Raw genomic sequence first — 57,671 nt, forward strand, 5'->3', positions numbered from 1 at the left:
CGACGTTGCGCCCTGAGCCACTTAAGTTCGTATGGTTCTGCTTCAACAGATAAGACGCATTCCTAAGTTTTTATACGTTTCATCCCGGAAAGTATCTCCGCGTGCGTAGTGCGATGACGTGTGTGAGACACGCTGTCATACGTTTGGCTGATCGAATCGAAAATGAAAGACCGCCGCAATTTCCCGTCGGTTCACAAGTTGAATCCGATGTACTTCGTCACTCTGCAAGCTCTCGCAGCCATGAGTGCCAGTTCGCATGCGTACGCCGACGCCGCAACGAAGTATTCTGCCGTCGAATTCAACGAACAGTTTCTCGAATCGGGAAGCGGCGAAAAGGTGGATATATCCCGCTTCAACAAAGGGCAGGAAATCCTGCCCGGCACCTATCGTGCCGACACTTATGTGAACAACGAGTGGAAAGGCAAACTCGGCATCGAGATTCGTGGACCCCAAAACGGTGACGGCGTCGTGCACCCCTGCATGACGTCCGATCTTTTGACGCAATTCGGCGTCGACATCCGGAAATTGACTCCCGAAGCATTGGCCGCACTCGATGACGCGGATAAAACGTGTCCGTCGCTCGCTGATCTGATAACCGATGCCACGGCATCATTCGATAGCGGCGAGCAGCGTCTCGAAGTCAGTATTCCGCAAATCGTGTTGAATACGAGAGCGCGCGGTTACGTTGATCCGAAATTCTGGGACGAAGGCGTGCCTGCAGCTTCGCTCCAGTACAACGCGAATACCTACCACAGCTCATCCGGCGGGTTCAATAACGACTCACAGTATCTCGGCCTGATCGGCGGGATCAATGCCGGCCCGTGGCGATTCCGCTACCAAGGCAATCTGACGCATGACAATGTCAGCGGGCAGCATTATCAGACGATTCAAACCTACCTGCAGCGTGACTTCAAGGACATCAAGAGCCAGTTGACGGGTGGCGATACCTTCACCGATGGCGCATTGTTCGACAGTTATGGCGTGCTCGGCGTAACGCTCGGAACCGACGACCGGATGTATCCGGAGTCGCAACGCGGCTATGCTCCTATCGTGCGCGGCATCGCAAACAGCAATGCAAGAGTTCAGATTCGGCAGAACGGAAACATCATCTATGAAACGAATGTTCCGCCGGGGCCGTTCGAAATCAACGACCTTTATCCGACCGGTTACGGCGGCAATCTCGATGTAATCGTGACCGAGGCCGACGGTTCCCAGCGTATTTCCACGGTGCCCTATGCGGCGGCCGTCAATTCGTTGCGCGCCGGCATGACTCGCTACAGTGCCACGATCGGCGAATATCGCGATCCGAACATCGACATTCACCCGTTCGTTTCGCAGTTTACGATTCAGCGCGGTCTCAGCAATTTCCTCACGGTCTATGGCGGATTCATTGGCGCGGACATGTATGTCTCCGGCATGTTGGGGGCCGCGCTCAATACGAAAATAGGCGCCGTCGCCCTCGATGTCACGCAGGCGAGCGCCAGTTTCAAAGGCTATGGCTCGCGCAACGGTACCAGTGTACGGTTGAGCTACAGTCGTCTGCTTGAAGCGACGAGCACCAATATTGCCATTGCTGCTTATCGGTATTCGACTAGCGGTTTCTTTTCGCTGCCGGATGCCGTGCAGCAACGTCAGCTCTATCAGGACGGCCACCCCGATGCAATGACGGGAATGCAGAAGTCCCGTCTTCAGTTCGTGCTGAATCAGAGTCTCGGAGAAGGCGGCCGATTCGGTAATCTCTATGCGATGGGTTCGCTCACGAGTTATTGGAATCGCGCAAACCACGATACGCAATACCAGATTGGCTATAGCAATAGCTGGAAGCGCATGACTTATGGCGCATCGGTCGTCCGACAGTACGAGGTCGGAACGAATAAGTGGGACAACCGCATCATGCTGACGCTATCAGTGCCTCTGGGATTGGGCTCGCGCGCGCCTCAATCTAGCACCTATGTCCAGCACGATACGAGTAATAAGAGCACCAGTGTCCAGCAGTCCATTTCGGGCACGCTCGGCAACGACAATGCGTTCAGTTACGGCGTCAACGGTACGTATTCCGACGGAGGCACATACGGTGGCAGCGCGCTCAACGGCGGCGCGAATATCGGCTATTCGTCGCCGTTCGCGCTATTGACGGCCAACGCAAGCACCGGACGCCACTACAACCAGGTTGGAGCAGGTATTTCCGGCGGGATCGTGGCGTGGCGTGGCGGCGTCGCTTTTACACCCAACATGAGCGACACCGTGGCTGTCGTCGAAGCGAAGGATGCGGCAGGCGCGCGCGTCGCGAATGCTGCAGGCCTTCGTATCGATCCCTGGGGGCATGCAATCGTATCGTCCCTGCAACCTTACTCGAATAATGACATCGAGATCGATCCGAAGGGATTGCCGATGAATGTCGCGCTGAAGTCGACCGTGCAACGCACGGCGCCGACGGCGGGCGCGGTAGTGGCGCTCAAATTCGATACGGAGAATATCGGTAAATCCGCGTTCATCCGCGCAACTCAAGCGGACGGCAAGCCACTTCCTTTTGGTGCGGAAGTGACTGACGAGCAGGACAACATCGTCGGGACGGTGGCGCAAGGCAGCCGCATCATCGCGACAGGATTGAAGCAGGACTCCGGAAAGCTCAAAGTCAGATGGGGCGATGCGCCAAATCAGTCATGCGCGATTCAGTATCAGCCTTCCGAGAAAGCTATCGCATCCAGACCGGATCTGATCTCGATCGCGAATGGCGTGTGCCATTGAATCTTCCTCTGTGTCATTCAACTACAACTCCATGAACCTTTCGAGAAAGATCCTTTCGGCTATTGCGAGGCGCCTCTCGCAAAGCTTCGCAGTCTTGATGGTGCTGCAGGGTAGCGCGTGGGCCTCGGCAACGTGCAATACAAACTACTCAGCGTTGGCGATGCCCGCATTCCCTTCGACGGTGGCCGTCCCGCGAGATCTACCGGTCGGCGCTCAGCTGACACCGTGGGTATCCCTGAGTACGGCGAACATGGTGACCTGCACTTCAAGCGGCCTGACCTATACCGGCATCACTTATTATTACGGCGGGATATCCAGCGCCGGCAGCAAAACCACTCAGACAGTCTCCTACAGCGGAACAGCATTTAACGTCTACCAGACGAACGTGCCTGGCGTCGGTATCGCGATGGGAGGAACCGTGACCGCGCATGGAAAGGCCGGCGGTCCGTATCCGTTTCCCTACTACTATTACAACAACGCTGACGGAACGAACTACAACAATGGCGGATCGATTATCGCGGCATTGGTGAAAACCGGCGATATCACACCCGGCACCATGACGGGCGGAACAGTAGCCCAGGCGTATGCGCTTATCTCCAGCACGCTGTCCGGAACATTGCCGCCCGCCAGCATCGTCGGCTCGCCTATTTCGATTACCGTCAATCCTGTCGCGATTACGGTATTGACCTGCCAGACTCCGGACGTCTCCATATCCATGGGCACTTATAAACCGGCGGATTTCCCAGCCGTGGGCTCGACGACCAAAAGCATTTCCTTCAGTCCGCAGCTATTGAATTGTCCCGGTGGCACGGCTATTCCCGGCACTTCGGCAGGGCTCATTCATAGCGTCCAATACCGAATCGATGCATCGAACGGCACCGTGCCGGGATTCAGCAATGTAGCCGCCTTGGGTGGAAGTCCATCCGCCGGCGGCGTCGGTATCCAACTGTACGACAGCACCGGCGCCGTTTTCGAGTTCGGCGTATATCGAACAATGGCTGGTTTCAACAGTGCGACCGGCGGGAATTACAGCATCCCCATGTCGGCGCGCTATTACCGCACCGGAGCCGTAACCGCCGGACCCGCGAATTCGACGATGACGATGACAGTGAACTACCAATAGAGCGCCTGCCGAAACAGCCTTTCAACTTTCTTCGATACTACTGGAGACCTTATATGAAGACGCTCAAGTTATTCTTCGCAATATGCGCGCTCAACGGAGCCGGATCGACGCTCGCAGCCGATGCAACCCTGAATTTCACCGGAAATATCATCTTCCCGACATGCACTGTGGACGCGGCTTCGAAAACAAAGACCATCAATCTAGGCACGGTCAAAACCACGGATTTCCAGCAGTCGGTCGGCGCCACGCTAAGCCCGCAGGCATTCAATCTGCAATTGACTGGCTGCGCTACTGGAACGAACGTGTCGATGACCGTGAATGGCACGCAAGATACTGTCAACAGCGTTCTGAAAAATACCGCGGGTACTGCAACGCAGGTAGGCGTGCAACTGCTAAAGGCGGCGCAGTCCGGTGGCACCACGGGAACGGCCATAACCCTCGGTGCTACGACGGGCGCAGGCACGCCGGACGGGGCCGGGAATCTGACCATACCCATGGTGGCGCAATATTATCGTCTCGGAACATTAACCGGCGGTACCGTGAGCGCCACTGCTACCGTGGATTTCACATACAACTGAATACACTCCAATATCCCGGATATTAACTAGGATTAGTACTTGCCATTCAGCAGCGGTTAGAAATAAATCTAAATGCTTTTATTTAGGAATTATCGACATTGAAATTTTGCTGACAGGTTCGATAGAATCCTTGTACACAGTCAATTAGATCTTCTAACTCAACGCCTTGGCTTTTTTTCGGCGAAATAAGTGAACATTTCGCTCGTTTCAATTCGATCTTCATAAGGAGATAGCGATGCAAAAGGTAGATAGGAACGACTTGGCAAAGATGCAAATTTCGGGCGGCGCAGAAAAGGGGGCAAGCAGTTCATCCTCCTCTTCGTCTACCGTGTTCATCAGCGTCACGCAAACGTCGACAAGCGGTGGCGGACCGCTCGCAGTCCGCATTTAAGCAAGAATCCACAGAGTTTCCAATGTCCAAACGGTGGTCAAAATCGCTTGGACACTGGCACAAGCAGCCGAATGATATCGGCAATCTTATATTTCCATACTAAAGGAGTGGGAAATGCAAAAAATCAATCGTGAAGCGCTCGCTACGGTTCAATTGGCTGGCGGTTGCAAATCTTCCAAGGCCGCGTCGCGATCGACGTCGACGGTGGTGATTTACGTGAACCGCGCGTAAGTCTCTCGCCACATCACAAATCCATGCTGTTCGCCATATCGATGCTCGTCATCGATCCGGAATCTAGCCGATTTGTTTGATGAACGTGATTGAGGGTGAATCTTAAAAGTTCACCCTCAATTTCTTGCGAATTAAGGAAAGTAAATTCGGATGGCCGCGGCAGGTTTTCAACTCAAGAAATGGCTTACCTTGCAACGGCATCGTGTATGCCACGGGCTCATCGGTCACATTCCGAGACGCAGGCTGGAAACTTTCGCTTTTGCGATGTCGAAAATCCAGCATCTCTTAAGCCCGACGTGCAGGGCGGACGGAAATATCAGAGCGGAAATTGGCCGAAACGTCATCGGTCTGCCTGAAAAGCAGGCGGGGCGTGCGAAATTTGCGGCGCAGCTGGAAACGCTCGTTGACCAGCGCATTTACTTTGGCCGCTACATTCGCAACGGCGAATCGTGGACCGACCTCGACGCCATTGCGGAGTCCTTGGCCGATCAGGTCAAAGCGCTCAAGCGCAACGAGCCATCCCGGCCGGTATTCATATCGCCGTTCCACTACGTCTCGCAATACGCAAACATCTACGTTGTCGAGCGGATCGCCGCGTTGCTCGGTCTGACATCCCTTTCGGTTGTTTCGGGCGTTCCGCGCGATCAGTATGGCGATGACCACTCGCTCATACCCGGCATCTCCGTTTTATACACTTACGGCGACGCCAATCGTGTCGGCCTGGGGGTTCGTCTCGCAAGACGTCTGAAGCGCGATGGCGTTGCCGTGCTGTTCGCCGATATTCCGCCATTCAGCATGCATAGTTATCCGATGGAGACCATTGGCGTCTCCCTGCTCGGTCGCAATGCGCGCGTGCACAGGGGAATATTCCGGATCGGCGGACAATTCAATGCGTTGATGCTGCCGTTCTATCTTCGTTTCGAAAAGGGATGCTTCAGCGCCAGAACGTTCGACCTCGTCGAACTCGCTTCACCGACCGCGCCCCAGCAATTGGCCGACTGCATTCAGATCGCGTTGTCGGAGAACTATCAACAATGGACCTGCGCCGGCCATCCCTCCATGTACGCATTTGCCCCCGCGAGATAGCGACCGTCGAAACCCGAAGGCCGATTCTGGTTCGACACCACGGTCTCCTTGAAGCCGTTCCGATTTTCTATGCAACCAACTCCCCTGCCTCATTTCAGGGACGTCCCATGGCGGTGGATTGCCTATGCGGCGTCGATATTCGTCACCATCGCCATTGTCTTCGGCTTCATTCGCGAAATCGAACTCAAGCAGGATGTGCCCTGCGAAATCGTATCGCCGTCGGAGGTGAAGATTCGAGGCGTAAGCGGACTGATCGCATCGATTTACGTCCAGCCCGGACAACGCGTCGCGGCCGGCACGCCGCTCTTCAAGCTGCAGCGCGATTTATCGCTTACAACGGACGGCAATCGGCGGCAATCGTTCGATATGAAGCTACGTGATGATCAGATTCGCGCAATCGACGATCAATACGCCGCGCAACGGAATCAACTCAGTGCGCAGCGTGAGGCGTCGCGACTCACGGAGTCCAGCCGCCGCGCGGAGCTGGCCGCATTGGACGGACAACTCGCGCAGAACGGGCAACTCGTAAGCGAATATGTAAAGCGGCTCGCGCGACTCAACACGGTATCGGATTACGTCACCGCGGACAAACTCGAACAGGCGAGCGCGGACGTCCATCAAGGCAAGGCGAGCGTCGCACAGGGAATGGCGCGCCGTGGCGAACTGGTCGGCGCAATTAGCGTCGCGAAGAACGAGCAGACGAGGCTCGATGCGCAATTGCAGGAAATGGACGCGCGCCACAAGCGCGACATTCAGGACGTAAAGGCACGCTTCGAGCAAGGACTTCTCGATTCGACCGTTTCTGCGCCGAAGTCCGGCGTGGTCACGTTTTCCAATCTCGTCGAGGGACGCATGCTTGCGCCGGAGAACGTGGCGCTCGTCATTGCGACGGAAGACACCGGTCCGCTTCGCGCTGCGTTGAGCATCCCGTCACGGCGACGAGGATTCGTCCGCGAAGGGCAAATCGTGAGGTTGAAGCTGGACGCTTTCCCCTATGTGAAGTTCGGCACCTATGAGGCGCGTATCGATTCGATTTCTCGAACCGCAGTGTTGCCCGCGAGTCCGCCGACTTCACCGGCTTCGTCCAGTTCCCAGAGCGGCTCGAACTCGAGCGATACCACCGAAGGCCAGAAGAGTACCGACGGCGACTATCTTGCGTGGGCGACGCTGAGCGGAGAGACATTCGATTTCGACGGACAGCATCTGGCGATCCTTCCGGGCATGCGAGCAACGGCAAGCATCGTAGTCGAACGCCGAACCATTGCCGAATGGGTGCTCGCGCCCTTGTTCAGAATCATGAGAGGTTAAGGTGCGGGTCATTTACCAAAACGAAGTCGCGGAATGCGGCTATGCATGTCTCGCCATGGTGCTGTCGAATTTGGGACGCGCAACCGAAGTGCGCGAGCTGTCGGCACATAAGCCCATCTCGGCGAACGGCCTCACTCTGATGGATCTTTACGACGTTGCGGTCGAATTCGGCCTTTCCGTTGAGGCGTACCGTTTCGACCCTTCCGAACTTTCAGCGGTCAAGAAAGGTTCGATTCTGCATTTCGGCGGCGCGCATTTCGTCGTGTTCGAAAAGGCCGGACGCGGGTATGTGAATGTTATCGATCCGGCAACAGGCCGCCGGCGGGTATCGATGGATACCTTCCGCTCCGCCGTTTCGGGCTTTCTGCTGCAATTCTCGCCAACGCCGGAGATGCCGCGAATTCGCGCGAAGTCGCGTGTGCCGGCGGCAATGCAGCGCGTGAGGGCCGTGAATCCGCAGTTGCGTGCGCAAATCGGCAAGGTGCTGTTCGTCGCGCTCGGAAGCCAGTTCACGATTCTCGCCATGCCGTACTTCGGCAATCTCGTTCTGGATTATGTGGTCGCAGCGGATAACCGCAATCTGCTGAACGTGCTGGTCGTTACGTTCGCAAGCATTTTCGTTTTTGGCGCGTTGAGCGAATACGTGCAGAAGTACCTCACCGAATTGATCTTCAATCTGGTCCAAATCAACTCGACGGAAGGACTCATCGGGCATCTTCTGCGCAATCCGATGCCATGGTTCGAGAAGCGGCACGTCGGCGATGTATTCGCGCGCGTGAAGGCGCAGGACGAGATCACCGGCTACGCGACGCGCTCCATCGTCTCGTTGTGCATCGACGTGGCGGTAGGAACGCTCGCGCTCATACTCATGCTGATCCAAAGCCGGCAACTGACGCTCATTGCACTCGTGGTATTCGCCGCGTACGTGGCGCTGGCGTTGAGCATGTATCCCGCGATGCGCGACAATCACGCGCTGGTCACGGAAACGTCGGCCCGTTGCGATGACGCGCTGATCGAGACCATCCGCGCGGCGTCGCTGCTCAAGCTTGCACAGGGCGAGACTCGACGCACGTCGGTCTACATGACGATCTTCAAGGCGTATGCCGTGGCAGCGCTCGCGAAGAGCCGATTGAACTGCACGCGCGACAGCCTGCTCAAACTCGTCAACTACGCGGACACCGTGGTTCTCACATACATGGCGGCACGGCTCATGCTCGGCGGCGTCGTTTCGGTCGGCGTGTTCTATTCGTTCCTGATCTACAAGTCGTTGATGTCGGAGCGTTTTGCCAACGCCATCAACGCGATGTTTCAGTACTTCATGTTGAGCGTGCCGGTCGCGCGGGTCGACGACATCGTCGAAGCGCAAACTGAAACTTACACGCCATTGAGCGCGAGCGAACGGGCGACGGAGATACGCGATTTCTCGAGTATCGAAATGCGCAACGTGACGTTCAGCTACGGCGTATCCGATAAACCCGTGCTGGCCGATCTCAATCTTTCGATTCGCAAAGGCGACAAGATCGTCATCACCGGTCCTTCGGGGAGCGGCAAGTCCACGGTATTCAAGCTCTTATCGGCGGCCGAGCCGCTGCGGGAAGGGCATATCGAACTCAACGGAATCGCGTGGCCGAATCTTGCCGTCGATGAAATTCGGCGCCACATGGCTCATATGCGCCAGGGCGACATCATCCTTCACGGCTCGATTGCCGACAATATCACCTTGTTTGCGGCGAATCCCGACGACGACCGCATACACAGGCTGCTTTCCGACGTGGGCCTTCTCGACGATGTCATGCGTCTGCCGATGCGCACGCGAACCGTCATCAGCGACACGATTGCCAACATCTCTGCGGGGCAGCGTCAACGTCTTTTGCTGGCGCGCGCGCTCTATCAACAACGCGAGATACTGATGCTCGATGAGCCTACTTCGAATCTTGATCCCGCATCTGTGAAGCACATTGCGCAACTGCTTCGCAGTCTGAAGCAAACGGTGGTGGTCATCACCCACGATATGGCTTTGGCATCGGCATTCGACATGCGCTATGCATTCGCCAATGGCGGGCTCGTGCCTGAACACGTCGTGCAAGCATCTGATCCGGTGCTGGTGGACGCATGAAGAAGCCGGGATTCTCAGCAGTCTTGGTTGCGGTCTGCATGACGCTGGCTAATCAGACATGCGCGAGCGATCTGCTCGATATGGTGAATGCGTCGCTCTCACAGGATGCCGATCTCGCGCAGGCACGCGCCGCCTATGAGGCGTCGAAGCAGGCCATTCCCATTGCGCGAGCTGCCTTGCTGCCGCAGATAAGCGGAGGATGGGGCCGTGCGTATAACGAAATCAAAACGGACGGTTTTCCGCGTCAGAGCTATTGGCAAAACGGATGGACTTTTCAGGCCGCGCAGCCCCTCTTCGACTGGGCCAAATGGACGACCTATCAGCAGGCCGATCTGGTCGTCGCTCAAGGCGCGGTGCAATTCGCGGCCGCGCAGCAAGCGGCGATGCTCAAGGCGGTTCGCGCCTATTTCGATGCGCTCGCTGCGGAGGACGAACTCGAACGTACGAGCGAATATCTCGCCGCCATCGATGAACAGCACAGGCAAACGCGCCGTAAGCGCGCCGCCGGCGAAGCGACTGTCATAGACGAGCGCGATATCGATGTCGCTCTCGCCCAGGCGCGGATTCAAAACGCCGACGCGCGTCAGGACATGGAGGTGAAGCGTCGCGTTCTACAGCAGATGAGCGGCAAGCCATTCTCGCCGCTTTCGGGTCTTTCAGCGGGCACGAAGCTGCCGCGTATCCAGCCGGAAGATCCGGATGTCTGGGCCGGTCAGGCGAGCTCGAGCGGCTACGATGTGCAATCGAAACAGCTCGAGCTCGAAATCGCGAAGATGGATTCGAAAAAGGCGCGTGCGGCGCACTATCCGGTCGTCTCGCTTACCGGCACCTACACGCCGGCTGGCGCAGCGTCGGGCTATGCGCGCCCGACCACCACGACCACAGCCATGCTCCAAGTGATGATGCCGCTCTTCTCCGGCGGAGAGATACAGGCGCGATTGAAGCAAAGCCTGGCGCAGCAGGACAAAGCGCAGGACGCGATCGAATCCGCGTCCTTCACGGCCGAGAAGGATGCGCGTGAAAACTACGCTGCATATCTAAAGGCGCGCGTTCGGAGTATCTCACTCGAACAGCTATTGCAGACATCAAAGGAAGCATTGGCCGCAACCGAAACGGGCTTCAAGGTCGGCAGCCGGACGCAGGTCGACGTTCTTCGTGCACTCGACTCGTACTTTACGGTTCGCCGCGATCTCATGCGTTCTCGATACGAGGTTATCGTTTCCTCGTTGCAATTGAAGGCGAACGTTGCGTCCCTGACCATCGACGATATTTCCTACGCAAACACGCTGTTGTGCTGCGCGAAAACATCGGACAACGGACCATCCTTACGCTGACTGTGCAAGAGTGCATTGACGTGCCGAATACCTTGAGTTCGTTCACGTAACCCTTCTGGCTTTGCCAGAGCAGTTCGCTCTAATACGCTTGAAACGCGCATCGGGAATTTCCCATTGCGCGTTTTTTGTTGCCTAAAAGGATCGACATGAGTTATTTGCATGCCGTCTCGCAGGCATCTATCAAATCTCAAAAAAGATTTGCTCCAAAAATAGGATGAGTCTTATTATGTTCTTAAGCTGATTAAGTTCCCGCAGCGCGCAGATAAGGAATCCCGAGCACAAGAAGTTTCATTACAGGGGCCGAGATGAGAAAAGCGAAGTGGTTGAATATTGCCCGGCACGCGCTGCGCTGCGCCGTCGTGAGTTCCCTTGCCGGGCTTTGCGTGCCGGCTTTCGCGACGCTCGTTCCGGGCGGCACGATCACGTTCAGAGGTGCATTGGTTGCGCCGCCGTTTGACATCGCTGCCAGATCTGCTTCCATGCTCGGAACCAGTGGATTCCAGAACGATTCCGCTGATGTGAAAGGCGTACGTTCCTCCGCCGTTGTCACCTATTACGCGCCACTGCACAATGCGCCGAGCGCGGAGGTTTCGTTGGTCGTAGTGGGCGATCGTGCCGCTGCGGTGAGTTCGCATTTCATCGACGGCGCGGGACAGCGCGTCGGGCCGTCCCTGGGCCGCTCATATCACGTAGGCCCGGCAGGCGGCGCGCTTCTGATACGGCGATCCGAAAACGCGCGCGCCGAATCGACGACGCTCGTGACCGTCGTCACCGAATACAACTAGCGCATTCAACGCGATGCATATCGCTGCAATCCCGCGATGCTTTCCCGCAGTTCGTCTTGCAGCCGCGCCATCAATTCGGCGGCGGGCAACTCGCGCGCGAGCGCGGCGGCTTGCCCCGCCCATTGCGCGCCGTAGCCGAATTCGCTCTTTGCTTTCGCCGCTGCGTGCAATGCCTTGCCTGCATCGTAGGTAATCGGATACGCGGGAATGGCAGGCGCTCCTTCGGCGCGCCCGAGTTCGGTGAACTTGTTGACGAGGCCGCGCGCCTTGCGCCCCGAAATCGCCGATGTGAACGTCGTGCGTTCGGCCGCATCGGTCAAGATCGCGCGACGGTAGCCCGCATCGATCGACGTCTCCGTGCAAGGCACGAACGCCGTGCCCAATTGCGCGGCCTGTGCGCCCAGCGCAAGCGCCGCCGCAATGCCCGCGCCGTCCATGATGCCGCCCGCCGCGATCACGGGCACATCGAACTTGCTGGCGAGAAGACGCGTCAGCGCCAACGTGCCGAGGTTGTCGTCGTCGGCTTGCGGATCGAAGATGCCGCGATGTCCGCCCGCTTCGATGCCCTGCGCGACGATCGCATCCATGCCCGCCGCGACGACCTGCTCCGCCTCACGCAAATTGGTTGCGGACGCAATCAGTTTGATGCCCGCGTTGCGCAACGCATCGATGTATTCCTTCGACGGCAAGCCGAAGTGAAAACTCACGATCGCGGGCTTCTCTTCGACGAAGACCCGGAGCATGGCATCATCGACGACGAAGCTCGTATAAATCTCGCTCAGCTTCGCGGGCGGCGTCGCGCCGTATTGCGCGAACACCGGCGCGAGCCAGTTCGTCCATGCCTGCTCGATAGCGGCGTCGGCGCGGGCCGGCTCATGACAGAACACGTTGATGTTGAACGGCTTGCTCGTCAGCTCGCGCGTCTCGCGAATCACCTTGCGCGCGCCTTCCGCGTTCATCGCGCCGACGCCGAGCGAGCCGAGCCCGCCCGCATTCGATACGGCCGCCGCGAGCGCGGGCGTGCTGACGCCGGCCATCGGCGCCTGAATGATCGGCACGTCGATGCCGAGTAGCGATGTCAATGCGTTCTTGCTCATGAATGTGCATCCTCTGAACGTTGATTCAACGCGTGCCGAGCTTCTCGACGACGAAGTCGACAAAAGCCCGCACGCGCGACGACAAATGTCTGCCGTGCGGATACAGCAGGATGAACGGCCTGCTGCATCCGCCGTAATCGCGCAGCACCTCGACAAGCGTGCCCGCGCGCAGTTCTTCCTCGACGGTGAAGCGATAAATCTGGAACAGACCCGCGCCGTGACGCGCGAGCGGAATGCCCGCGAGCGCATCGCCGGACGTGCCGTAGCCGCCTTGCGTCGTGATTTCCACGAGTTCGCCGTTCTGCATGAAGAGCCACGGCACGGGCCGTCCGGTGCTTGGCATCTCGAACTGGATGCATTCGTGCGCGAGCAGATCTTCGATTGTTTTCGGCACGCCCGCGCGCTTCAGATAAGCCGGCGACGCCACCGTGACCAACTCCGCATCTTCGAGCTTGCGCGCGATCAGACCGGAATCGCGGGGTGCGCGTCCGCGTATCGCGAGGTCGAAACCTTCATCGGCGAAGTCGATGTTGCGGTTGCTCAGATGCGCTTCGACCGTGACATCGGGATAACGCTCTCTGAACTCCGCAAGCAACGGCAGCATGCGGTAATGCCCGTAAGGCGTCGGCATGCTGATGCGCAACACGCCCTTCGGCGTCGTCTGCTGGCCGGTGGCTTCGCGCTCCGCTTCCGCGAGACGATTGAGCGCATCGCGACATTGCTCGAAGTAGCGACGGCCTGCATCGGTCAGTCGAATCTGGCGCGTCGTACGCACGAAAAGCCGCACGGCGAGGCGCTTTTCGAGTCGCGCGACCGAGCGGCTCACGGCCGCCGGCGTGACGCTCGCAGCGGTCGCCGCGAGCGTGAAGCTGCCGAGTTCGGCTGCAAGGCAGAAGAGTTCGATGCTGCCGAGAAGAAGGTCGTCGAATTGCCGCTGCATGTCGATTGGCTTCGCGTCGCTGTCGTTTTTGCTGAATCTTCGCCGCTTGCACATGAACGGTCAACCGACGGCGTTTCATACGGATCGGCGCGCCGGGGCACAAAAACGAACGCCCGCTTCTTCCACACGGAAAAAGCGGGCGATTAGTTGCACGCGTAACGATCGATTACTTCGCGGTCGGCATCACGAATTCCGCGCCCTTCTCCGTGCTCTCGGGCCAGCGCTGCATGATCGACTTCTGCTTCGTGTAGAAGCGCACGCCTTCTTCGCCATACGCGTGCATGTCGCCGAAAAGGCTGCGCTTCCAGCCGCCGAATCCGTGCCACGCCATCGGCACCGGAATCGGCACGTTGATGCCGACCATGCCCACTTCGATGCGACGGCCGAATTCGCGCGCGATATGACCATCGCTCGTATAGCAGGCGACGCCGTTGCCGAATTCGTGCTCGTTGACGAGATCGACCGCTTCGCTGAAGTCTTTCACGCGCACGCACGCGAGTACCGGGCCGAAGATCTCTTCCTTGTAGATGCGCATGTCCGGCGTGACATGATCGAACAGCGTGCCGCCCGTGAAGAAGCCGTCTTCGTGGCCCGGCACCTTGAAGCCGCGGCCATCGACGACGAGTTTCGCGCCTTCTTCCACGCCCAGCGCAATATAACCTTCGATGCGTTCGAGTGCCTGGCGGGTGACGATCGGACCCATTTCCGCGTCGTCTTCCATGCCGTTCTTGATCTTGAGTTGCTGCGCGCGCTCTGCGAGACGCGGCACGATCTTGTCGGCGACATCGCCCACGAGCACCGCGACCGAGATCGCCATGCAGCGCTCGCCGGCCGAGCCGTAGCCCGCGCCGATCAACGCATCGACGGCCTGATCGATGTTCGCATCGGGCATCACGACCATGTGATTCTTCGCGCCGCCGAGCGCCTGCACGCGCTTGCCGTGCTTCGCGCCGGTTTCGTAGATGTAGTTCGCGATCGGCGTGGAGCCGACGAAGCTGATCGCCTTCACTTGCGGATGCGCGAGCAGCGCATCGACGACGACCTTGTCGCCCTGCACGACGTTGAAGATGCCATCGGGCAAACCGGCTTCCTTGAGCAGATCGGCCATGAACAGCGACGCCGACGGATCGCGCTCGCTCGGCTTCAGAATGAACGCGTTGCCCGCCGCGATCGCGACCGGGAACATCCAGCACGGCACCATGCACGGAAAGTTGAACGGCGTGATGCCCGCGACGATGCCGAGCGGCTGGCGCGTCGTCCAGTTGTCCATGCCCGTCGAGACCTGTTCGGTGTAGTCGCCCTTCAGCAGTTGCGGAATGCCGCATGCGAATTCGATCACGTCGATGCCGCGCGACACTTCACCCTGCGCATCCGAGAACACCTTGCCGTGCTCGGCGGTGATGATCGCGGCGAGTTCGTCGCGATGCTTGTTCATCAGTTCGAGGAACTTCAGCATGACGCGCGCGCGGCGGATCGGCGGCGTGTCGCGCCAGGCCGGGAACGCGGCTTTCGCGCTCGCGACGGCTGCATCGACATCGGCGGCTTCACCGAGCACGAGCTTGCGCGGACGCTCGCCCGTCGCGGGATTGAACACCGGCTGCGTGCGCGTGGCCGAGCCATGCGTGCGCTCGCCGTGAATGTAATGAACGACGTCGGCGGTATCGTTGAACGCTTGCATGCTGTCTCCTCTCACGGACTGGTTTGGCAATTGACACAGTGTAGGAAGCGATGCGCCCCTTGCAAAGACGCTATGATTGAACTCATTGTTTATATTGGCAAACAATCGGTTGATGGACGAGCAAAAGATCGAAGGTCTGTGGACCCATTTGCACTGGCTCACCGTGCTTGCGGAACAAGGCAGCTACACGGCCGCCGCCGCGCGGCTGAACGTATCGAAAGCGGCGATGAGCCAGCGCATCGCCGAACTGGAGCGCGCGGCGGGCGTGCCGCTCGTCACGCGCACGACGCGCAGCGTGCGTTTCACCGAAGCGGGCCGCAGGCTCGTCGACGATACGCGCGAGCAGTACGAGCGCATCGCATCGAGCTTCATGAGCGTCAAGGAGATGGCGGGCGTCGCGCGCGGGCTCATCCGCGTAACCGCGCCGATGGCCTTTTCGCGGCAGCAGCTCGTGCCGCGCATGGCCGGATTTCTGCACGCGCACCCCGATGTGCGGGTGCAACTGGAGGCATCGGACCGGTTGAGTTCGATCGCGACCGAAGGCTTCGATCTCGCGCTGCGGCACAGCGCGCAGGTGCCGGATACGCACGTCGCGTGGAAGCTGTGCGATACCCGTTCGGTGATCGTCGCGACACGCGCCTATCTGAAGCGGCGCGGCACGCCGGCGACGCCCAACGATCTCGTCACGCACGATTGCCTCGTCTATCCGCGGCCGCAGGCATCGAGCATCTGGTCGTTCGAAAGGAAAGGCGGGCGCAAGACTTCGACCGGGCCTCATACGCTCGCGGTGAGCGGTCCTTTCGCGGCGAACAACAGCGAAGTGCTGCGCGATGCAGCGCTCGACGATCTCGGCATCGCGCTCTTGCCGGATTTCACCGCGCAGGCCGCCGTGCAAGCGGGAAAGCTCGTCGTGCTGTTGCCGGAGTGGCGTCCGGTCGGCGCGTTCGCGGATCAGCTATTCGTGGTGCGGCCTTATGCGCCGCATGTGCCACGCGCGGTCGCGCTTTTCATCGGATATTTGCGCGAGACGTTCGCAGGCGGCTTTCCGCTCTAGAACGAAAAAACGCGCCGGTCCGAGACCAGCGCGTTTCGTGATGCGGCTTGCGGCTTGCTGCTTGCTGCTCAGTGATGCGCGAACGTCGGGAAAACGTCGGCTTGAACCGCGTTGACGCGAGCGCCCGATTGCGCTGAACCATCCGCCACACCGCCATATCCGTTTTGCGCGGCGACGCGCGCTTCGGCAGCTTGAACGTCGGCGGGATACTTCGAATCGCTGATGACGTTCGGGTTATAACCGGCCTTTTCCAATTGCACGATTTGCTCGCGGACTTCGGCGCGCGTCAAAGGCTGATTCGACTGCGCGAACGATGCGACCGGCGCGGCAAAAGCAAGAGCGACCGCTGCGATACCGATGAACTTGTTCATGATGCTTTCCTCCATCCATAAGTTTTGAGTTGCCGCTCACGCTGCCTTGCTTGCTTCGTGCGCGACCGTTGAACAGAGTTTAGGTATCGCACGCCCTAGGGTAAATACCTAAACGGCGAAATCACTTTTGGCGAAAACCCGACTAATACGGGCACGCGCGATGAGAACCAACGCCTTGCGAATCGCCTATAACCAAGAACGGAGCGCCGCTCTACGCGACGCATAGCACGAACGATCGTTTAATCAGGGGAATGGCCTTGAAACGAATCCTTGTGATCGGCGCGGGTTTCGCCGGTCTGTGGAGCGCGCTGTCGGCGGCGCGCAAGCTGGACGAACTCGGGCACGCCGACGAAGCGGAAGTCGCCATCGTCAATCCGGTGCCTTTTCATAGCGTGCGGGTGCGCAACTACGAACAGCCGCTCGACCCGACGCTCGTGCAACTCGATACCGTGCTCGGGCCCGCGGGCGTGCAACTGATTCAGGCGAAGGCGACGAGCCTCGACAGCGCGAATCGCCGTGTGACGATCGAACGCGACGGAGCATCGGAGACGCTCGACTACGACCGGATGATCCTCGCGGCAGGCAGCGTGCTCGTGCGTCCGCCGATTCCGGGCCTCGATCGCTATTCATTCGATGTCGACACCTACGCGGGCGCGTGCAAGCTGCAGGCGCATCTGCTGACCTTGCCCGCGCTGCCCGACACGCCCGGCCGCTATACGGCGGTCGTGGTCGGCGCGGGACTGACGGGCATCGAGTTGGCGGCGGAATTGCCCGCGCGCCTGCGCGAGATCGTCGCGGAAAAGGATCGCGGCAAGGTGCGCGTCGTGCTCGCGGATCGTTCGGCGCGGATCGCGCAATCGATGGGCGGCGCGCAGCATGTCATCGAAGGCGCGTTGCAGACGCTCGAAGTCGAGATGCGGCCAGGCGTGACGCTCGAATCGGTCGATGGCCAAGGTCTCACGCTCCACGATGGCGCGGCGAGCGAGCGCATCGAAGCGGCGACGGTCGTCTGGTGCGGCGGCATGCACGCGAACGCGCTCGCGGCGCAATTGCCGGTCACGCTGGACCCGCTCGGACGCGTGCCCGTCGATACGTTTCTGCGCGCGGAAGGCGTGCCGGGCGTGTTCGCGGCGGGCGATTGCGCGCGCATATTGATCGACGGCACGCGGCCATCGGTGATGTCGTGCCAGCATGGCCGGCCGATGGGACGTTACGCGGGCAACAACGCCGTCTGCGATCTATTCGGGCTGGAGATGCTGCCGCTGTCGATCGACTGGTACACGACCATCTGCGATCTCGGGCCGTGGGGCGCGGTGTATACGGAAGGATGGGACAGAAAGCTCGTCTCGGAAGGAGAGACGGCGAAGGCGACGAAGCGCACGATCAACGGCGAGCGCATCTATCCGCCGAAAAGCGGCACGCGCGAGGACATTTTTCGGGCGGCGGCGCCCGTCCTGCAAACGCCGCCGCCTACCGAACGCGCCAACAAGTAACGAAGCGTCAGACCTTCTTCACGGACGCTTCGTAGATCTCGTCGATCGACTGCTCGAGCGTCTTGTCGAACTCGCTGTCGCTCATGTCCTTCTTCAGCTCGTTGATGAGCGCGCGCGAGAAGCTCGCGATCATGCCGTGGTTCTGCGCGAGCTTCTTGCACGCGTCGCTGCGCGTATAGCCGCCCGACAGCGCGACGACACGCACGACACGCGGATGCTCGATCAGCGGACGATAGAAATCCGCCTCGTCGGGGATGGTCAGCTTGATCATCACGTTGCTCGATTCCGGCAGCGCGTCGAGGCCCTTCAGCAATTCGTCGCGCAGAATCTTTTCCGCGCCTTTCTTGTCCGGGCTCTTGATCGAGACTTCGGGTTCGAGAATCGGCACGAGACCGTGCTTGATGATCTGCGCGCCCACTTCGAACTGCTGCTTCGCCACGGCGGCGATGCCCTTTTCGTCGGCTTGATGGATCACCGAGCGCATCTTCGTGCCGAAGATGCCGAGCTTCACGGCGCGCGCCAGAAGATCGTCGAGACCGGGGATCGGCTTCATGATCTGCACGCCGTCGGCTTCGGCTTCGAGACCCTTGTCGACCTTCAGGAACGGCACGACGCCGCGGTCTTCCCACAGGAACGTGGGAACGGGCTTGCCTTCCGCTTCGCCGTCCATCGTGCGCTCGAACAGAATCGCGCCGATCACCTTCTTGCCCGTGAACGAAGGCGCCGTGATGATACGCACGCGCATTTCATGCATCAGCTTGAACATTTCGGCGTCGCCGTTGTAGGCGTCGTCCGGAATTCCGTATTGCCGCAGCGCGCCGGGCGTCGATCCGCCGCTCTGATCCAGAGCAGCGATGAAACCATCCTTCTCAGCCATTTGCGCGAGCATCTTTTCGTTAGCCACGAACATTTCCTCCTCGAAGTTCAAACACCGGACTTGTGCGCGCACAGTCCGGGCTTATGGTTCAGCTTCTGCAAGTGTAAAGGTTTTGACGGGCGCTCAAGTCGTGCAAATCCGCCATTTGCGCGCAAATGGGGTGATGTCGTGCGCTGGCGCACGGCCCGCGACAAGAAAACTTCAGGAAGGAGCGGAATTGAGGCCGCCCGCGTTGCCGGATCGCCAGACGATGCCGAGGGCGCGCTTGAAGAGCGATGGCGCGCGCGTGAAGTCGCCGGCTTGCGGCAGTTGCGCATGATCGTTCGATGCTTCCGATGCAGCTTCGATCGCCTCCGGTTCGGGAACGGGCTCCGGAACCGGCGCGAGCTTTTCGCGCGCGTCGCCGCAACGCTGGTTCAGCACGCGGCGCATGTCGGGGTCGTCGATCAGCGCTTGCGCGGTCGCCATGCCGCGCTCGAATTGCAGCGCATAGGCGATATCGGTGAAATCTTCGTAGCGGCCGCTATCGGCCAGCTCGTACGCCAGTTCGAGCGTGCGCCGGCGTTTCCATGCATCGAGATCGTCGTGGGCCGTGCTCAAGGTGTCCTCTTCTTCGCGATGAGGTGCCGAAGATGTTAGCCCGCGCCAAACTTTTTTCCGTTGTCGCGTCACAACAAGCAGACGAAAAGCATTCGCGATTTCAAACAAAAAGCGCTTGCCTGAAGCACTGGATTCGCGATAGTCCTCGCTTGACAAGGCTCGTGTAAGGTATTTAATTCACTCACCCGCCTCGCTGCGAAATGATGGGCGGCCGCCGACATGTCCTGTCTGCGCTGTGAAGCAGTCCCGACGTATGGATGTTCGCTCCGGTGCGGAGCGCGATGTGCCTTTATCGGAGCCGCGTCATGAACCCGCTTTCAGGAAGTCCGGCACGCGTGGCCGCTCTCGCTCTCGGCTGCGCGCTCGTCACGTCCGTAACCGGTTGCGGCGGCTCCGATTCCACCGATACGTCCGTCCCCGACGCCATCACGCAGATCATGAAAAAGCCCATGTATCAGGGCGCGACGTGGGCATTGCGCGTCGTCGATCTGAACTCGGGCGATCTCGTCTACGACATGAATTCGAACGCGCAGGTGTATGTGGCGTCGGTGCGCAAGGTGTTTTCGCTCGGCGCGGCGCTCGATCAATACGGCGCGCAGCATCAGTTTCAGACGCCGGTGTATCGCACGGGAACCGTCGATGCGGCCGGCACGCTCAACGGCAATCTCGTGCTCGTCGCGAGCGGCGATCTCTCGATGGGCGGCCGCACGAACGCCGACGGCACGCTCGCCTGGACCAACTTCGACCACAACGAAGCGAACAATCTCGGCAACGCGCAGATCACCGCGCCCGATCCGCTCGCGGGCTACGACGCGCTCGCGGCGCAGGTGGCGGCAGCGGGCATCAAGCAGGTCAACGGCGAAGTCGTCATCGACGATCGGCTTTTCGAACCCTTCGACTTTCGCGGCGAATTTCAATTGCGGTCGATCTTCGTGAATGACGATGTCGTCGATACGATCATCTCGCAGGGCAGCGCCGGCTCGGCGACGCCGGTGGACTATCGGCCGAAATCATCGGCGTTCACGGTGCAATCCACGTTGATGACAGCGGCGGCGGGCACCGAGGCGAAGATCACCGTCACGCCGACGGACCCGACCTGCTTCGGCTCGCTTGCCTGCACCGGCACGATCGGCGGTTCGATTCCGGCGAATTACGTGCCGCCGATCGTGCCGAATTTCCCGGTCATCCGCACGTTCCGCATCACCGCGCCGCAGAACTATGCGCGCACGGTGCTCATCGAGGCGCTCGCGCGCGCCGGCGTGAGGGTCACGGCGCCGGCTGTCGAAAACAACCCGACGCAACTTCTGCCCGCGAAGAATTCATATTCCGCCGATACGCGCGTCGCGCAGCTCACATCGCAGCCGTACAGCGAATATTCGAAGTGGATTCTGAAGGTCAGCTACAACATCGGCGCGGACACGAGCCTCATGCTCTTCGGCGTCGCGAACAACGGTTCGACCACGCTTCAGTCGGCGCTCGCGGCGGAGAACGCGAAGCTATCCGCCGCGCCGTTCAACGTGCCGATGAGCCAGACGCATTTCATCGACGGCAGCGGCGGCGGCGAAACGACGGCGACGCCGGTCGCGGTCATCGCGATGTTGCGCGCGATGAACGGCCGTCCGGCGTTCCCGGCGTATCTGGATTCGATGCCCTTTCTCGGCGTCGACGGCTCGCTCGCGAGCACGACCGACTTCGAAGCCGATCCGACGCTCGCGGGCGCGAAAGGCAAGGTGTACGCGAAGACGGGAACGTACGTGACCGGCATCGAAAACCCCGACGGCACCGCGACGACCACGCTCAAAGGTCAGGCGCTCGCGGGTTATATCGACGCGAAAAGCGGACGAAGGCTCGCGTTCGCGCTGATCGTGAACAACGTGCCGATCAGCGACGTGCCCGACATCATCAACGTGTTCAACGACGAAGGCACGATCGCGGCGAACATCTGGAAGCTGCAGTGAGCCGCTTTCGGCTCACCATGCGCCGGCGAACGCCAGCACCGCGCGATTGAACGCGCCGGAACTCGCGACGTTCATGCCGTGCGATGCGCGCGCGATCGTCTGACGCTCCGCGAACTCGATCCACTCTTCGAGCTTCTCGACGTTGTTGCGGAACATGCGCGGGCTTTTCTCGCCGTCGATCAGCAGCGTGCGGCACTTGATGTCGCGCGCCGCTTCGCGCGTGTATGCGGGCAGCGGATCGCGGAATTGCTTCGGCAGCGTGAGCGCGTTATCCAGCGCCATGCGACGGAAGCTCTCCGTGCTCTTCTTCCAAAAGCCCGGCATGCTGACCGAATCCACGAACATTTCGAGGCCGCGGTCGAATTCGCCCTGTTCGATCAGCTCGGCCACGCGCGTGCGCAGCGCGTTGGTCGCGGGCGGCAGCGTGGCGGGCGTGGCCTGCGGCGAGGTTTGCAGCGGACCGCCCGGATCGGCGAGCGTGAGCGTCTTCACGAGCCGTGGATACTCGCGCGCCAGATGAAACGCGACGCAGCCGCCGCGCGAATGCCCGACGAGATGCACAGGCGCGAGATCGAGCGCCTCGATGAACTCCGCCATTTCCGCGACATGCGCTTCCCAGCCGAATTCGCCTTGCACGAAAGCATCGACGGCGGGCCAGTAATGCGACAGGCTCGGCGCGATCACGCGGAAATGCTTCGCGAGCGGCAAAATCTGCGCGTCCCAGTAGCGGTAATCGCACAGCGAGCCATGCACGAGAACGAGCGGCTCGCCCTCGCCGCACTCGATATACGGCACGGAAATGCCCGATTTCGTCGTGGCAAACGACGGTTCAGGCAGACCTTGCACGGCAGTGAGGACGGAGAGATCGGTTCGCGCGTTCATGAGTTAGCTCCTTGGATGCGACTATGCGCCGCGGCGAAGCAAAAGAAAAACGCATAATTTTGATAGAATCGTTCAGAATTTCTGATAGCAACCGGTCGCTCACCATGAAAGCGCTCGATCTGGACGTCCTTTCGATGATCATCGCCGTCGCGGATACCGGCAACATCAGCCGCGCGGCGGAGCTCGTGCATCGCTCGCAGTCGGCGGTCAGCATGCAGATCAAGACGCTGGAAACCGCGCTGGGCAAGGCGCTGTTCGTGCGCAAGCCGCGCAGCGTGGTGCCGACGCAGGACGGCGAAGTGCTCCTCACCTACGCGCGGCGCATGATCGCGCTGCGCGACGAGGCATGGGCGGCGGTCGTACGGCCGGACGTGACGGGACGCGTGGTGATCGGCGTGCCGGACGATTACGCGTCGTCGCTTTTTCCGCCGATCCTCAAGAAATTCTCGGCGACGTATCCGAAAGTCGAGATTCAGGTGGTCGGCCTGCCGAGCGTCGCGCTCGCGCCGATGGTGAAAGACGGCTCGGTCGATCTTGTCTGCGCGACGCGCGTGAAGGGTTTGTCGGGCGAATTTCTCCGCCACGAGCCGATGGTCTGGGCCGCCGCGCCCGGCACCGAGATCTGGAAGGAGCGGCCCTTGCCCATCGCCGTGTTTTTGCCGGGCAGCGTCGCGCGCGAAAACGCGATCCGCAGCCTGGAGCGCGCGCGCATCGGCTATCGCACGTCGTATGAAAGTCCAAGCCTGCTCGGTCTGCTGACGATGGCCGAAGCCGGTCTCGCCGTGACGCCGCTCGCGAAATGCGCGGTGCCGGCGCATTTCACGCTGCTCGGGCCGGCGCAAGGCCTGCCCGATATTGGCACGCTCGAAGTGGTTCTGGCGCGCAGCGCGGCGTCGAAACGGCCGCCGTGCGACTTTCTCGCCGAACGCATCATGGCCGAGTTGCGGCGCTGATTTCGGCTTCTATCGCCTGAACGCGGCGCGCGGTCCACGCGCGCAACATGCCGTTCGATACGACCATCGGCAACGACGCCGCCATGATCCGGTACACGCCATTGCGGCGCACCTTCGAGACCTTCTGCGGATCGAGCCACGCTTTGTTGCGCGCGAGCAGGACGAGCGTATCGAGGCCGATCATGATCGGCCAGAGACACGCGAGACGCAGACGGATCGCGCTCGCCGGAATCGCGAGCGTGTAATCGACGGCGTCTTGAAACAGCGCGAGCGACGTGCGCAGCAATTCGAAAAGCACGGGCCGCGCGCGCGCCGACGTTTCGGGCCGCAACACATTTTGCGGCGTGAGGCCATGCCGCGCGAGCATCGATTCGGGCAGATAGCATCGGCCGATGCGCAAATCCTTCGCGCAGTCGCGCAGCACGTTGGTCATCTGCAGCGCCTTGCCGAAGCGCACGCCGAGCGCGAGCATCGTGTCGGGCGCGGCTTTCAGCGTGCCGGGCATATGCGCGTACGTCATCTTCGTCCAGAATTCGCCGACGCAACCCGCGACGAGATACGTATAGCGATCCAGTTCGCCGAATTCCCGCAACGCGACGATCTCGCCCGATGTTTCGTCGGGAAACGTGCGCAGATCGAACTCCATGCCGGTGGAAAGCGTCGTGACGATGTCGCACACGGCGGCCCGGTCGTCGGCGTTCAATTGCGGCAGGATCGCGAGCGCCGCATCGAGCGATTCGAGCAGCGCGCGTTCGTCCGGCTGCGCCTGCTGCCCCGCGACCTCACCCGCGATGCGCGCGAGCGCGCCGTCGTCGGGCGCACCGTTGATTTGCGCGCGCAGCGAGAGCAGCAATTCCAGCCGACGCTGCGGCGAAATCAGCGATGTATCCGCGATCGTATCGGCGGCGCGCGCAAGCAGATACGCGAGCCCGATGGGGTCGCGCATGCCCGCCGGCAAAATGCGCAGCGTGAGATAAAACGACCGCGACACGCTCTTGAGAAGCGGGCCCAGCAGGAAGGCCCGGGGCGAATTGTTCATGACTTGGATCGGATGACTCGGCCGGAAGCGCGTTGGAAAGCGCGCCGCGGCATTGTATCCGTCCTCGTCGATTTCCTCCGGCAGCGACCGGCTCAGTCACGCGGCCCGTAATCCAGCTTCGGATACCAGTTCGTCCCGCGTCCCTCGGGCGTCATGTCGAGCACGGTCCAGAGCGGCATCAGATCGGGCGCGCCGCGCGGATCCTCGTTCGGATCGGCGGTCGAAAAATCCATCTCGCCGCTCCAGAAATGACGGATCACGCCGTCACGCCGCGTGAAGACGTTGAGCGCGGGATCGTCGCCGCCTTCCTTCGATATCGCGTGATAGTCGCGGCTGAAATTGCCGTTCGTATCGGAGAAAAGCCGCAGGTCGCGCCAGCCGCGCTCCTTCTTGAACGCGACGAGTTTCGCGAGCGGCGAACGCGCGATCACCGCGAGCGCCACGCGCTGCTCGATATCGCGCGCCTCGCCGTCCCACGCCGACAAGAGCGACGTGCACATCGGACACGGCCGCTCGCGCTGCGGCCCGAACATGTAGCTATACGTGACGAGCGTGTCCTTGTCGCCGAAGAGCCCGGCGAAATCAACCGCGCCACGCTCGCCGTCGAATCGATAATCGCCCGTCACTTCGCCGCCGGGCGGCAACGCGCGACGCATCTGCGCGACGCGCTCGATATGCCGGCGCAAGTCGATTTCCGCGGCCAGCAACGCGGTGCGCGCCCGGCGATATTCGGCGCTTTCGTTGGGAAATCTCATCGTCGCGCGCTGCGCGAGTTCATCGGCGGGAATGTAGTTCGTGGTCGTGCTCATATCCGATCTCCTTTCAGAATGGGCGATTCAGTCGCGGTCCGGCGCGCCGAGCGGAAACAGCGACCGGTAAGGCCGCGCTTCGTCGACGGCGCGCGCGAACGACGGCCGCGCGAGCAGGCGCTTGCGATACGCGATCACGTTCGAATACCGCTCCGCGATGCGATGACACCAGTCCGCATAGAACAGGAACGGCGCGGCGCCGCAATCCGCGAGGCTGAACGCGTCGCCCGCCGCCCATTCGCGCGCGGACATCTTGCGATCGAGAAACGCGTACGACGTGTCGAGCATCGCGCGGGCATCGGCGACGCCGCGCGCGTCGCGCTCGTGCGGATCGCGCATCGCGTCGAAAACGATCTTCTGCTGCGGCGTGGACACGTAGTTGTCGAAGAAACGATCCATCCAGCGCGTTTCGAGCGCGGCGCGCGGATCGTCGGGAACGAGGCGCACCGGGCCGGCGTGATACAGCCCGAGATATTCGATGATGACCGTCGATTCGATCACCGGGCTGCCGTCGTCGACGAGCACGGGAAAGCGCTTCATCGGCCAGATTTCGGCGAGTTCGGCCATCGAATGCGGCGTTTCGGGTGTCAGCGCGCGCCATTCGAACGGCGTGCCGTTCTCATACAGCGCCACCAGAACTTTCTGACAGTAAGACGAAAACGGATGTGCATAGAGTTGCAGGCTCATCGGGCTGTCTCCAGATAGTCGAGCGGATTGCGGACGCGGCGCAGCGATCGCGACATTTGCAGCGCCGGCTACTTCCACGACGAACGGCAGCGCTACGGATCGACCATGAATCGAGAAATTTTGTTGTGCGCCGCGGCGTGAACGCTGCCGATTTGCTAACGTGCGCGCTCGAAGAAATTCCAACGGACATCGTGTGCATTGTCCGTCGAGGCCGGTCTAAAAGAATGAAGCGCAAAAGCAAAATCGAGATCGTCTTTGCCGACGATCGCCCCGTCGTTTTATATGGGCTGCAAAGCTGGTTCGAGTCGAGTGACCGGTTTCGGGTGTCGGCGTGCGTCAGGAACGCCGATAAATTGCTCGCGAGGCTGAAGACGACGAGCTACGACGTAATCGTGCTGAGTTGCGGCATGGAAGGCTCGCCGGCTGACGACTTCGCGTTTTTGCGGGAGATGCGCGCGGCGTGTCCGGATACGCCGGTCGTCGTTTTCACCGACGGAACCAACGCCCACGCGCTCGCCGAGACGCAGCGCGCAGGCGCGGCGGGCCTCGTGAGTATGCGCGAGGGCGCGGGCGAGTTCGAACGCGTATGCGAGCGCGTGCTTTCCGGCGCGACAGGGATCGTCTCGGCGCGCATCGCCGCTTATCGCGACGCCGCCGTTTCTTCCGATGCCGCGCCCGACTATTGCGGCGAAAGCATGAGCGTCACGCAGTTGACCGTGCGGGTCTGACTGCGGCGACGTTATCCGCCGGTGCTTTGGCGATTTCGTGCGGATTCTTGCTCTTCGGGAATCCGACGTCTCGCCCGTCTTCGAATCCCTTTTCGTATGCGCGCTGATCGAGCGACTTGAATAGCGGCTCGATTTCGTCGACGTGCATGCGGATCAGTTCCATGAGCGGCTTGACGAGCGCGGCGCTGTCCTCGGTTTCTTTTGCATGGCTGACGACTTGCACCATTGCGCGCAGCGTTTTTGCTCGTTGAGCGCATCGAAAGCCACACTTTAGACGCGTCCGCCCGATGCGGACACTAGAGAATTCGGATTCGTGCGGGAGCGCCGCTCTTTCTTATCGACCGGGTCTTTGATGGATCGGCTTGTGCGCGTAGTGGCTTATGGTGAGACAGCAAAGCGGAAAAGAGCGCGAGCTCGATGCAGTGGTGCGGATCGCTCAAGTGCTGCAAACCAGCGTGGATTCGCTCGTCGGACTTGAGCCGCCCGCTGAACCGCGCATTCACAACCCGCGGCTGCATGAGCTTTACGAACAGATGGATTTACTTTCGGACGAGGATCAGCAAGCGCTGATCGTTTTGATGGACAGTCTCGTCAAACGCTCGCAGATGTCGAAACTTATGGCGAGATAGCAAGGCAGTAAAAGCGCGAGCCGCAAGGGCGGCAACCCATGCGGCTCGCTGACCACCACCAACTCAAGCAAGGAGTTGATCATGGCTAATGCCAATGTTAAAGCACGTCCACCTGTCACGGAACGCTTCGTGACTATTCAGCAGTCACGGCGCGAGAACCACAATACTAACTGGTGGGGCAAGCCCCATGTCAAACGCACCGAGCCGCCGCTTTATCCGTGGCTCAAACTCGCCGGGCGGTGAATCGAACACGCAGGCTTCGAAGCAGGCCAGCGCGTGAGAATTAACGTTGAACATGGGCGGCTGACCATCACTGCCGAATAACGTTCGGGTGGCCGCGTCAGCGGCCACCCGAACCAGCATCATGATCAGAACTGGCGTCTATCAGAAAAATATTCTTCAAAGTCGACTGCATTGCATCTCGATCTTCTTTATCTATTTCAATCGAAACTTTCCTACTATTATTCCAGTGAAAGCAGTCCTCTGAGTCCGGCAGGAAATACAAATCCAATGCCGAGTCATAAAGCGAGTACTTTAGATTTTTAGTTTTTTTGCCATAAATTTGATCTTGCGCTTCTACATATACAAATTTTGGCTCCTCAAACGCATCACGAGAAATAGAAATATACCGTGGCGGCTCCGAATCAACCCAGAGCGTCACTGCATAAAGCCCGTCGTCTTCGAAATCCTTGTCAATCAGAACTTTTAAAGCCTTCATCTGAAATCCCTCCGTCAGCATGCCCCGCTATTGTTCTTGAAACCCTTTCCACCGTTACGAACTTTATTAAAATCGTCTCCCGAGAATTTATAAATTTTTCCCGTGGCTTTTTCATGAATAGTGAGTTCATCAAGTCCTAAGTGCTGCGCCATATTCTTTAGGCTTCGCTTGCAGAAGGAGCAAATTTCCTTACCTTCAATAGTCAAAGTTCCTTTTCCACCGCGGAGACCTTCATCGTGCGCTTGCAACATTGCATCGATTTCTGCATGCATATCAAAGCGACTGTTATTAGGACCAGACATACCCGATAAAGTCGGACCATCGATTCGCGGAACACGCTCAGTTGGGTTCACCCCCGTAAAAACCCTTCCCGCCATTTCGAAAATGGCATCAACAGTCGCAAGCCCCCACGGATCAATCCACCCGATCGGGTTAGGCGCATACTGATACAAATTTAAGCCACCGGCCAGCCCAATCGGATCCTGACTGATGAACCGCCCCGCATGCGGATCATAGTACCGGAACAGGTTGTAATGCAGCCCGCTTTCCTCGTCACAGTACTGTCCCGGCATTCGCAACGCCTGCTCGAACGGCCCGCTTCGCGCCACGTTTGCCCGCACCGCGCCCCAGGCCGCATAACTCCCGCTCCATACCACCCGCCCTTCCGCATCCGTCACGTCGCGGGCCGTGCCCGTCGGATCCGTCTGGTAGTAAAAGACCTTCATCTTCGCCGTATCGCTCGACCGGTCCACCCGCGCCATCGGTGCATACGTCCGCTTCGGGTTGTACACATACGTGCGACTGCTTGCCTCCCCCTCCCGCTCCTGTACGAGCCGTAAGCCTTCCCACACGAACCGCGTGTGCCGCTCCGACTCTCGAGCCACGTCGAACACACGCTTTCCGATTCGGCGTCCTAACGCGTCATACTGATACCTCGCCCGCACTATGCCGTCGTCGCTCCATAGCAGATGACCCTCCGCGTCCCAGCCAAGCTGAAGGTGATTGCGTCGAACCAGTTGTCCCCACGCGTCGTACGTGTAGTCGATTCCCCGATACCGCCTCAGCAGGTTGTCCAGCAACGGCGCCATCTTGTGGGCCGACACCCCGCCTTCATCGTCCAGAAGATTGCCCGCAGCATCCCACGTGAAGCGCTCGATATCGGAAATCTCCGCACTGCGCCACAGCAAATGGCCCGCACGGTCATAGTCATAGACGGTGCGACCGCGCAACCGATCCACGCTCTCGACCAGTTCACCCCGGCTGTCGTACTGATTACGCCACCACAAGGCGCTCTCCGACTCCGTTGGCACGCCTTGCCCGGCGTGCCGAACGCTCGCTCGCTGCCAGGCTATCTGGCCCATCGGTGTGTAGTTCGTGTGCAGGGCCAAACTTCCCTGCGTGCGGACGATCTCCCTATGCAGCGCATCGCGCTCGAAGTCCGCGATCACTTCGCCATCTATCTGAATCTGATGTGCGTGCCCCGAGCCGTAGTACAGCGTTTGGACTAGCTGACCATCGGGCAGTCTCACCGCAACCGCGTTTCCCAGCATGTCGCGCTCATACTGCACTTTGCCGTTCGCACCCTGCTCGCTCAACAACTGCCCGGCCGCGTCATAGTCGAAACGCACCGTGTCGGTCACGATGTCCAGCAACTCTCCCATAGTCGTCGGCACCCGCCGTGCCTCTTGCAACTGGCCCAACAAATCGTATCGATACGCCGTGCGGCTATGTTCGCCTAGTCGCTTTATCAGCCGTCCCAATGCGTCGCGTTCGTGTATCTCGAGACGCTCAGACTGTCCCGCGCGCACGCTCACGTACTGCAAGAAGCCTGCTGCATCATAACTATGATTGCGCACACTTCCGTCCACGCGCACTTCACGGGTCAATCGCCCCAATGCATCCCAGGCGAACTCGTAGCTCGCGCCGTTGCCGTTGGTCAGCCGCTGAACACGTCCGTGCGCGTCGCGCTCGTAGCGCACGCGGTGGCCTTCCGCGTCAATGTAGGCCGTTACCCGCCCGAGCGCGTCGCGCTCCCATCGCTCGGCCTGGCCAGCAGGGCTCACATGCCTGATGAGGTCGCCGAGCGCGTTGTATTCATAGCGCTCCGTCTGCAAGTCGGCACGTGTCACCGTCTCGGGCAGACCGACCGAGTTGTAGCGCACACGCGTGACCTCACCCAGCGCGTCAGTGAGCGTGTGCAATCGTCCGTTGTCGTCGTAACCATAACGGCTCGTATTGCCCGAACAGTCGGTGCGCGAGATTAACAAGCCACGTGAGTCATGCTCAAGCACGACCGCGCCGCCGCGTGCATCAGTAATGCGCGCCAGTTGCCCGTCTTCGCCATACTCGTAGGTCGTGCGCCGCTTGAGCGGGTCTATGCTCTCTACTGCACGGTGATGCTCATCGTACCGAGTGCGCCAGCATCGACCGTCTTGCAGCGTTACCTCACGTAACTGATGCGTGCTCGCGTGATATTCGAAGCGTATGGTCTGACTCATCGGATCGGTTTCCGCGATCAGGCGCCCCAGCACGTCGTATTCGAGCCTGACCGTACGGTCGCCTGGCAGATGCAGAACATTCGGCCAACCCGACGCATCGTATTCGAACTCATACGACCGCCTATCGAAGCCCGTGTGAGACAGGATGCGTTCTTGTTCGTCGAAACGCCATTGCGCGTCGTGACCGAATACATCGGTCACTGCACTCCTGCCGGCTTCGAAATCGTAGTCGAAACGGTAATGCTCCCCGGCGCTTGTGCGATGCTCAACCACACACATTCGGCCTTGCACTGCCTCCCATCGGTATTCACACTCGAAGCCTTCGGCATTGGCCTGATACACCATCAGTCCGTTCTCATATCCGAAGCGCCGCGTCACTGTGCCGGCACTATCCGTAACCGAATCCAGGTAACCGTTCGCATCGTAACCGTAGCGGACCAGCATCCTTGGCGCACTGCCTGCAACCAATTCCACACTACTCAAACGACCGCGCACGTCGTCGTGATGCAAGCGCAAACGATAGCCACCGTGAGCCGTAATCTGCTCCAGCTCTCCCGCCCGATTCCAATCCAGAGCGATATGCTCGCCTTCCGGCCCCTCCATGAGCACAAGTCGCGCGCACTCGTCCGTGTCGAACTCTCCGAAAACGAAGTAGTGCCGTGTCAGCGTATGGACGATGTAACGGCCATCAAGCGCACGCGAGAAATAGATCTGCTCCTCGGTGTCGAACAACTGCTGTCCAGCTTCGAGCAGTGGAAAGTGAATCGGTCGACCTTGCGGACCTCGATATATCAGCTCATCATTTGTACGGTGAAGCGATGTTTCCCAATCCAGCCGCCAGCCTAGACCCAACAACCCCGGTTCACTCAATGTGCTTGAATAAAACCGGGAACAGACCGCGGGGAAGCGACCCGGAAGCGCAAAATCGACTTCCGGCAGAATGACCTTTCGTCCAGAGGTCACATCGACTGGATGCCCCACCAAGCCATTAATCGCCGGGCCAATGACATATCTCCCAACGGCTTCGCTGGCAAGGACACCGACCACCTGTCCCGCAACGAATTTTCCGGCGCACTTCAGCCCGAACGGTGTGCCTGCTTTCAGCGCCTGCCGTGCAGCGCCCGCAAGACCTCCCACTATGCCCGCAACCACGAACGCTACGTTGACTGCGGTGCGCAGACTGTCAGGAATTTCAGGGGCGATTTCAAGGTACTGTTTGCGGTCGCCGCCGAAGAAGACATTGTTCGATCCATCATCGACCGTTGCGTCGCATTCGGTGCGATCATCCTTACGCGCCGCGGCCTGGTCATTAATGAAGATATTGGTCGAGCCCTCGGCAATGCGCTTGACCGGAGGATGTTTGTCGCAGGCGACCGAGCTGAACTCCACCCGTGCGGCCTGACGATCGTTCACGTACACATTGGTGGAACCTGTTGCAATCACACCTGCCTTCGACTTGATCGATCTGCCTATGGCTTCTCCTAATGACAGAGCACCTTCGGCCGCGAGGCCAGCGACAAATCCTGCCAGCAACGCCACGCCAAAACCACATGTGAACGTCGCAAATGCAACGGCAGCGATAAGCGCAACGCCGATGATCGCGCCGACAAGAAATCCTGCGAGCGCGCTGGAGTGCGCGATCGGGTCATGCAAACGGGCAGCTTCGTACATGAACGCTCCGCCTCAATCTGATTCGGGAGCACGAAAGCTCGCCAGCCATTGGTTCCAAAGCGCATTCTGCTCAGCATCAAAACGACGGATACTTGAGCACGAAAAGATCAGCGCAACGTTGTCACCTTGCGGAAATGCGGCTTGGCGTTGATGAATGGTCTGCGTGCGGCTCTTGTAGGTCGAGGTAATTTGCTCACCGGCCGTCGCCGCGCTTCCAGCTCCCAGAACGGCAGGCGCTCTTTGATTCATAGCGTACCCATGCAGGTTCTTCGTAAGCATCGTCACTTGCCGGTCCACATAGGCCGACAGTGTTTCACCATCCAGCAAGACGTCACGTGCAATATTTAGATTTAGCGGTGAGGGTGTCGTATTCCCGTAGACAAAAATGTTGGTGCTGCGATCATGGAACCCGCCCGGGAGTTCAATGCTGCCTTCTTCGAAGTGATAGCGCTTGTTCATTTTCAAGTCTTTGCATTTAATCTTTATTCAGGTCGATGCGCTCACCCTTCATCAAAAAGGCGCCCGAAGCTGTCTCTTCGATCTGAATCCCTTCGATCTGGATTAAACCGTTCTGGAACATCGTGATCTTTGAGTCGCCGCACTCAAACGTAATTTGTTGCGTCGCCTTGATGGTATAAGTGCCGGCCGCCGGCGAAGGACCGTCTGGCGGAATCAGCGCCCCAACCGAGCGGATGAAGCCACCACCCACACCAGCACTTTCGTTACCGGCGGTGCTGAGACCGTGGTTACCGCCTATGGATTGGGTACGATGATTGGCAATCTCTACCTTTTCGTCGCGACCCACACTGCGCGCCCGGTCTCGACCAACCGTATGCAACTCGTCGTTCTTGACTTGAGCGTGCATGTCACGCTCGGCGTGAAGCCATACTTGTTCACCCCCTTGCTTATCTTCGAAGCGAAGGGCATTGGCGTTGCCCACACCGCCTTTCATCGATCGCGAAATCATGCCGCTTTGCGTTGCTCCACCCGGCAAATCCCACGGTGGCATCGACTCTGCGTTGTATAAGCGGCCCACAACAATAGGTCGATCCGGATCGCCGTTCTCAAAATCGACGATCACTTCGCTGCCGATTCGTGGAATGTTCACTCCGCCGACCCCTCCGCCCGCCCACGGATAAGACACGCGCACCCAACAAGACGAACCTTGATCTTTCACGCCCGAGCGATCCCAATGGAAGCTGAGCTTCACCCGCCCGTACTGGTCCGTCCAGATTTCCTGGCCAGGAGGCCCCGTCACGATGGCCGTCTGCGGTCCGCTAGTGCGCGGCTTTCGAAACGACTCGCGCGATGGTCGATACACCGTCGTCGCCGGCTGCACGAAAAAGGTCGATGCGAATCGGTATGTTCCTGAACCGCTCGCCTGCTCTGCTTCGGACGCGCTGATCGCAGAAGCAAGCACGAGATACTCCTGGTTGGCCGATTCGTGCGGGTAACCTGTCAAGTGAAAGGTCGTGCCACACACGATATCGCGCACATTGCCTGCGCCCCTGGCCCGCTCACCTTGCGCTCTTAGTTCTTCCATGCGAAGCCGTGCGAACTGCTCGCCGTGTGCCGGATCGGTGAAGTCGCCCGGCCATTCATAGCGTTCGAGATCGTTGTGCGCCGTTTCGAGCGGCAGCTCGTTCTGCGCGATCAGCGCCGCACTCGGCTTCTTGAAATCGAAATCGTTGGTAGTCCATCGGCCAGAGTGAAGGCTTCCATCGACATCGAAATAGTCGATGTGCTCTTCGTCGATCTTGTGTCCCGGCGGATAGTACGAAAGCGTCTGATACGCCGCGCTCTCGACCGGCTTGTGCGCGCCGAGCTGATCCACCAGAATCATTCGATGGAAGCCGCCGCTATGTTCGAAGAACCAGTAGATGCCGTGTTCGGCCATCAATCGCTGAATGAAGTGGTAGTCGGTCTCGCCGTACTGAACCTGATAATCCAACACCGGATACTGCTCGGAAAGACGCGTCTCATAGGAGTACATGTACTTGTCCAGCACGTCCTCGACGATCTCGACAACCGTCTTGCCCTGGAAGATCTTGAAATCCGATGCCTCTTCGGCAAGCGATAGCCACGGCATCAGCAGCAGTCGATAGTGACTCTGACGGTTGGTCTGCCCTATGTAATGCGCCTTCGTCACGATGCCGCTGATCTCGCGCACGCCCGAACCGATGTTGATCGCACTCGCCGCGCCAATCGCACCGGGCGCAAAACTTCCCTTACCCTCAAGTTCGATGCTGACGGTCAGTTCCTTGCCGATCATCGACTTCAGATCGAGGTTGGCGGCAGCCGACTCCGGCATGATGGAATCGGGTGGCGTGCAGCATTCGAGCGTGTACGTGTAGATCTTCGAAAGCGACTCCCCGCCATCGATGGATCGCAAGATCAAGGCAGGCTCGCCCATCGGCCCTGTGGGCAACGCCGCGCCGCTGATCGTGACAGTGCGGGTTCCGGCGGCGCCGCTTGCCGCGCTACGAGCACTGAGCAAGTCGGCATGATCGACGGCGCGATTTACCGCGCCTTGCTTCGCATGGAACGCTTCGTGGATCAATGGACGTTTAGCAACATTTCGAAATTCAGGCACGATCAAGCTTCCTCTGTTCGTTTCGATCATCGAGTGGCTTGCGATCGTCGGAATCCGACGAGACACGGCAAACCTGCCCCGCGTGACGCGTGATGCCGCGCCTAGTTCAGATAACCCAGGACAACGCCAAGCCCGTCGCTCGGCAGCGCCGGATTTATTCCGTCGATCAGCATCAACGCGCGCGCCTGCGCAATGGCACGCTCCGCTTGCGAGAATGTGGAGGCCGCCGATAGCCCCAGCATCAACTCGGCGGAATGTATGCCCAGCAGCAACACGGTGCGGCGTTGACCGACGAGCACTTCACTGTCGGGCCCTGGATGCACAAGCACAGCCGCGCCCCGCAGATCAGACTGGTTCAGTTCCAATCCCATGAATGCGTTCGTCATGAAGATCGTTCCGGTTTCAACTCCGGCTAATGCCGTACCCTCCGATTCGGGCCGGAACTGGCTCGAATCCGGCAATCGCATCTTGGGCAGATTGAGTCGACGCACATCTGTGCGCGACGAAAGACCCATTGATGTGCGGCCAAAATAGAATGATTGCGGCTGATTCAGCGGGTCTAACAACGTGAGCGCTCCGCCTGTCATCAAAGCAATGTCTACACGAGAGCCACTCTGAGCACTCGGTGTCACCGTCCATCTGCTTGGTCTGAGAAGTGCCATGTCTACACCCAATAAATCGAGCCATGTTCCCGATCTGTACACGGAGCTGCCTTGCTCTCGACGACAAACTCTTTATACATCGCAGTGCTTACTACTGTAAGGCGATAAATCCCAATACGGAACACGCGCTATGCGTCGTTTTCCCACTCTGCGAGCAGTTCGACTGGAATCGCCCGCACGACCTCCGCGTAGCTTTTCCCCACGAACGCCTCCGCGCGCTTCAAAAGAACCGGAATCGGGCTGCTCGGCTCGTAAAGCTCGAACCAACGACGCGCTGCCCGAATCGATTGCAGAGCGTCCTCACGGTTGGCATGCGACGTGGGCGCGACGCTTCGAGAAACGTTCGATGACATCTCGGCTTCAGGTTCTCGTATCGCTTCATCCTCAACTTCGTTGCTCGGCGCGTCGATGATCGGGCCAATCGCATCCGCGTTGTGGATCGCCTCGACGCGCAACGGAGCCTCGCCCGCGACGTGTCCGAGCAAGCGCGTGATCGCCGATAAATCCGCCACGAACGTGCCAAGGTGCTCGCGATTCCATTTGTCGATCGCGCCAAGCTTATCGATGGCCACGACGAAATGCGCGATCAGATCCGGCTGTTGCGCACGCAAGTCGTGAAGTTGTCGTGACACGGATTCAACCGACAGCGCGTCGACTGGCCGAGGCATCGCAAAAGCGCGCTCTACATCACGCACCTTGAGGGGCGCGACCGACGAGCGAGCAAGTGCGATATTCCGCACGTCCGCCATGAGTCCGTCAACCCTTGCAGTGCGTTCATGCGAATTTCCATCGCGACGTCGAGATCTTCGTCGACACCCGGATAAGGGTGAAGCGTCTGCGCAAAGGACTCCAACCACGCAGCGAGCAGACCAAGCCCTTCCGCCAGGCCCGCGGCCGCCGCCAAATTCGTGCGACAGCGCGTGAAGAGCACCGCCAGACGAATGTCTTTGGTGCGCGCCATAAGCCGCCGACAATCGCGCTCCACATCGCTCCAATTGATCGGTTCGGGCGTACCGACGAAATCGCCATACTGGGCATCCATTCTCGCCGCGACCTGAGCGAAGAGGAGGATGAACTCCGGATCGTATTCAAGATCGGGGCCACACGGGGAATCGGCACTGATCGGAGCCATCCAGTTCTGCGCGGAAACTGTCTCGCCAACCGTATTTCGCTTCTTGCTCATGCCTGACCGTCCATAGTTGCTTGCGCCGCCTTACGCCGCCTTCGTCGGCGGGTTGGCGCGTGCCTCACGCTCGACATACTGCTCAGGATCGAACCGCATGCCCGTGATCGCCTTGCCGTCCGGAGAATTTCCGAGCCATCCCGACCATCCGAGTTGCTGATCCCCGCCGATGATGGCCGCCGTGGCGCTGTCAGCGCGAATGCGAAGTTCGAGTTCCCATTGAAACTCGTATCCGACAAAGCTGCGTACCCAGTCGACAAGTTCCGGGAGCGCCGCGCCCCGCGGTGTGAAGCGCATATACTCGTCGAGCCCGACCGGGCCGATGACTATCCGAAAACGGTATTGGCGATCCGGCGCCTGTTCGCCGAGCATGGCGCCATCACCCATGATCGATGCCTCGGTCGGTGCGCCGAGGCGCGTCTGATCTTCATGCGCCACTGCGACCCAATGAAACACGTACTCTGCGACGCTCACCGGCACGCCGAAATAATGTTCGAGCGTCATGCGCAGCGCGTCGGGATCGCGCGCTTCGCGCAATACGTTCGGCGATGCGGCAAGCTGAGCGTGCGCAGGCAGCGCGCGTTGTGCAAGTTCGTCCGGGTCTTGCCCCGTGAGACTGGCGATATAAAACGAAAACGTTTCGTCATCGCATCGGTCCAAGCCCGTCACCGCCTGCGCCTTCGCCCACGCCCGATAGAGGAGCGCCAAATAGCGATGATGAAAAATGTCGAGAAAACGACTCAAGGTGGGGTCGCGCCGGTTCTGCTCCCGCTCTCTCGCGATTTCGGTGATATGAAGCGGCAACGGCCCGTTCGGCCCGAGCATGCCTAGTCCGAAGAACCGCACATGCAGTCGTCCGTCCAGCTCGTCGACGCTGGCAATCTCGCGGGGCGCAAAGGCGAGACTCGGCTGCTGCCCGAGTCGAAACGGTTCAGCGGAGGGGCGCGCTGCCGTGCCAATCGCGTCGATTTTCGGATTCGCTCCGATACGTCGCATCAGCGACAGAAAGCCATAGCGCCAAGGCTCGTCTTGAAGGCGCTCGCTCATTTCCTGGGACAGCCCGGAATGATGCAGTGTTTCGCGAAACCCGGCCTTTTCCATCATGCCACCCCACGCGTGCCCATGTGCACGGGCCACCGCATGATGCGCCCGCGCTGCATCGAGCGCAATTCGGTTTGCGTGAACGAGTTCATCGAAACATGCCGCGCAAGATAGTGTTTGAGTACCAGCCCGAAGAGATAGGGGCTGGTGCCCGAAAAGCCCGTTTCATCGACGGTCAGCAGGCATTCGATGCCGCGTCCAAACACCAGCGGACCGCTGCCCGGCAACTTGCGCGTCACGGCAGTGGTCTTGACGCCAACGAGACTTTCCACCTGCCGTTCGAGTTCAGTGTCATCGGAGCCAAGGAAGAGCCGCAACATGTCGCGCAATCCCTGGCCGCCTGGCCGATGATCGAGCTCTTCGAACGGCAGATAATTGAAGCTCAGTTGCCTGATCAGGCGCCATGCAGTCTCGCCTTCCGCATAGGGCGGTCGCGGCGCGCTCGGCGGCCGGATGAATGCGGCGCTCTCGATGGGGACGTCGCGGTCGGGCTTCCCGAAGTCGTTCAACCCATTGCGAGGCACGAGCAGCGGCAGATCGCGATTGGTCAGCCACGCCGTGGCGGAGAGGTAGCGCATGCCTTCCCGATATGGCGCCTCGCGCTGATCGACGAGCGAGATAAATGTCTCTGTGCCGATATATGGCGTGCGCGTTCCGTAGCGCCGCCCGGAGTCGGACAACAAGCGCCGCTCGCGGCGCACCGAAAAATACCGCCCGTGATTGCCTTCGTCGTCGTTGAGCGTCTGATAAAGCGGACGAAAGTCGAGTGGAAGCGAGTCCCTCCTTTCGCGCGCCCTGACGCTATTCACCGAGAACACCTCGTAGTCGAGCGGCTGTTGCCGCTTGGGCACGAGATGAAATTCGGTGGCTCCGTCCGTCAGTTCGATACGATCCAGACTCTGTTCGAACAGATTGATCGCCGGCGTGCAAAAAAGCGCGAATCGTGAGGCATCGACGACACTTGCCAGCCTGTCCGGTGAGCGGTCGAGTAGCACAACGATCTCAGCCTCTTCGCCAGTTGCCTTCCTGAGCCCCACTCCAAGCCCTGTGAGCGTGAAAAAGTAGAACCGGCTGGGACAAGCGAAATACTCATGCAAGAGATTGTGTCCGTGAAACTTGGACCACACGAGCGGCAGCAGCCCTTGTTCGGGTTCGAGCCCTTCATGCACGACAGCCTTCGAACTCGTCGCGGCGAATGGCCGATGGGGCGCACTGAACCCGTCCGGTTCGCCAACGATCGAGGCGATGCCCGCCGCGTGCAGCAGCTCGAACAGATTCGAGGCTACTTGCTCGTCACCTGCCAGATACACCGGCAGCCGATCAAGTCCGGCGAGCGACGCAATCTTGCTCTTGTTGGTCGTCCGAATTCGAAGCCGTAATGCGCCGCGCACCTGCGCATGAGCGGGAACGTAGCGCTCCAGCCCAGGTATGTCCGGTGGCACACCCGTGAGCCGCGCACCGACAATCTCCAACGGATACAGCACGACGTCCTGACTCGTGCGAAACGTGCAAAACGTCCGCTCGCCGGCAGGGGTATGCGTTTTCAGCGACAAGCCGCGCTGCACACGAAAACCCTCGTTCAGGTCTCCTTTGGTTCGCGCAGGGAAGAGCCGCACCACAGCCATCGACGGCGTCGGCGATACATAATTCGGGTACGTTACCTCCAGCAGACGCTGCGTAAAGCGCGGAAACTCTGCATCGAGTTTGATCCTCATGCGCGCGGCCATCATGCAGAAGGATTCGATGAGCCGTTCAACGTACGGATCGGTCATTTCGTCTGCCTGCAGGCCGAGCCGTCGCGCGATCTTTGGATGCGCCTGTGCAAACTCGCCCGCGCTTTCACGCAAATAGACCAGTTCCTGGTTGTAATACTCGAGTAATCGGGGGTCCATGCGGGCGTTGCCTGTCAGCAGATAGAAGCGGGTTCAGGCACGATCCGCCGTGGCGAAAAGGCGGCTTGTTTCAAGGTCGAGCCTGCTTTGCACCATGAATTCCAACGGATACGGGTCCATACGGATCATGCCGCGAATCTCGAATGCCACCTGGTTATGCCGTCCTTGGCGATCATTGTCGCTGCATGGCACTACCTGCAGGGCATCCGGAATCAGGCGTGGCTCAAAGGCGAGAATGGCGTCCTTGATCAGCCGCTCGATATCGGCCCACTTGCGCGATGACATGAACGCGCCAGCTAGCGGCGGGACACCAAAGTTCACCGTCGATGCGGCCACAAGCGGATAGCGCCGCACATCGATCTGATTGCCGAGATTGGTGGTATTCAACAGATAGGCCAGATCGCGCTGGACGATGTCGCGCAACTGCGAACGCGTGACAGCGTATTCGCCCGGCGCCTCAGTGCGCCGATGCGGAGCGTCGTCTCGAAGGCGATCGAGCAGCGTAGGCAGGAAATGACTGTCAGCGCGACGTGGCGAACGCAACGCATGAGAGTCAACTGTCACGATGCCTTTCTGTCGCGTCTGCGTACTCATGTGATTTGCGCTCCGGTCGATGAATCTCGACTCGCGCCCTGATGGTCGAAGGTGCACTCCCTCAGCTCGAACAAGCCGACGTCGCCCGCGCTGGTCAGCCACGTCTTGCCGCCTGAGGCCATCACGCCCGTGCGTCCACCCTCTTGCCAACGTGTTTCGCGCCCTAGCAGCAACGTGTCCCGCGCTTCCCGTTCCGGCGCAAGCACTGGATAGCGCGCCGGCATGAAGCCATGCAGCACGGCGCCATCGCGCAATTTCAATGTGCAAGGTGCCCACACGAGATCGGCCAGCGACCCAGGCTGGCCGATATGCCACGCGGCGATGTCGTCGAGTGCGAGCCAACGGTAGCGGCCTGCCGCAAAGAATTCGCACACCGGGCCCAGGCGTGTGTCGCTATCGGAGATCCAGGCGAACGAGTGCGCCGCGCCCGCCCCTGCCACAAGCGGTGCCAGATTCAGCGCCTTCTCACGCGCGTCGTCCGCGGCTTGCATCTCTCCTTGCGCGAACAAGCCCAAAGCCGCAAGCAGGCCGCGCATCCAATCGGGTACATCGTCGAAGACGTAGTCCGGCTCCAGAAATCCGGACAGGACCTTTTCACGCGCACGTTCGGCACGCACCAGATCCCGATACGTGTGTGCATGGTTCGTCTGGGAGCTATCGAGTTGCGCGTAGGTCTGCAGTTGCTGCATCGCGCGCTCCCACTCACCAATGACGCACAGGTACTGGAACAACGCCCAGCGATTTGCAGCGACGCCCGGTTTCGCGCGCACGCGCGCTTCGATCTCGCCCATCTGTTCGCTTAGCGGCGCGCGAGCGAGCGGTGCGGGCGAAGCAATGTCGCTCTTCTGTTCAATCTTCATGTTCGATTCCATCGAGATGAAGCGAGCCGGCGTTGAATTCAGGCAACGGACTATCTATCGCAAGTGTGTGATGTTCGCGGCGTGCAAGCGCAGGCGGCACAAAGCGCCGGCGCAAAGCGTCATCGAGTTGATATTCCGGGGGCGCGAAGAGCGCGAGAATTTCCGGCGCCGCGGCCATGTTCATGTCTTCCCTGCCGAGTTCGTCGCCCGGGCCAAGCGGGCCGATCGCCTCCTCGAGCCGTTGCGGTTCGGCAAACAGGCCGCTGATTGACATATCAGCCCGCGCGACCGCATCGTCATGAGACATGGCTGGCGTCGCAACGGGTGGCGCTGTTACCAGCGAACTCTCCCATGAACCGGACACCATGAAGTAAGAAGAACCAAGCGCCGCGCAGTAATGTGCATGCAACGTCTGAACGAGTTCGTCGCTCTCAGGATGCAAGGACGACGAAGCAGGGGCGCGCGCAAACGCCGGAGCAGACGTGTGACCTGGCACGTTCGCGTCTTCGTCGAATAACGCGAGCAGAGCATCGGTCGCGTGAACGTGCGACGACGTCAGTGCGTCACTCACAAGCTGCGAGGCGGACATGCCCAGGGCGGAGGCGGTAGGTGATGCTCTTCCATGAACTCCTGGCTCCATGCGCCGCGCAAGATTTGGCGCTTCGGTGCGCCCGAAAAATAAAGGCAGTCGCATTACTCGTCTCGCACATTGATTAACTCTGCAAAAACCCGGATGGACGCCGCAGTTATTCAACTGACATCCGCCCAATTAACGCACAGCCATCAGACGAATGTCCAGAATCAAATAACTGATTTTAATCATTGATATTTATCAGACGCATAAAAGAGTAAAATTTTATAATAAATTCAAGGGTTGATTCGCGATTTTCTAGGAAATATCTAGTTCCCTTCGTCATTTTCGCCGATTTTATTGAAAGTGCACGGAACCAGCCAGATTCCATAAAGACCGCCTACACAACCCCGCATTTTCAATGACTTACACACGCCGCCCGTCTCGCGATTACGCAATACGCTGCTATTCGCCAGTAAATATTCAGAATCGGCATTGAACTGGTCAACAATTGACAGCAGCGCTTGCAACGCCGACGATTAGACGCGCAATTCAAAAGCCGCCGGTTATTTCTTCCCGTAGAAATCAAAGAGGAAGAACAGCGCGAAATAGTATTCGCCGGCTTCGATTCATGCCGATTACACGAACTTATCTAGTTGACGCTCAACCGCGCGTTGAGCTCGCGAGGCCAATTTGATGATTTCCCGCCAGGCTCTCTTCGGAAAACTCGGCACGACGCTCTTCAGAAGCATCGAATCGGCGACAGCGTTCTGCAAACTGCGCGGCAACCCGTATGTCGAGCTAATTCATTGGGTTCATCAACTGCTTCAATTGTCTGATAGCGATCTGCATCGCGTTGTTCGCCATGCCGGTATCGAGCGCGAAACCCTCGAGCAGGACCTGACGCGTGCGCTGCGTTCTTTGCCTACTGGCGCGAGTTCCATCAGCGATTTCTCTCATCATGTCGAGACGGCGGTCGAGCGCGCCTGGGTGCTGGCAACCCTCTCCTTCGGTGATCATCGCATCCGAAGCGCATGGCTCATCTCGGCGCTTGTCGGCACACCGGAGCTGCGTCGCGTGCTGCTCGCCATGTCGCGCGAGTTTGCCCGCATTCCCGTCGAAGGTCTGCAAGAAACCATGCCTGCGTGGATCGACGGATCCCCGGAAAGCGCCGACGCCCCCTACGACGGCAGTGGCTTCCGGTCCGCTTTGCCAGGCGAAGCGTCTCAGGCGGTATCGGCGCCCACGCAAGGCGTCCTCGAACACTATTGCACCGATCTGACCGCCCTCGCACGCGCTGGCGAAATCGACGTCGTCACCGGCCGCGATCAGGAAATCCGCACGCTGATCGACGTGCTACTGCGACGCCGGCAAAACAACCCTCTTCTGACCGGCGAAGCAGGCGTCGGCAAGACGGCGGTGGTAGAAGGTTTCGCGTTGTCGATTGCCGGTGGCAATGTTCCCGCAGTGCTCGCTGAGGTCCGTCTGCTCTCGCTCGATGTCGGCGCGTTGCTGGCCGGCGCCAGCATGAAAGGCGAATTCGAATCACGGCTCAAGGGGGTACTGGAGGCGGCGAAAAAATCCGCGGCCCCGGTCATTCTGTTCGTCGACGAGATTCACACCCTCATCGGTGCAGGCGGACAAGCGGGCACGGGCGACGCCGCCAATCTCCTTAAACCCGCGCTCGCGCGTGGCGCAGTGCGCGTGATTGGCGCGACTACCTGGACCGAATACAAGCGCCATATCGAGAAAGACCCCGCGCTCACACGACGCTTTCAGATGCTGCAAGTCGCCGAACCGCAGGAAGCGGCCGCGATCGACATGGTGCGCGGATTGGCGCAGATGTTCGCGCGGCATCACGGCGTAATCGTGCGCGATGAGGCGATTCGTGCAGCCGTCACGCTGTCGCATCGCTATATTCCGTCGCGGCAACTGCCGGACAAGGCAATCAGCCTGCTCGATACGGCATGCGCGCGCGTAGCGCTGTCGCAGCATGCGCCGCCGCGAGAGCTGCAAAACATACTCCAGCGCTTGCGGGCCGCGTACGTCGAACGTGATCTGCTCGAGCAGGAAGCGCGCATGGGTCTGGCTTCGACCGATAGTCTGCGTTCGACACGCGCGCTGATCGACACGCTCCTTACCGAGCAAGCCGCACTCGAAGCGAAGTGGAAAGCGCAGTCCGACGCAGTGCAGGTCCTGGCGCGTTCGAGAGAGGCGGCATTGAGGCTCGCTCCCGATCACAACCATGAAGAGATAAGCGCATCGCAGCCCTCTCTCGATGCGCTGCGCGAACTGCAACTTAATCTGCGCATGCTGCAAGGCGAAACACCACTCGTTTTTCCTGAAGTCGATGGAGCTATCGTCGCCGCCATCGTCTCGGACTGGACCGGCATTCCGGTCGGTCGCATGCTCACCGACGAGATTGCCGCCGTGAGAGCGTTGTCTTCCACGCTCGCACAACGCGTGATCGGCCAGCGCGACGCGCTGCAGCAGATCAGTGAGCGGGTTCAGACCGCCCGCGCGGGCCTGTCCGATCCGAAGAAGCCGCTCGGTGTCTTCCTGCTCGCCGGACCTTCCGGCGTAGGCAAGACAGAAACCGCGCTCGCGCTTGCGGAGGCGCTCTACGGCGGCGAGCAGAACCTCATCACCATCAACATGAGCGAGTATCAGGAGGCGCATACCGTCTCCGGACTCAAAGGTGCTCCTCCGGGCTACGTCGGCTATGGCGAAGGCGGCGTACTGACCGAGGCGGTCCGTCGTCGGCCTTATTCGGTTGTGTTGCTCGATGAGATCGAGAAAGCGCATCGCGATGTGCACGAGCTGTTCTTTCAGGTTTTCGACAAAGGCTACATGGAAGACGGCGATGGCCGCTACATCGATTTCCGGAACACGACAATCTTGCTGACCACCAACGCCGCAGCGGAACTGACGGCGAGCCTTTGCGTCGACGCCGGGCTCTCTCCCGACCAGGACGCCCTGCGCGCCGGACTCGCGCCCGAGTTGCTCAAGACCTTTCCTGCGGCCTTCCTTGGCCGCATGACCGTCGTTCCCTACCGCCCGCTTGCGAACGATTCGCTTGCGAGCATCGTGCGCCTTCATCTGTATCGCGTCGTGCGACGAATGGCGGATGCACATGGCATCGCGCTCGGATTCAGCGACAGCCTGGTCGAGTACATCATCGGCCGGTGTCTGGTGCAGGAAACCGGAGCGCGCGTACTGATCGGCTTCATCGACCAGTATGTGCTGCCGCGCCTGTCCGCACTCTGGCTCGATGCGTTCACCGACAAGCGTTCGATCGCGCGCATCGACATCGGCATCGGGGACGCCGCGGATGCGCCATCGACCGCGATCGTCATCACGTCGGCTGAAGCGCACGCGGCCGCTTAATGCTTCCTCGTTCAAGGAGACACGCATGTCCCGAAACAATAGCAGTAACAACAACAGCTCGCAGAAGTTCATCGCGCGCAACCGTGCACCGCGCGTGCAGATCGAATATGACGTCGAGGTCTATGGTTCGGAAAAGAAGGTCGAACTGCCCTTCGTGATGGGCGTGCTCGCCGATCTGTCCGGCAAGCCTGTAGAGCCGCTCCTGCCTGTCGCAGACCGGCGCTTTCTCGACATCGACATCGACAACTTCGACGAGCGTATGAAGGCCATCAAGCCGCGCGTTGCGTTCTCAGTGCCGAACACGCTTACCGGCGATGGCCAATTGATGGTCGATATGACCTTCGAAAGCATTGAGGACTTCTCGCCGGCAGCCGTCGCCAGGAAGGTAGATTCGCTGAACCAGCTGCTGCAGGCTCGCACGCAACTCGCGAATCTGCAGACCTATATGGACGGGAAATCAGGAGCGGAGGCGCTCGTCACCAGGTTGCTTGCGGATCCCGCCTTGCTCAAATCGCTTGCCGCCGCGCCTAAGCCCGCCGACAACAGCGAGACGCCTCCCACGCTCAACTGACGCGCACAGGCATAACGGCCCCAAGAGATTGATTCGAACAGAACGAACACCAAAGGACATCCATGGCAGCCCATCCGGCACAGGCAAACGCCGCCACCGCCAAGGCACACGCGCAACACAGCGACTTCACGCAACTGCTCGAACAGGAATTCCGGCCCAAGACGGATCAGGCACGCGAATCCGTCGAACTCGCCGTGCAAACGCTCGCGGAACAGGCACTTCAACAGTCGATCGTCGTCAGTGACGATGCGTATAAGAGTATCGAGGCGATCATCGCGCAGATAGACCACAAGCTATCCGAGCAGATCAATCTGATACTGCATCACGCGGACTTTCAGAAGCTCGAATCGGCGTGGCGTGGTCTGCATCATCTGGTGTCGAACACGGAGACCGACGAGCGCCTGAAGATTCGCTTCATGGACGTCGCGAAGGACGAACTGCGGCGCACGATGAAGCGCTACAAGGGCATCGCGTGGGATCAAAGTCCGCTCTTCAAGCAGATCTATGAAGAAGAGTACGGTCAACTGGGCGGCGAACCGTATGGTTGTCTCGTGGCCGACTACTATTTTGACCACACGCCACCCGATGTCGATCTGCTCGGATCGATCGCTAAAGTTGCGGCGGCAGCGCACACACCGTTCATCTCTGGTGCGTCGCCGTCCGTGTTGCAGATGGAGTCGTGGCAAGAACTCGCCAATCCGCGCGACCTGACCAAGATCTTTGCGCAAAACCTGGAATATGCGCCGTGGAATTCACTGCGCAGCACCGAGGACGCGCGTTACATCGGCCTGGCGATGCCGCGTTTTCTCTCGCGCCTGCCTTATGGCGCGATCACCAATCCGGTCGATGAATTCGATTTCGAGGAAGAGACCGATGGCGCGGATCATCGCAACTATGCGTGGGCCAATGCTGCGTACGCGATGGGCGTCAACATCAACCGGTCGTTCAAGCAATACGGCTGGTGTTCGTTGATCCGCGGCGTGGAATCGGGCGGCACGGTAGAAAACCTGCCCTGCCATACCTTCCCAACCGACGACGGCGGCATCGACATGAAGTGCCCGACGGAGATCGCGATTTCCGATCGACGCGAAGCTGAACTGTCGAAAAACGGTTTCATTCCGCTGATTCATCGCAAGAACACGGATCACGCGACTTTCATCGGCGCGCAATCGTTGCAGCGGCCCGCGGAGTATTACGACGCGGACGCGACGGCCAATGCGAACCTCTCGGCACGTCTGCCGTACTTGTTCGCCTGCTCGCGCTTTGCGCACTACCTGAAGTGCATCGTGCGAGACAAGATCGGCAGCTTCCGTGAGCGCGAAGAGATGCAGCAGTGGTTGAACGGATGGATCATGAATTACGTCGATGCCGACCCCGCGAACTCGTCGCAGGACACCAAGGCGAGCCGGCCGCTGGCCGCGGCAGAGGTTGTGGTCGAGGAAATCGAAGGCAATCCCGGCTATTACTCGGCCAAGTTCTTCCTGCGTCCGCACTTCCAGCTCGAGGGCTTGACGGTGTCGCTGCGGCTGGTGGCGCGCCTGCCGTCCGTGAAGGACGTGGCCTGAAGACATGTGGCGATGGCTTGACTCTACGTGGTCTGGATTCCCTTGTTGGCTCGGTTTGAGCCAACAAGCCATCCTCTGCATTTCCTGTAAGCAGGAGAGCAAAGAATGCATGACATGTTGTACGACGGACAAGTCCTCGAATGGAACGGAAGCTCGCCTGGAACCTATGAAAGGAACCGAGACCTTCGGCCGCAAAGGCTTTTATATTCACGATTCCACGAAAGGCTTCTCGCACGGCTGCATCGAGATTCAGCCTTCGTTCTTCATCGCGTTGAAGAGCTTCGTTCAAACGACGCGACGCTCGTCGCTAGTGCTGAAAGTAGCGTATGTACCGGGGCGCGCGACCAACGGAGGAACGCTTGTTCTTTAACCGAGCAACCTTGTGGTGCGCGGCAACAGCCCTGCTTATGCCCGTGCTATGCAATGCGCAGCCCACGATCGACATCGAGAACTCGGTGTCTCAATGCATCGATGTAAAGCTCGAAACACCGGTGCAGAAGGAGGGAAACCTCGTGGCCAACGCGCACATCTCGATGAATCGCGAACTCTCCGAATGTGGGTGCACTTCGCGTCAGATCGCGTATCACGTCGAGGACGCAAAGGGCAATCGCCTGGCGCGCGAACGCTTCACGCTGCTCGGCGGCGCCCGGCGCCAACTGACTCTCGGTCGGAAAAATCGCGCGCAGGCCAATCCTCCGTTGAAGCTCTGGTTCGGATGCGCGGGCGCGTAATTAATTCTCGGAAAGCGGGAAGGCGCTGTGCAAACGGTCGCCTGCCCTGCCTTGTTTAAAACCGTAACGCAAGAAAAGGAGTGGAAAACATGAGTATGGATATCTTTCTGAAGATCAACGGCATCGACGGTGAATCGCAAGACGCATCCCACAAGGGTGAAATCGAGGTAACGCACTGGGGCTGGAGCATGTCACAGACTTCCTCGATGCATTCGGGCAGCGGTGGCGGTGCGGGTAAAGCCTCCGTCGACGACCTGACCTTCGAACATTTCATGGACCGCGCAAGCCCGAACCTGATGAAGTATTGCCTCACCGGCAAGCACATCGACCAGGCCGTACTGACCGTTCGCAAGGCCGGCGGGAGTCCGCTCGAATACGTGAAAATCACGATGAGCGACGTGGTGGTCACGCGCGTGCAGCCATCGGGAAGCAATAGCGACACCGGATTGCGTGAGCAGGTGCAGCTTTCTTTCTCCAAGGTCAAGCAGGAGTACATCGTGCAAAACGCGCAAGGTGGCAGCGGCGGCGCGGTGACCGCGGCGTTTGACATCAAGGGCAACAAGGAAGCATAAGCCCCGGTCTTTGCTCTTTTGCCTTTTGAATGGCCGCACCTCGCGAATGTGTCGCCGGGTGCGGCGCTCCCTCAAATTCCATGCGCCTTCCGTCCGCTTACCTCTTCTATTGTGTCGTTGCATTGATGCTCGCGGCCTGCACGGGCAATGCCCCTCTCCCGCCGGTCGAACCGCTCAAACTCACGCTATCGATCAACGCTTCGTCGAGCGTCAATCTCGACGATCGAAAGCGTCCCGCACCCATCCTCGTGCGTGTGTACGAGTTGAAGAACGCGGACGCCTTCAATCAAGCCGACTTCTACTCGCTGCAGGACAAGGACAAGACTGTGCTCGCAGACGACCTCGCCGCACGCGATCAGTTCCTGTTGCGCCCCGGCGAAAGCAAGACCGTCGTGCGCAACGCCAACGACGCGAGCACGACCCTTGGCGTTATCGCCGGCTATCGCGACTTGCCCAATGCCGTCTGGCGCGCCACCTGGCCGCTGCCTGCCCGACCCTCAGCTGCGTGGTACCGGCGCGCGCCAAGACTGAAACTCACCGTCGATGTCGATTCGAATTCGATCAGCATCATCGATGCCGAGTCACGGAACAAGTAAAGGCTATCTCTATGAGTTGGCATAACAAAGTCACCTGGAGCGAAGGGCTCTTCCTGCGCCCGCAATTGTTCCAGCAGCAAGAGCGCTATCTCGAACATTTCGCGCACAAGCGCGCGGCGCCCCTGTCGCCGTTTTTCTTCGGCTTCTCGCACTATGAGATTGAAGAAGAGGCACTCTCGCTGGGCAAAGTCATCGTCAGATCGGCAAGCGGCGTCTTCGCCGATGGCACACCTTTCGACATGCCGGGCAGTACCCCGCCGCCAGCGCCGTTCACGGTGCGTCACGAGCATCTCGAACAAGTCATCTACCTTGCCGTACCGATTCGCGTCCCCAATGGCGAAGAAACCAGCTTTGAGAACGCTCCCGATTCCCTCGCGCGGTATGCCGTCTTCGATACCGACGTTCGCGATGCCAATTCCATCGGTCAGGGTTTCAAAACCGTGCAATTGTCGAATCTGCGGCTGCGTCTCTTACCCAAAAAGGAGTTGACCGATGCATGGATCGGCTTGCCGCTCACGAAGATCAATGCGTTACGTGCGGATGGCAGCATCGAACTCGACAAGACGCTTGTGCCGCCAGTATCGGGCTATGGAGCGAGCCAGTTGCTGACCACCTGGCTCGGCGATATTCACGATCTCGCCCGCATGCGCGCCAATCGGCTCGCGGAACGCCTTACAGGCAGCGATGGTCAAGCGGGTACGGTCGCCGAAGTGTCGGACTACATGCTGTTGCAGACGCTCAACCGCTATGAGCCGTTGCTGCAGCATTTGCGCCGCATACCGAGCACATCGCCTGCGGAACTCTATGCGCTGTTGTTGAGCATGGCGGGTGAACTGTCGACGTACGTGCGCCCCAGCACGCGCCGGCCGCTCGACTCACATCCGCCATATCAGCATAGCGAACCGCACGTCTGTCTTAGGCCATTGGTCGACGACACGCAATGGCTGCTGAATGCGGTGCTCGTACGCAGCGCGCAAAGCATCGCACTCAAGGACGCGGGTTATGGCATGCGCAACGCGTCGATCGAACCGGCGGAGATGCGCGGCTTCTCTGCACTCGTGCTGGCCGTGTCCGCTCAGATGCCGCCTGATGCGCTCGCACAGCAATTCGCAACGCAGGCCAAGATCGGTCCCTCCGAACGGTTGCCCGATCTGGTGCGCGCACATCTACCGGGCATCGGCATGCAATCCATGCCTGTTCCTCCTCGTCAGATTCCATTCAACGCAGGCTACGTGTACTACCAGATCGAGCAAAGCGGTCCGCTATGGGACATGGTCTCGAAGCACGGCGGCATCGCGTTGCACGTCGCAGGCGAATTTCCGGCGCTCCAGTTGCAACTCTGGGGTGTACGTGGTTGATCGCATTCAGAACCTGGCACGGAAGGCGTCGGTACCGTGCGCGCATCGCGCACGTCCATAAGGCATAGAAGAATGATGAGGAGCGGGACATGGATGACGCGTACCTGACATCGAAGCCAAACTGGCATGAGGAGCCGACGTTCGGCGGCGATCAGGCGCAATCAAAAGACGATGAGAGACTCGACGAAGCGCTAACTGCGGAATACATCAAGCGCATTCCGCCCGGCGAGCCGGCATCCGCCCGATTGTGCGCCATCGAACAGGCGACCAATCCGCTGCTCGAAGCGAGCCGCCCGCTCTTGCGCGCGCTCGCCGAGATACCGGATACGCTGACGAGCATCCAGATCACCACGCTACACGCGCTGCTCAAGGAAGAAGTGCGTGCCTTTCAGCGCCTGTGCGAACAAGCCAACGTTCGCCGCGAACACATGCTTGGTGCGCGCTATTGCCTTTGTACTGCGCTCGATGAAGCGGCCATGCAGACCACTTGGGGCAAGCGCGAATCGGGCGTGGCGTGGATCCGGGACGGCCTCGCCACCGAGTTTCACGAAGACCGTCAGGGCGGCGTCAAGATCTATTTGCTGATCGGCCGCCTGCTCAGTCAGCCGCACGAGCACCACGATTTGCTCGAGGTGATCTTCCGCGTTCTCAGTCTCGGCTTCATGGGCCGCTTTGCACATGAAGCAGACGGCGCACGCAAGCATGACGCGATTCGCCAGCGGCTCTATCACGAAATTCAGGCGCACAGAAAGCCGGTCGCTGTTGCGTTGTCGCCCCATGCATCATCCGATGCGCGCGGCGAGCGCCTATCGGTGTATGACTTTCCTGTCTGGATCAGCTTCACGCTGTTGGGCGTCGTTCTGCTCGGGCTCTTCGGCTGGTTCAAATATCAATTGCTCTCCGATGGCGCGTCGGTCGAAAAGCTGATCGTCGATATCGGGAAGATGACGCCGCCGCCCGCGCCACGTCTGCCTCGTCTGCGCGAACAGCTGAAAGAAGAAATTACCGCGGGCACGGTCAGCGTAGATGAAGACGCGAGTCACAGCGGCGTGACGTTCCGCGGCGACGCGATGTTCGCTCCGGGCGGCATCACGGTGCATAGCTCGATGGCCCCGTTGATCGCGAAGATCGCACGCGAAGTGGTCAAGGTGCCGGGCAAGGTCACCGTAACGGGCTATACCGATAGCGTGCCGGTAACGAGCCGCCAGTTTACTTCCAACGATGCGCTCTCGCTCGAGCGCGCCACGCAGGTCATGCAGATGTTGCAGGCATCGGGCATACCGGCGAACCGTCTGGAGGCCGTCGGCCGAGGCGCCGCCGATCCTGTCGGCGACAACGCCACCGCTCAAGGCCGAGCGCTGAACCGGCGCGTCTCCATCAACGTGACGCCATAGCGCGCCCTCGCCGCATCACAACGGATACTGAAAGATGAAGAAGTTGCTATCGTTTCTGAGTTCGCGCGGGTTCCTGGCATCGCTTGTACTGGTATTGCTCGCGCTCGGCGTCTGGTTTCTTGGACCGTACATCGCATTCGGCGGATTGAAGCCGCTCGAAAGCATCGCACTGCGCGTCCTGATCGTTGCGTTGCTGTTTTGCGCCGTCGTGCTCTGGATCAAACGCTGGTCGATGGGCGCCGTCTTCGTTGCGCTGCTTTGCCTGCTCATCTGGTATGCCGCACCGCTCTTGAGCTTCGGCGAGACGACACCGTTCGCGCCGATCGAAGCGCGCGTAATCGCGATTGCAGTCGTGATCGCGCTTTTCGTGATGTCGGTCCTCTATCGGCTCTGGCAACGGATGCGCCGCGACCCGGACTTCCTGCGCATGACGCTTGCGGTCGATCGCGACAAAGGCCCGTCAGCGGCCAGCGCACGACTGCGGGAAATCGAGGCCCGCATGAATGTCGCGCTCGATCGGCTCAAGACGATGCATACAGGCGCACGAGGCGTCGCGCGGCTCTTCCAGGGAACACGCCATCTCTATCAGTTGCCTTGGTTCATCGCACTGGGTTCGGCCGAATCAGGCAAAACACGCGTGGTTTGCAACTCGGGGCTTGCGGTGCTCACAGGAAATGCACCGTTGCCCGCAAGTTTGAAGCGTTCGTCGTCGGACGCATTGGTGGACTGGTGGCTGACCAACGATGCAGTCTTCATCGATACTGCCGGGCACTTCGTGCATCCGGGCAGCTCCGGGTATTCGCTGCCACCCCCCACAGCGCCGACGCATGACTTCGACGACACTTTCAGCCAAAGACTGTCTGGCGTGCAACCATCGTCAGAGAAGCGCTCGGCCGAATTCGACCAGACCGGTTATCGCCGTCAGGCCGACACCGACGAATGGTTTGGCTTCTTGCGCTTGCTGCGCCGTTGCCGTCCGCGCACGCCGATCAATGGCGCATTGCTGACCGTCAAGCTCGATCTGCTCACCCATCCTGATGCATCCCTGCGCGAAGTCGAAGCCCAGGCATTGCGCGCACGTCTCACGGATCTGCGCGCAACGCTCGGTATTCGCTTTCCCGTGTATCTCATCGTCACGCAAATGGATCGATTGCCGGGTTTCGGCGAATATTTCTCCTCGCTAACCGAGGAAACCCGCGCCCAAATCTGGGGCTTCACTCTGCCGTTCGAAGATGCGTCGTTCGAAATGCGCTATGCGGATGAACTCACGGCATTGGCGGGGCGCCTGACCGCAGGTGTCAACACGCGCCTCGAAGACGAGTACGACATGAAGTGCCGCCGTCAGTTGGCCGCTTTGCCCGAAGCGTTTTCTGCGCTCATTGCGCCGCTCTCGGGCCTGCTCGCGCAAACGTTCCTCGACTCTCGCTACGACAACACTCAGCATCACACGATGTTGCGCGGCGTGTACTTCACGAGTGCGGCTCAGGGCGGAGTTCCTGCGGAGCCCGAGCGGTTGACCATCATGCAGCGTCTCGCCGCCGGATTCGATTTGCCGCCGCCAATCCGCAGCGCCACGTCAACGAGCACTCACAGCCACTTCTTGCGCGATGTCTTTTCGAAGGTGATTCTCCCCGAATCGCATCTGGTGCGGCCGAATCTGCGCTGGGAATATCGCTCACGGGCGCTGCGTTTGCTGGGGCACGCCGTTGTAGTGTCGCTCTTCGTGTGGCTGGCCCTTGCACTGCGGGTGAGTTTCGGCAACAACGGTGATTATCTGCAGGTCATCGCGCGAAAAGCGCAGGCGCTCACGGCCAAGGTCACGCAACTTTATCGCGAGCCCAAACCAGCGCTCATTCCCGACACGCTGACCGAAGCTCGCTATCTGCCCGCCTGGACCGGCCTCGATCTGGCCGATCCGGACACCGGATTCCGCTATGGTCTTTATGCCGCGCCCAGTGTCGTCAACGCGAGCGAGCAAACCTACCGCGCACTTCAGGACAATCTCCTGCTCCCCCAGATCGTGCGTCGTATGGAGGCGGTCATCACCGAGGCCATCGACGGCAAGGATGCACACACGACGTATGCGGCGCTACGCGTCTACCTGATGCTGCACGATCGCTCGAAATACAACGCTGAGGAGATCAAGACCTGGGTGTTCGACGACTGGTCGCGCACCGATAGCGCATCGATTTTCGGCGGACGTGCGTCGATGCTTGGCCATGTGGAGCAACTCTTCTCGGGCGAGCGCATCGTTCAGTCGCCGCTCATTCGCAACGATGCGCTTATCGAGCGCGCGCGCGCGTTTCTCGATACGAGCAACGGCACCCAGCGGCTTTACGAGCGCGCGAAAGCCGCGATGCGGCAGGACGCGCCCGACGATTTCACGCTCTTGCGCGCGGTCGGCCCGCAAGCCGGAACAGTGTTCGCCCGCGCAAGCGGTGATCCGCTCTCGCGCGGCGTGCCCGGGCTTTTTACCTTCGACGGTTATCGCAACGTGTTCGATAAGCGTCTGACGGAATTCGTACGCGCAGCGCGCGATGACGACGCATGGGTCATGGGCCGCGCCTATCTTTCGAGCTGGCCGGATGGCGGACTCGAAACAGCTCAAAAAAAAACGCTTGAGATCGCGCGTGCCGCCGCAGACGTGGACGACGCTTTGACCGACGCCATCCGGCGGCTATATCTGACCGAGTACGCGCTGCAGTGGGACGCCTTCCTTGCCGATATCCGGCCGATCACGGGGTCGACCCTTGCGTTCAATCTGCAGGTCCTGCGCGCGTTCGCGGCTCCCGATTCGCCGCTGGCGCGTCTCGCCCGCGCAGCGGCACGCGAAACCACGCTGACACAAAAGATCACTGGCACCAGCGGTACGCTCATCGACAAGGCGGCGAGCAAGCTCGACGAGAAAGCAAAGTTGCTCGGTATTCGCGCGCAAGAACGCGTCGAACGCGAACTGGTCGATAACCGCTTTTCTCCGCTGCGTGAAATCGTCACGGGCAACACGCAAGCGGCGCAGGAAGGACAAACGGCCGCTGCATCCGCCGGCAAGGTCGGCCTCGATAACGTGGCGACCCTGCTCAGCGAGACTTATACGGCGCTCACGATCGCCGACAATGCGCTAGTCAATAACGGCCTTCCGCCGCCGAGCGATGCCTCGGCCAAGCTGAAGATGGCCGCGGCGACGATGCCCGCGCCGTTTCGCGAGGTCTTGTTGAAGCTTGCTGCCCAAGGCTCGCGCGACGTGAATGGCGGTGTCGGTCAATTGCTGTCGCGTCAGACGCAAGCGGTGGTCGGCGATGCATGCCGCCTCGCTGTGGAAGGCAACTATCCATTTGCGCCCGATAGCAAACGCGACATCAGCATCGAGGATTTCACGCGCGTATTTGCGCAAGGCGGCCTGATCGACGATTTCTTCACGAAGAACCTCGCTCCCTTCGTCGACACATCTTCCCAGCCATGGCGCTACAGAACCTTGCCGGGTTCAACCGAGCCGGTGCAGGGACCGAGCCTTGAACCGTTCCAGCAGGCACAGGCCATCCGTCAGGTCTTTTTCGGCGATCAGGGCAAGCAGCTTGCGTGGAAGGCCGAAATGCGCGTCCCGGAACTGGATCCGACGATATTGGGCCTGCTCATCGACATCGACGGGCAAAGCACACAATATCAACACGGTCCGGTGACGCCGCTGAAGTTCTCCTGGCCGGGGCCGCGCGGCGGCGTGCATGTAGAACTGACGGCAAACCCGCGGGTCGGCGCGGACACATCGACGATTGCCGCAGACGGCCCTTGGGCCCTTATGCGTCTGATGCGCCGCGGGCAGATCGTGCAGACCGCCACGCTCGGCCGCACGCGCGCGGTGTTCGACTTCGACGGCCGTAAGGCCGCGCTCGATATCTCCAGCGCGGGGAGCGTCGCAAATCCGCTCACGAGCGACGTGCTCACCGGATTTCACTGCCCGAGCGCTCTGCCAACGTTCAACCTTGCAGATAGCGGGCCACCGCCGGGGCTGCCATCCGCGTTGACAGCTCCGGCAAATGCAACGCAAACAGGTCAAGCACGTCGCGAGGAGAACGCCACCAAAACTTTCTGACAGTAAGAGTAAAACGGATGTGCGTAGAGTTACAGGCTCATCGGGCTATCTCCAGATAGTCGAGCGGATTGTGGACGCGGCGCAGCGAGCGCGACGCTTGCGGCGCCGGTTACTTGCACGACGAAGGGCAACGCCACAGATCGACCTTTGCCGACGATCGCCCGGTCGTTTTACATGGGCTGCAAAGCTGGTTCGAGTCGAGTGACCGGTTTCGGGTGCCGGCGTGCGTCAGGAACGCCGATAGATTGCTCGCGAGGCTGAAGACGACGAGCTATGACGTAATCGTGCTGAGCTGCGGCATGGAAGGCTCACCCGCCGACGACTTCGCGTTTTTGCGCGAGGTGCGCCTGGCGTGTCCGGATACGCCGGTCGTCGTTTTCACCGACGCAACCCACGCTCACACGCTTGCCGAGACGCAGCGCGCGGGCGCGGCGGGCCTCGTGAGCATGCACGAGGGCGCGGGCGAGTTCGAACGCGTATGCAAGCGCGTGCTTTCCGGCGCGAGAGGGATCGTCTCGCCGCTTAGACGCCTCCCCCCGCCACGGACCACTAGACAATTCCGATCATGCGCGCAGATACGTGGCTACCACCGCGCTCTTGAGCCGATCGAGTGCTTGCTGCCGCCGTTTCAATACCAGAAGAGATTCGACCATCATCAGATCGTGTTTCAGGCGATCGTCCATTATCGAGGCGGCTTCGATCTGTTTAATCAGCGTGTAAATCCGAACCGCGCACTGTTTGTCGCTCAAAAGCGACGTGTCGAGCTCTTGTTGCAGACATTGAATGGCGCTGACGAGGTCATATTGATTCATGCGGCGGGCATAAGCGAAAGAGGTTTGCAAGCGCGTCTCTCGTAGTAAGCAATGCGTATGCCCTAACGCGGTGAAGCGTGAAAAGCAAAGCACAATAAAACGTTTGTTGCGTGCATTCCGAAGCTTTCTAATTACAGGCTCGAATTCACGACGAGCCGACAAGATGGCTGACCTGACATCCACGCGCGACACCTATCGCTCGGGACACGCGTCTCGCGCGCTGATTTCCAAAGACGTGCTCTACCGATGGCTCTCCTGGACCATCCCCGCAATCGTGGTGCTGCTATGGGAAATCGCGGCGCGCCTCGGACTGATCGCGCCGCAGGTCCTCCCGGCACCGAGCAGCGTCTTCGAAACGGCCGTCCACATGGCGCAAAACGGCGAACTCTTCGTGCACCTGGGCGTGTCGCTGCTGCGCGCCGCGGGAGGCTTCGTCATCGGCGGAACGATCGGGCTCGCGCTCGGCATCGCCGTCGGATTCTCGCCGCTCGCGCAAGCGCTCCTCGACCGCTCGATCCAGATGGTGCGCGCCATTCCTTTCCTGGCGATGCTGCCGCTCGTCATCGTCTGGTTCGGCGTCGGCGAAGTCGCCAAGATCTTTCTGGTCGCGCTCGCGGTGCTCTTCCCGATCTACATCAACACGATGCTCGGCATTCGCCAGATCGATTCGAAACTGATGGAACTCGCCCGCGTGATCGGCCTGAACCGAACGGCGATCGTGCGACGAATCATCCTTCCCGGCGCGATGCCGTCGATCCTC

Annotated in this window: 50 protein-coding genes and 1 pseudogene (2 of these 51 running past the window's edge); 28 read left to right on the forward strand and 23 right to left on the reverse strand. The window is 60.0% G+C overall.

All coding sequences use genetic code 11. The features are described from left to right. The 8 genes from QCE49_RS23590 to QCE49_RS23625 all read left to right on the forward strand — a co-directional run. A protein-coding gene (locus tag QCE49_RS23590; RefSeq protein WP_250457535.1) for a fimbria/pilus periplasmic chaperone crosses the window boundary here: on the forward strand, positions 1-16 show its 3' portion. The gene continues 728 nt to the left of window position 1, outside the view; only the last 16 of its 744 coding nucleotides appear in the window; its start codon lies off the left edge, out of view; the stop codon is at positions 14-16. Between the two features lie 146 nt (positions 17-162). Beyond that, the gene (locus QCE49_RS23595) at positions 163-2,748 is read left to right on the forward strand and encodes a fimbria/pilus outer membrane usher protein (protein WP_250457536.1); all 2,586 of its coding nucleotides are present in this window, start codon (positions 163-165) and stop codon (positions 2,746-2,748) included. Positions 2,749-2,998: 250 nt separating this feature from the next. Beyond that, positions 2,999-3,871 (forward strand): fimbrial protein, encoded by an 873-nt coding sequence (locus tag QCE49_RS23600; RefSeq protein WP_250457537.1) that lies wholly within the window; start codon positions 2,999-3,001, stop codon positions 3,869-3,871. 53 nt (positions 3,872-3,924) lie between these two features. Continuing rightward, positions 3,925-4,449 carry a fimbrial protein gene (locus tag QCE49_RS23605; protein WP_250457538.1) on the forward strand — a complete coding sequence of 175 codons (525 nt, stop codon included), beginning with the start codon at positions 3,925-3,927 and terminating at the stop codon, positions 4,447-4,449. A 772-nt stretch (positions 4,450-5,221) separates the two neighbouring features. Then, complete coding sequence (locus tag QCE49_RS23610; protein WP_250457539.1) at positions 5,222-6,157, forward strand: hypothetical protein; 936 nt, start codon at positions 5,222-5,224, stop codon at positions 6,155-6,157. 69 nt (positions 6,158-6,226) lie between these two features. Then, positions 6,227-7,465 carry an HlyD family efflux transporter periplasmic adaptor subunit gene (locus tag QCE49_RS23615; RefSeq protein WP_250457542.1) on the forward strand — a complete coding sequence of 413 codons (1,239 nt, stop codon included), beginning with the start codon at positions 6,227-6,229 and terminating at the stop codon, positions 7,463-7,465. Between the two features lies 1 nt (position 7,466). Next, on the forward strand, positions 7,467-9,581 hold the full coding sequence (locus QCE49_RS23620) for a peptidase domain-containing ABC transporter (RefSeq protein WP_250457543.1): 2,115 nt from the start codon (positions 7,467-7,469) through the stop codon (positions 9,579-9,581). Positions 9,582-9,619: 38 nt separating this feature from the next. Beyond that, positions 9,620-10,915 (forward strand): TolC family outer membrane protein, encoded by a 1,296-nt coding sequence (locus tag QCE49_RS23625; protein ID WP_250457551.1) that lies wholly within the window; start codon positions 9,620-9,622, stop codon positions 10,913-10,915. A 241-nt stretch (positions 10,916-11,156) separates the two neighbouring features. On the opposite strand, the gene QCE49_RS23630 is transcribed toward QCE49_RS23625, so the two are convergent. Beyond that, positions 11,157-11,396, reverse strand: coding sequence for a hypothetical protein (locus QCE49_RS23630; protein ID WP_250457553.1), 240 nt, complete (start codon positions 11,394-11,396; stop codon positions 11,157-11,159). A gap of 112 nt (positions 11,397-11,508) precedes the next feature. Between QCE49_RS23630 and QCE49_RS23635 the strand changes: the two genes are divergently transcribed. Continuing rightward, positions 11,509-11,700 (forward strand): hypothetical protein, encoded by a 192-nt coding sequence (locus QCE49_RS23635; RefSeq protein ID WP_175982610.1) that lies wholly within the window; start codon positions 11,509-11,511, stop codon positions 11,698-11,700. A gap of 5 nt (positions 11,701-11,705) precedes the next feature. Here QCE49_RS23635 and QCE49_RS23640 read toward each other — a convergent pair whose 3' ends face one another. The 3 genes from QCE49_RS23640 to QCE49_RS23650 form a co-directional block, all read right to left on the reverse strand. After that, positions 11,706-12,797: a nitronate monooxygenase family protein gene (locus tag QCE49_RS23640; RefSeq protein WP_250436860.1), complete on the reverse strand. Its 1,092-nt coding sequence runs from the start codon at positions 12,795-12,797 to the stop codon at positions 11,706-11,708. Positions 12,798-12,822: 25 nt separating this feature from the next. Further along, the gene (locus tag QCE49_RS23645; RefSeq protein WP_008348964.1) at positions 12,823-13,737 is read right to left on the reverse strand and encodes a LysR family transcriptional regulator; all 915 of its coding nucleotides are present in this window, start codon (positions 13,735-13,737) and stop codon (positions 12,823-12,825) included. Between the two features lie 166 nt (positions 13,738-13,903). Then, on the reverse strand, positions 13,904-15,415 hold the full coding sequence (locus QCE49_RS23650; protein WP_008348966.1) for a CoA-acylating methylmalonate-semialdehyde dehydrogenase: 1,512 nt from the start codon (positions 15,413-15,415) through the stop codon (positions 13,904-13,906). A 112-nt stretch (positions 15,416-15,527) separates the two neighbouring features. On the opposite strand from QCE49_RS23650, the gene QCE49_RS23655 reads away from it, so the two are divergent. After that, positions 15,528-16,469, forward strand: a complete 942-nt coding sequence (locus QCE49_RS23655; protein WP_175982612.1) for a LysR family transcriptional regulator — start codon at positions 15,528-15,530, stop codon at positions 16,467-16,469. Between the two features lie 68 nt (positions 16,470-16,537). On the opposite strand, the gene QCE49_RS23660 is transcribed toward QCE49_RS23655, so the two are convergent. Beyond that, positions 16,538-16,840 carry a DUF4148 domain-containing protein gene (locus QCE49_RS23660; protein ID WP_033536520.1) on the reverse strand — a complete coding sequence of 101 codons (303 nt, stop codon included), beginning with the start codon at positions 16,838-16,840 and terminating at the stop codon, positions 16,538-16,540. Positions 16,841-17,097: 257 nt separating this feature from the next. On the opposite strand from QCE49_RS23660, the gene QCE49_RS23665 reads away from it, so the two are divergent. Further along, a complete protein-coding gene (locus tag QCE49_RS23665; RefSeq protein WP_250457555.1) occupies positions 17,098-18,333 on the forward strand; it encodes an NAD(P)/FAD-dependent oxidoreductase in 1,236 nt (411 codons plus the stop codon). A gap of 7 nt (positions 18,334-18,340) precedes the next feature. Here the strand turns inward: QCE49_RS23665 and QCE49_RS23670 are convergent, their stop codons facing one another. After that, positions 18,341-19,243 (reverse strand): fructose bisphosphate aldolase, encoded by a 903-nt coding sequence (locus QCE49_RS23670; protein WP_235366260.1) that lies wholly within the window; start codon positions 19,241-19,243, stop codon positions 18,341-18,343. Positions 19,244-19,411: 168 nt separating this feature from the next. Next, positions 19,412-19,810 (reverse strand): hypothetical protein, encoded by a 399-nt coding sequence (locus QCE49_RS23675; protein ID WP_250436863.1) that lies wholly within the window; start codon positions 19,808-19,810, stop codon positions 19,412-19,414. Between the two features lie 305 nt (positions 19,811-20,115). On the opposite strand from QCE49_RS23675, the gene dacB reads away from it, so the two are divergent. Then, a complete protein-coding gene (gene dacB / locus QCE49_RS23680) occupies positions 20,116-21,768 on the forward strand; it encodes a D-alanyl-D-alanine carboxypeptidase/D-alanyl-D-alanine-endopeptidase (RefSeq protein WP_250436864.1) in 1,653 nt (550 codons plus the stop codon). A 12-nt stretch (positions 21,769-21,780) separates the two neighbouring features. Here the strand turns inward: dacB and QCE49_RS23685 are convergent, their stop codons facing one another. Then, entirely contained in the window at positions 21,781-22,650 is an 870-nt protein-coding gene (locus QCE49_RS23685; RefSeq protein ID WP_250457559.1) for an alpha/beta fold hydrolase, read from the reverse strand. A 104-nt stretch (positions 22,651-22,754) separates the two neighbouring features. On the opposite strand from QCE49_RS23685, the gene QCE49_RS23690 reads away from it, so the two are divergent. Further along, on the forward strand, positions 22,755-23,603 hold the full coding sequence (locus QCE49_RS23690) for a LysR substrate-binding domain-containing protein (RefSeq protein WP_008348983.1): 849 nt from the start codon (positions 22,755-22,757) through the stop codon (positions 23,601-23,603). Here QCE49_RS23690 and QCE49_RS23695 read toward each other — a convergent pair. From QCE49_RS23695 to QCE49_RS23705, 3 genes are all read right to left on the reverse strand, one after another. Continuing rightward, positions 23,581-24,642 (reverse strand): phytoene/squalene synthase family protein, encoded by a 1,062-nt coding sequence (locus QCE49_RS23695; RefSeq protein WP_250457561.1) that lies wholly within the window; start codon positions 24,640-24,642, stop codon positions 23,581-23,583. The two genes, QCE49_RS23690 and QCE49_RS23695, sit on opposite strands and share 23 nt — an antisense overlap. 92 nt (positions 24,643-24,734) lie before the next feature. Then, the gene (locus tag QCE49_RS23700) at positions 24,735-25,451 is read right to left on the reverse strand and encodes a DUF899 family protein (protein WP_250457562.1); all 717 of its coding nucleotides are present in this window, start codon (positions 25,449-25,451) and stop codon (positions 24,735-24,737) included. A 27-nt stretch (positions 25,452-25,478) separates the two neighbouring features. Continuing rightward, entirely contained in the window at positions 25,479-26,138 is a 660-nt protein-coding gene (locus tag QCE49_RS23705; protein WP_008348990.1) for a glutathione S-transferase family protein, read from the reverse strand. Positions 26,139-26,362: 224 nt separating this feature from the next. On the opposite strand from QCE49_RS23705, the gene QCE49_RS23710 reads away from it, so the two are divergent. Beyond that, entirely contained in the window at positions 26,363-26,866 is a 504-nt protein-coding gene (locus QCE49_RS23710) for a response regulator (protein WP_250436869.1), read from the forward strand. On the opposite strand, the gene QCE49_RS23715 is transcribed toward QCE49_RS23710, so the two are convergent. Next, entirely contained in the window at positions 26,841-27,092 is a 252-nt protein-coding gene (locus QCE49_RS23715; RefSeq protein ID WP_250457564.1) for a hypothetical protein, read from the reverse strand. The genes QCE49_RS23710 and QCE49_RS23715 overlap by 26 nt on opposite strands. A gap of 157 nt (positions 27,093-27,249) precedes the next feature. Here QCE49_RS23715 and QCE49_RS23720 point away from each other — a divergent pair, with 157 nt between their 5' ends. From QCE49_RS23720 to QCE49_RS23730, 3 genes are all read left to right on the forward strand, one after another. Beyond that, positions 27,250-27,495, forward strand: a complete 246-nt coding sequence (locus tag QCE49_RS23720) for a hypothetical protein (RefSeq protein ID WP_250481975.1) — start codon at positions 27,250-27,252, stop codon at positions 27,493-27,495. A gap of 81 nt (positions 27,496-27,576) precedes the next feature. Further along, positions 27,577-27,738 (forward strand): hypothetical protein, encoded by a 162-nt coding sequence (locus QCE49_RS23725; RefSeq protein ID WP_309780325.1) that lies wholly within the window; start codon positions 27,577-27,579, stop codon positions 27,736-27,738. Then, positions 27,739-27,819 carry a SymE family type I addiction module toxin gene (locus QCE49_RS23730; RefSeq protein WP_309780386.1) on the forward strand — a complete coding sequence of 27 codons (81 nt, stop codon included), beginning with the start codon at positions 27,739-27,741 and terminating at the stop codon, positions 27,817-27,819. A 16-nt stretch (positions 27,820-27,835) separates the two neighbouring features. Here QCE49_RS23730 and QCE49_RS23735 read toward each other — a convergent pair whose 3' ends face one another. The 11 genes and pseudogenes from QCE49_RS23735 to QCE49_RS23785 all read right to left on the reverse strand — a co-directional run bounded on the left by QCE49_RS23735 (position 27,836) and on the right by QCE49_RS23785 (position 41,856). Beyond that, positions 27,836-28,213: a hypothetical protein gene (locus QCE49_RS23735; RefSeq protein ID WP_250436870.1), complete on the reverse strand. Its 378-nt coding sequence runs from the start codon at positions 28,211-28,213 to the stop codon at positions 27,836-27,838. A gap of 14 nt (positions 28,214-28,227) precedes the next feature. Next, the gene (locus QCE49_RS23740; RefSeq protein ID WP_250457570.1) at positions 28,228-32,382 is read right to left on the reverse strand and encodes an RHS repeat-associated core domain-containing protein; all 4,155 of its coding nucleotides are present in this window, start codon (positions 32,380-32,382) and stop codon (positions 28,228-28,230) included. 12 nt (positions 32,383-32,394) lie between these two features. Further along, positions 32,395-32,841, reverse strand: coding sequence for a DcrB-related protein (locus tag QCE49_RS23745; protein ID WP_250457571.1), 447 nt, complete (start codon positions 32,839-32,841; stop codon positions 32,395-32,397). A gap of 16 nt (positions 32,842-32,857) precedes the next feature. After that, complete coding sequence (locus tag QCE49_RS23750; protein ID WP_250457624.1) at positions 32,858-34,795, reverse strand: type VI secretion system Vgr family protein; 1,938 nt, start codon at positions 34,793-34,795, stop codon at positions 32,858-32,860. A 281-nt stretch (positions 34,796-35,076) separates the two neighbouring features. Further along, positions 35,077-35,541, reverse strand: a complete 465-nt coding sequence (locus QCE49_RS23755; RefSeq protein ID WP_250457572.1) for a hypothetical protein — start codon at positions 35,539-35,541, stop codon at positions 35,077-35,079. A gap of 224 nt (positions 35,542-35,765) precedes the next feature. After that, a pseudogene (locus QCE49_RS23760) lies at positions 35,766-36,769 on the reverse strand (ImpA family type VI secretion system protein). An 81-nt stretch (positions 36,770-36,850) separates the two neighbouring features. Next, positions 36,851-37,921 (reverse strand): type VI secretion system baseplate subunit TssG, encoded by a 1,071-nt coding sequence (gene tssG, locus QCE49_RS23765; RefSeq protein WP_409017479.1) that lies wholly within the window; start codon positions 37,919-37,921, stop codon positions 36,851-36,853. Continuing rightward, positions 37,921-39,813 carry a type VI secretion system baseplate subunit TssF gene (tssF, locus tag QCE49_RS23770; protein ID WP_250457574.1) on the reverse strand — a complete coding sequence of 631 codons (1,893 nt, stop codon included), beginning with the start codon at positions 39,811-39,813 and terminating at the stop codon, positions 37,921-37,923. Before tssF ends, tssG begins: the two co-directional genes overlap by 1 nt. Before the next feature lie 33 nt (positions 39,814-39,846). Then, complete coding sequence (tssE, locus tag QCE49_RS23775; RefSeq protein WP_250457575.1) at positions 39,847-40,407, reverse strand: type VI secretion system baseplate subunit TssE; 561 nt, start codon at positions 40,405-40,407, stop codon at positions 39,847-39,849. Further along, the gene (locus tag QCE49_RS23780; protein WP_250457576.1) at positions 40,404-41,267 is read right to left on the reverse strand and encodes a type VI secretion system accessory protein TagJ; all 864 of its coding nucleotides are present in this window, start codon (positions 41,265-41,267) and stop codon (positions 40,404-40,406) included. Before QCE49_RS23780 ends, tssE begins: the two co-directional genes overlap by 4 nt. Continuing rightward, positions 41,257-41,856 (reverse strand): TagK domain-containing protein, encoded by a 600-nt coding sequence (locus QCE49_RS23785; protein ID WP_250481976.1) that lies wholly within the window; start codon positions 41,854-41,856, stop codon positions 41,257-41,259. Before QCE49_RS23785 ends, QCE49_RS23780 begins: the two co-directional genes overlap by 11 nt. Before the next feature lie 675 nt (positions 41,857-42,531). Between QCE49_RS23785 and tssH the strand changes: the two genes are divergently transcribed. The 11 genes from tssH to QCE49_RS23840 form a co-directional block, all read left to right on the forward strand. Beyond that, positions 42,532-45,225 (forward strand): type VI secretion system ATPase TssH, encoded by a 2,694-nt coding sequence (gene tssH / locus QCE49_RS23790; protein ID WP_250457580.1) that lies wholly within the window; start codon positions 42,532-42,534, stop codon positions 45,223-45,225. 25 nt (positions 45,226-45,250) lie between these two features. Beyond that, the gene (tssB, locus tag QCE49_RS23795; RefSeq protein WP_250457582.1) at positions 45,251-45,796 is read left to right on the forward strand and encodes a type VI secretion system contractile sheath small subunit; all 546 of its coding nucleotides are present in this window, start codon (positions 45,251-45,253) and stop codon (positions 45,794-45,796) included. A gap of 62 nt (positions 45,797-45,858) precedes the next feature. Further along, positions 45,859-47,361, forward strand: a complete 1,503-nt coding sequence (gene tssC / locus QCE49_RS23800; protein WP_250457584.1) for a type VI secretion system contractile sheath large subunit — start codon at positions 45,859-45,861, stop codon at positions 47,359-47,361. Between the two features lie 326 nt (positions 47,362-47,687). Next, positions 47,688-48,092: a DUF2195 family protein gene (locus QCE49_RS23805; RefSeq protein WP_250457585.1), complete on the forward strand. Its 405-nt coding sequence runs from the start codon at positions 47,688-47,690 to the stop codon at positions 48,090-48,092. A gap of 89 nt (positions 48,093-48,181) precedes the next feature. Next, complete coding sequence (locus QCE49_RS23810; RefSeq protein ID WP_250457586.1) at positions 48,182-48,664, forward strand: type VI secretion system tube protein Hcp; 483 nt, start codon at positions 48,182-48,184, stop codon at positions 48,662-48,664. An 80-nt stretch (positions 48,665-48,744) separates the two neighbouring features. Beyond that, positions 48,745-49,260: a type VI secretion system lipoprotein TssJ gene (gene tssJ, locus QCE49_RS23815; RefSeq protein ID WP_250457588.1), complete on the forward strand. Its 516-nt coding sequence runs from the start codon at positions 48,745-48,747 to the stop codon at positions 49,258-49,260. Positions 49,261-49,271: 11 nt separating this feature from the next. Then, a complete protein-coding gene (gene tssK, locus QCE49_RS23820) occupies positions 49,272-50,618 on the forward strand; it encodes a type VI secretion system baseplate subunit TssK (RefSeq protein ID WP_250457626.1) in 1,347 nt (448 codons plus the stop codon). Positions 50,619-50,707: 89 nt separating this feature from the next. Further along, complete coding sequence (gene tssL / locus QCE49_RS23825) at positions 50,708-52,012, forward strand: type VI secretion system protein TssL, long form (protein WP_250457589.1); 1,305 nt, start codon at positions 50,708-50,710, stop codon at positions 52,010-52,012. A gap of 34 nt (positions 52,013-52,046) precedes the next feature. After that, positions 52,047-56,099: a type VI secretion system membrane subunit TssM gene (gene tssM / locus QCE49_RS23830; RefSeq protein WP_250457591.1), complete on the forward strand. Its 4,053-nt coding sequence runs from the start codon at positions 52,047-52,049 to the stop codon at positions 56,097-56,099. 113 nt (positions 56,100-56,212) lie between these two features. Further along, the gene (locus QCE49_RS23835) at positions 56,213-56,956 is read left to right on the forward strand and encodes a response regulator (RefSeq protein ID WP_250457593.1); all 744 of its coding nucleotides are present in this window, start codon (positions 56,213-56,215) and stop codon (positions 56,954-56,956) included. A 118-nt stretch (positions 56,957-57,074) separates the two neighbouring features. Beyond that, positions 57,075-57,671: the 5' portion of an ABC transporter permease subunit gene (locus QCE49_RS23840; protein WP_175982622.1), read on the forward strand. It continues 243 nt past the right edge of the window; 597 of the gene's 840 nt are visible here — the first part of the coding sequence; it begins with the start codon at positions 57,075-57,077; its stop codon lies off the right edge, out of view.

Origin of the sequence: Caballeronia sp. LZ008, from assembly GCF_031451435.1 — a bacterium.
Taxonomy (GTDB): domain Bacteria; phylum Pseudomonadota; class Gammaproteobacteria; order Burkholderiales; family Burkholderiaceae; genus Caballeronia; species Caballeronia zhejiangensis.

Coding starts and splice junctions, on each gene's coding strand:
- QCE49_RS23670 (WP_235366260.1), bottom strand. CDS start 19,243: ATGTTCGTGGCTAACGAAAAGATGCTCGCGCAAATGGCTGAGAAGGAT.
- QCE49_RS23700 (WP_250457562.1), bottom strand. CDS start 25,451: ATGAGCACGACCACGAACTACATTCCCGCCGATGAACTCGCGCAGCGC.
- QCE49_RS23725 (WP_309780325.1), top strand. CDS start 27,577: ATGGCTAATGCCAATGTTAAAGCACGTCCACCTGTCACGGAACGCTTC.
- tssG (WP_409017479.1), bottom strand. CDS start 37,921: ATGGAAAAGGCCGGGTTTCGCGAAACACTGCATCATTCCGGGCTGTCC.
- QCE49_RS23625 (WP_250457551.1), top strand. CDS start 9,620: ATGACGCTGGCTAATCAGACATGCGCGAGCGATCTGCTCGATATGGTG.
- QCE49_RS23710 (WP_250436869.1), top strand. CDS start 26,363: ATGAAGCGCAAAAGCAAAATCGAGATCGTCTTTGCCGACGATCGCCCC.
- QCE49_RS23655 (WP_175982612.1), top strand. CDS start 15,528: ATGGACGAGCAAAAGATCGAAGGTCTGTGGACCCATTTGCACTGGCTC.
- tssM (WP_250457591.1), top strand. CDS start 52,047: ATGAAGAAGTTGCTATCGTTTCTGAGTTCGCGCGGGTTCCTGGCATCG.
- QCE49_RS23780 (WP_250457576.1), bottom strand. CDS start 41,267: ATGAAGATTGAACAGAAGAGCGACATTGCTTCGCCCGCACCGCTCGCT.
- QCE49_RS23690 (WP_008348983.1), top strand. CDS start 22,755: ATGAAAGCGCTCGATCTGGACGTCCTTTCGATGATCATCGCCGTCGCG.
- QCE49_RS23640 (WP_250436860.1), bottom strand. CDS start 12,797: ATGAGCAAGAACGCATTGACATCGCTACTCGGCATCGACGTGCCGATC.
- QCE49_RS23685 (WP_250457559.1), bottom strand. CDS start 22,650: ATGAACGCGCGAACCGATCTCTCCGTCCTCACTGCCGTGCAAGGTCTG.
- QCE49_RS23750 (WP_250457624.1), bottom strand. CDS start 34,795: ATGGGCGAGCCTGCCTTGATCTTGCGATCCATCGATGGCGGGGAGTCG.
- QCE49_RS23810 (WP_250457586.1), top strand. CDS start 48,182: ATGAGTATGGATATCTTTCTGAAGATCAACGGCATCGACGGTGAATCG.
- QCE49_RS23695 (WP_250457561.1), bottom strand. CDS start 24,642: ATGAACAATTCGCCCCGGGCCTTCCTGCTGGGCCCGCTTCTCAAGAGC.
- QCE49_RS23705 (WP_008348990.1), bottom strand. CDS start 26,138: ATGAGCCTGCAACTCTATGCACATCCGTTTTCGTCTTACTGTCAGAAA.
- tssJ (WP_250457588.1), top strand. CDS start 48,745: ATGCGCCTTCCGTCCGCTTACCTCTTCTATTGTGTCGTTGCATTGATG.
- tssE (WP_250457575.1), bottom strand. CDS start 40,407: ATGAGTACGCAGACGCGACAGAAAGGCATCGTGACAGTTGACTCTCAT.
- tssF (WP_250457574.1), bottom strand. CDS start 39,813: ATGGACCCCCGATTACTCGAGTATTACAACCAGGAACTGGTCTATTTG.
- QCE49_RS23785 (WP_250481976.1), bottom strand. CDS start 41,856: ATGTCCGCCTCGCAGCTTGTGAGTGACGCACTGACGTCGTCGCACGTT.
- QCE49_RS23735 (WP_250436870.1), bottom strand. CDS start 28,213: ATGAAGGCTTTAAAAGTTCTGATTGACAAGGATTTCGAAGACGACGGG.
- tssL (WP_250457589.1), top strand. CDS start 50,708: ATGGATGACGCGTACCTGACATCGAAGCCAAACTGGCATGAGGAGCCG.
- tssK (WP_250457626.1), top strand. CDS start 49,272: ATGAGTTGGCATAACAAAGTCACCTGGAGCGAAGGGCTCTTCCTGCGC.
- QCE49_RS23805 (WP_250457585.1), top strand. CDS start 47,688: ATGTACCGGGGCGCGCGACCAACGGAGGAACGCTTGTTCTTTAACCGA.
- tssC (WP_250457584.1), top strand. CDS start 45,859: ATGGCAGCCCATCCGGCACAGGCAAACGCCGCCACCGCCAAGGCACAC.
- QCE49_RS23610 (WP_250457539.1), top strand. CDS start 5,222: ATGGCCGCGGCAGGTTTTCAACTCAAGAAATGGCTTACCTTGCAACGG.
- QCE49_RS23650 (WP_008348966.1), bottom strand. CDS start 15,415: ATGCAAGCGTTCAACGATACCGCCGACGTCGTTCATTACATTCACGGC.
- QCE49_RS23645 (WP_008348964.1), bottom strand. CDS start 13,737: ATGCAGCGGCAATTCGACGACCTTCTTCTCGGCAGCATCGAACTCTTC.
- QCE49_RS23715 (WP_250457564.1), bottom strand. CDS start 27,092: ATGGTGCAAGTCGTCAGCCATGCAAAAGAAACCGAGGACAGCGCCGCG.
- QCE49_RS23600 (WP_250457537.1), top strand. CDS start 2,999: ATGGTGACCTGCACTTCAAGCGGCCTGACCTATACCGGCATCACTTAT.
- QCE49_RS23615 (WP_250457542.1), top strand. CDS start 6,227: ATGCAACCAACTCCCCTGCCTCATTTCAGGGACGTCCCATGGCGGTGG.
- QCE49_RS23605 (WP_250457538.1), top strand. CDS start 3,925: ATGAAGACGCTCAAGTTATTCTTCGCAATATGCGCGCTCAACGGAGCC.
- QCE49_RS23630 (WP_250457553.1), bottom strand. CDS start 11,396: ATGGAAGCAGATCTGGCAGCGATGTCAAACGGCGGCGCAACCAATGCA.
- dacB (WP_250436864.1), top strand. CDS start 20,116: ATGAACCCGCTTTCAGGAAGTCCGGCACGCGTGGCCGCTCTCGCTCTC.
- QCE49_RS23660 (WP_033536520.1), bottom strand. CDS start 16,840: ATGAACAAGTTCATCGGTATCGCAGCGGTCGCTCTTGCTTTTGCCGCG.
- QCE49_RS23745 (WP_250457571.1), bottom strand. CDS start 32,841: ATGAACAAGCGCTATCACTTCGAAGAAGGCAGCATTGAACTCCCGGGC.
- QCE49_RS23595 (WP_250457536.1), top strand. CDS start 163: ATGAAAGACCGCCGCAATTTCCCGTCGGTTCACAAGTTGAATCCGATG.
- QCE49_RS23740 (WP_250457570.1), bottom strand. CDS start 32,382: ATGTACGAAGCTGCCCGTTTGCATGACCCGATCGCGCACTCCAGCGCG.
- tssB (WP_250457582.1), top strand. CDS start 45,251: ATGTCCCGAAACAATAGCAGTAACAACAACAGCTCGCAGAAGTTCATC.